This window comes from Pseudomonas sp. NFACC32-1 (assembly GCF_900101215.1).
In the GTDB taxonomy this organism is placed as follows: Bacteria; Pseudomonadota; Gammaproteobacteria; order Pseudomonadales; family Pseudomonadaceae; genus Aquipseudomonas.
The window spans coordinates 56688-102379 of sequence record NZ_FMUL01000019.1; the positions used below are offsets into that span (position 1 = coordinate 56688).

Here is a 45692-nt window from a genome sequence, read left to right on the forward strand (position 1 = left end):
GACCCGGGCGCCGCGCGCGACTCCTACAATGAGTTCGCCCAGCTGACCAGCCGCTTCCCCAACAGCCGTTATTCGCCCGATGCCAAGCAGCGCATGATCTACCTGCGCAACCTGCTGGCCGCCTACGAAATCCATGTGGCGGATTACTACCTGACCCGCCAGGCCTACGTCGCCGCCGCCAACCGTGGCCGCTACGTGGTGGAAAACTTCCAGGAAACCCCCTCGGTAGGCGACGGCCTGGCGGTGATGACCGAAGCCTACCAGCGCCTGCACCTGGACGAACTGGCAGCCACCAGCCTGGAAACCCTCAAGCTCAACTATCCGGATCACCCCTCCCTGGTCGACGGCCAGTTCACCCCGCGGGTCGACGAAGCCGACAACCGCTCGTGGCTGAGCAAGGCGACACTGGGCCTGATCGAGTCCCGTCCGCCCCTGCCGCCGGGCGAAACCCGCGCCAACCAGGACGTACAGCGCCAGTTCCAGGACGCCAAGGAAGCCATCCCGAACGAGCTCAAGCCCAAGGACGAAAATGGCGACGTGATCGAGGAAGAAGAGCCCGAAAGCGAGTCCAGCGACCGATCCTGGTTCAGCTACATGACCTTCGGTCTGTTCGACTGACGCTAACGCGCCGGCAAAAAAGGAGACCCTCGGGTCTCCTTTTTTTGTGCCTGGACTTTATTGCGCTGTGCGCCGCTCCAGTCCTTTGGCTAAACTGCCGGATCACTTGCCAGAAAGCTCCCCATCATGCTTCGTTTATTGATCTTGTTCGCCGTTGTCGCCGCCGCCATATGGATCTTTCGCGGGATGAAGTCCGGCTCCCGCTCGTCGCGTTCCACCCAGGATCGGGACCCTTCCCCCATGGTTCGTTGCGCCCATTGCGGCGTACACCTGCCCCGGGACCGGGCGCTGGCCCTCGAACAACAGTGGTATTGCAGCCAGGCTCATCTCGAGCAAGGCCCAGGTCCTCGTGACCACTGAGACAGCGAGCCCTCGCGTCAAGCAGACGCAACGCCTGCTGCGCCTGTATCACCTGTACCGATTGAGCATCGGCATCACGCTGGTGCTACTGATTACCAGCAACATGGATAACCGCCTGCTGGAGTTCGCCAGCGACGACCTGCTGCGCAGCGGCAGCTGGTTGTATCTGGTCCTGAACATCCTGCTGGTGGTGTTTCTTGAAAACACTCGGCGCCCTGCCCGGCTGTTCGGCCTGGCACTGACCGACGTCTTGCTGCTTTCATGGCTGTTCTTCGCCGCAGGCGGCGCCCCCAGCGCCGTCGGCAACCTGCTCATCGTTTCCGTGGCCATCGGCAATACGCTGCTGCGAGGCCGCATCGGCCTGTTGATCGCGGCCGTCGCCACCCTCGGCATCGTCAGTTCGACGTTTTTTCTCGGCCTGAGCGATTCGAACCGTCCCAGCAGTTATCTACAGGCCGGCACCCTGGGAGCGCTGTGCTTTGCCGCAGCACTGTTGGTGCAGGGCCTGACCCGGCGCCTGGAAGCCAGTGAAACCCTGGCCGAGCAGCGCGCCAGTGAAGTCATCGGCCTCGAAGCGCTCAACGCGCTGATCCTGCAACGCATGCGCACCGGCATCCTGGTCCTGGACCGTGAGCGGCGGGTGCAATTGGCCAACGAAAGCGCGCTGAACCTGCTGGGCATGCACGACCTGATCGGCCAGCCCATCGACGACTACTCCACGGCCCTGGTCGAGCGTCTGCTGCTGTGGCAGAACAACCCCAGCCTGCGTCCGCCAAGCCTGACCATCGCCGGCACGGGCCTGACCCTGCAACCGAGCTTCATCGCCCTGGGGCACAACGAACAGCATCAGATTCTGGTATTCCTCGAAGACCTGGCCCAGGTGGCCCAGCAGGCCCAGCAACTGAAACTCGCCTCCCTCGGGCGCCTCACCGCCGGTATTGCCCATGAGATCCGCAATCCCCTGGGGGCCATCAGCCACGCGGCGCAATTGCTGCGCGAATCCGAGGAACTGAACGACGCAGACCGGCGTCTGACGCAGATTATTCAAGATCACTCCCAGCGAATGAACCGCGTCATCGAAAACGTCCTGCAGCTTTCCCGCCGCCAGCAGACCACGCCCCAACGGCTGGATCTTCGCGCCTGGCTCGACCAGTTTGTCCAGCAGGCGCGCCAAAGCGCGGCCGCATACCAGCAATTGCACCTGAGCATAGAGCCGGGCGACTACACCACGCTCATGGATCCGGATCAGCTGACCCAAGTGGTCGACAATCTGCTGCGCAACGCCTGGCGCCACAGCGCGCAGCTTCATGAACAGGCCGAGGCCTGGCTGAATCTGTTCATCGACCCTCACAGCCACCTGCCCACCCTGGACATCATCGATAACGGCGCCGGCGTGACGCCGGACCAGCAGGCGCACCTGTTCGAACCCTTCTTTACCACCAGCAGCCAGGGCACCGGCCTTGGGCTCTACCTGTCCCGTGAGCTGTGCGAAAGCAACCAGGCCCGCCTAGACTTCAAACCACGCCAAGGCGGCGGCTGCTTTCGCATCACTTTTGCTCATGGACGGAAACAGATTTGAATACACGCTCACGGCAACGAATCCTGATCATCGATGACGAGCCGGACATCCGCGAACTCCTGGACATCACCCTGGGACGGATGAAACTCGACACCCGCAGCGCCAGGGACCTTGCCGAGGCCCGTGCCCTGCTGGCGAGCGATGCCTTCGACTTGTGCCTGACCGACATGCGCCTGCCCGACGGCACGGGCCTGGAGCTGGTACAGCACATCCAGCAGCGCTATCCCCAATTGCCAGTGGCGATGATCACCGCCTATGGCAGCCTGGAAATAGCCATCGACGCCTTGAAGGCAGGGGCTTTTGATTTTCTTACCAAGCCGGTGGACCTGGGCCGGCTGCGGGAACTGGTCGCCAGCGCCCTGCGCCTGCCGACAGTCGCCGCCCCGACCGCCACCATCGAACGCTGCCTGCTGGGGGACTCTCCGCCAATGCGCAATGTGCGCAAACAGATCGAGAAACTCGCCCGCAGCCAGGCACCGGTCTACATCAGCGGGGAATCGGGTTGCGGCAAGGAACTGGTGGCGCGCCTGATCCATGAGCAAGGGCCACGCTCCAGCCAGGCTTTCGTGCCAGTCAACTGTGGGGCCATTCCGACAGAACTGATGGAAAGCGAGTTTTTCGGCCATCGAAAAGGCAGCTTCAGCGGCGCCATCGAGGACAAGCCCGGCCTGTTCCAAGCCGCCAATGGTGGCACCCTGTTTCTCGATGAAGTGGCCGACCTGCCTCTGGCGATGCAGGTCAAACTGCTGCGGGCGATCCAGGAAAAAGCCGTGCGCGCCGTTGGCGGACAGCAGGAGGAAGTGGTGGATGTCCGCATCCTCTGCGCCACCCATAAGGACCTGGACGCCGAAGTCGCCGCCGGACGCTTTCGCCAGGACCTGTACTATCGACTGAACGTCATCGAACTGCGCGTCCCGCCCCTACGCGAACGCCGCGAAGACATCGAACCGCTGGCCAACCACATGCTCCAGCGCCTGGCTGCCACCACCGGCAACCCAGCCGCCAGGCTCCATCCCCAAGCCCTCGAGGCCCTTCGAAACTACCGCTTCCCCGGTAACGTGCGAGAGCTGGAAAACATGCTCGAACGGGCCTATACGCTCTGCGAGCACCAACAGATCGAAGCCGGCGACCTACGCCTGGCCGAAGGCAATGGAATCACCGACACCACCAACCCCGATCTGATGCGGGTCGACAACCTGGAAGACTATCTGGAGGACGTCGAACGCAAAGTCATCCTCCAGGCCCTGGAGGAAACCCGCTGGAATCGCACGGCGGCGGCGCAGCGGTTGAAGTTGTCGTTTCGGTCGATGCGGTACCGGTTGAAGAAGTTGGGGTTGGATTGATCAACCAAGAGCCATGCTGCCCCCTGTGGCGAGGGGATTCATCCCCGCTGGCCTGCGAAGCGGCCCCAAGACAGTCAACACCATCTGCCTGACACACCGAGGTGTAAGGATTTAGGGCTGCTTCGCAACCCAGCGGGGATGAATCCCCTCGCCACAGATCTTGTGTTGCCTTGCAGCTCCACTGAGCTGCAACATCTCCTCTAATCCACTGCCACCGGCACCCGCTCATCCAACACTCGATTAGCCAGCAATTCGCTCAGCTCGATCAGTTGCTGCACACCCAGGGCAACATGCCGGCGCGAACCATCAAGCTCGAAAGCCAGGTCGCTTAGCGTTGCGTTGGCGGATGCCAGGGTTTCGCTCAGGTTGGCGAGGAGACATTCGGCGTCTACGCCCTCCACGACGGTGAACAATTGGTTTGAGGCTGGCTTCTTTTTGACTTCAGGTGCAGGGGTCAGGTAATAGTCGAGGGCGCGCTTGGCGGCTTCATCGAGCTTTTCTGGATTAAGGCTGGAACAGGGAGAAGCGTTGTTGGTTTCTGAACGTGATTGAGATTTGTCACTCATTGCGGTACTCCAACAAGAAAATGGATTACCAAGTTTTAGACAGACCGCGACGCCCGGACGCTGAATTGGCAGCGACCGAAAAAGGTTAGCGATAAGCCTTCCCACCCGGCAACCGCCAAAGCTCGTCGGAAAAATCAGCTTCAGCTTGGACGTTGTCCGACCATTCCCACAAATCTCGAACAGCTGTCAGCTGGTTCACAACAACTCTGCGGCGGCCGGTTATTTCTCAGCCAACGTCAATCCTCGTGGGAGCGAGCCTGCTCCGGGCGGCGATCCGACGATAGCGGTCTGTCATTCAGCATTTGCATCGACTGATCCACCGCCATCGCGAGCAGGGCTCGCTCCCACAATGGGTCTGTGTACGCTTTCGAGAGCCGTGTCGAGCTATAAGCGGCGCCGCGGCTTTTGATCTTCCGCCCCTTCGGCAGGCTGAGCGCAGGCGTTCATCAGGGGGATGGCGCGCAGCGCCGTTCGACGCAGTCGAACCCATCGAGTGGAGGTCAAGCGCAGCGGACCGGAGCCGATGCCCCCCTGATGAATGCCGGAGCGAAGGAACCCCGAGCCTTGGCGAGGGGCCGTACGCTGGGGCGGAGCGTTCTTTGCCTACTTTCTTTGGCGTTTGAAAGAAAGTAGGTCGCCGTAAGGGCGAAACCATAGGTGGCCGTTACCGCAGCAATGGATATGTACTCGGTCAAAAAACTGACCAACTGCAAGGACGCCATCGCGAACAGGCTCGCTGCCACATTGGATCGGAGTACAACCGCAAGCCCCTACATCCGCCCCGCCGGCGCATACGGCGCAGGATCAATCACCGGCTCACGCCCCAGCATCACATCCGCCAGCAACTGACACGATGCTGGCGCCAATACCAACCCGTTGCGGTAATGCCCACAGTTCAACCACAAGCCGGCAACCCCCGGGACTTCACCGATATAGGGAATCCCCTCCGGCGACCCAGGCCGCAGCCCGGCCCAGTGGCCGACCACTTCGGCATCTGCCAGCCCCGGAATCAATTGCTCTGCCGAAGCCTTGAGGCTCTGCAACGCGACATCGGTGGGAGTCTTGTCGAAACCTGCATGCTCCAGCGTACTGCCCACCAGGATATGCCCGTCGCGACGTGGGATTGCATAACGGCCCCTGGCCAGAACCATGCTGGACAGGAAGTCCGATGCACATTTGTACAGAATCATCTGGCCCTTGACCGGCTCGACGGGCAACTTCAATCCCAGCGTCTGCAACAACTCACCGCTCCAGGCACCGGCGGCCAGCACCACTTGGTCGCCACGCACTTGCCCCGCCGAGCAGTCCACCCCGACGACACGCCCGCCGTCACGAATGAAGCCGCTGACTTCGCACTGTTCATGCAGGGTGACGTTGGGCAACGCCAGCAAGGCGGCCTTGAGGGATTTAACCAGCCGTGGATTGCGCACATTGGCTACGTCAGCCATATGGATCGCCCGGGAGAAACCCGCCCCCAGTACCGGAACCGCATCATGGACGGCGCAGATGTCCACAGCCCGCAACGGACGTCCTTGCCGCCCGGCCCAGGCCAACGCTTCGTCCTGATCGTCCAGGTCCAGCCAATACAGGCCAGTGACATGCACCTGGGGGTCGATTCCGGTAGTCGCGAACAAGCGTTGCCCCAGCTGTGGATAAAAATCCTGCGACCAATGCGCCAGCGCCGTAACCGCCGGGCTGTAGCGCCAGGGGTACAGCGGCGACACGATACCGCCACCAGCCCAGGACGACTCCTGGCCGACACTGGAACGGTCCAGCAGGACCACGCGCTGGCCTTCCGAAGCCAGATTGAACGCCGTCAGCAGGCCAATGACTCCGCCGCCGACAACCACCACTTGTTGTTGCCTGATCATGTTCCGATTCGACTCATAAGACAGGAGCGCCGCAGAGCGCCCGGATAAAAAACTCAGCGGCCCCAGCAATCCTTGGCGGTCAACCCGGCAGCGGCGTTGAGCATGCCCCTGGCGCCCGTGTTGTTGATCGTGAAATCACCGCACTTGTCCGTGGCCATGGACGAACCGCTTTTGCGTACGGCGGTCAGGGTGAAGCTCTGGTCCGCCAATGTCTGGGTGATGGTGTAGAAATCATTGCCACTGCTCAGCCCGGTGGCATTGGTGTACACATTGTTCTTCGAATAGTAGCGTTCGAGGATCTGCGCCTGTTCCGACAGCAGGCCGGCGATTTCGGCGCGACGGCCTTTTTTCATGTACTCGGTCAGGCTCGGATAACCGACGGTGATCACGATACCGATGATGGCGATCACGATCATGATTTCGATCAAGGTGAAACCCCGGTTGGCTCTGCGCATGTCTATCCCTCATTGTATTTGCCGCCACATGATGCGGCGGCTGCCGCCAACGGCTTTCCCCAGCAGGTCGGTGATACCGCCGCCGGAGTCGTTCACGACCATGTTGGTGGCGCCGTTGGCACTGACGACGGCACTCAAGGTCGGGATACCACCGGTGAAGACCACCCCGGCGGAAATCGTGTCGAGGCTGTTGAGCATGCCGTCACCGTTGGTGTCGAGCACCGCATAGTTGAGCATCTTACCGTTGAAAGCATCCACTTCGATCAATTTGCCAGTACCGAAGCTGGCACAGGGGTCGGTGGTGTCCACTGCGGCGGTGGTGAACACAACGCGTCCGAGTACCAGGTTGGCCGGATTGATCACTCGCTCCCCCGTCAACGCATTGTTGTACACCAAGGGCAGGTACCAGCCCTTGCGCACCGGGTAAGCCACGTTGGTCTGGCTGGTGGTCACGAATTGCCCCCCTGTGCTGCCTGAAAAAACCCCGGTGATCGATTGGGCCTGCAGGTTCGACACGGTGACCTGCCCGGTGCCTCCGGGAGCGTCCCAGATCGAGTAGAAGCCCTGCAGGTCCTTGTTGAGCTTGTCCACTGCCTCGTTGAACTTGCCGGTACCGAAAAAGACCTGGACGCCGCCTTGGGGGTTGTCCGCCAGCAAGGGTTGAACCGTGATCGGCTGGGTCGCGCCACCCGGTGCGGTGAACAACGGCTGGCCGGCGAACGCCAGGCCCCAGGTGGTCGGGGAGGTGCCGCTGAGGTCGAACTTCCACATGCGCCCTTTCAGGTCGCCGCCGTAGGCGGCCTGAACCACATTCTGGGAGTTGACCCGGAGCTTGACCGAAGACAGGCCGTTATCGGTCTCGCTGCTGTTGATGACGATCTTCCTGATCAACGAGCCGTCGCGAATATCCACCACATACAGCGCGGCCACGCCGGAATGGCTGCCGTAGCCATTGGAGATGAACGCGGCCCAGCGACCATCCGCCAATCGGGCGACCTCCGGGCGCGCGTAGGCATAGCCCAGGTCGTTGAAGACGTTGGCCGTATTGGCGACGGCCGGTGCGCTGATTTCCCACAACGCCCGGATCGTGTTGCCGGCCGTCGCGTCGAACAGTTGCACGGCGAAGAACGCCTTGCCCCCGGCCCCCGTCCCTCCCACGGCGACGGTCTTCCAGGCACTGCCCAGTTGCGTATCGAATACCCCGATCTGCCCGTCCACCAGGAATTTGTGGCTGACACCATTGATGTAGCCGGTATTGGCGATCAATTGCAGGGACGGCAATACGCTCGAAGGCATATAGGCGTAGCGCCGAGTCCCGTTGGTGCTGTTGATGACACTGAAGAAGCCGTCGTTGGCATTCACCGCCAGGCTGGCGTTCATGTTCGTCGCCTTGGTTGTCAGGTAATTGCTGTAGCTGGTGTCGTTCAGCAGGTCCGCGGCGGTCTGGTCATTGGGCGATGCCAGCACCAGGGGCGAATTGATGATGTCCCCCAGCAACGCGCTGCGCACCTTCAGGCCGGTCTTGTTGACCCCCTTGCTCCACTCCACCAGGTCGTTGCCGGTGATGCCCGTGGGCAGGTTCTGGCTGAGACTGGTCTGCTGGGCCGGTGAGAAGTTGCCATAGGCCAGGGTCACCGGCGTGTTGGTCGCACTGTTCCAGGACTGATAGACCGGGGCGGTGGCGCCGGGCACGATGGCGGTATCGGTGGTCCATTGCACCGCTGCCGTGTTGACGGTACCTGCCGAAGTGAAGCCGAACGCCCGGATGGTGCCGCGCCAGTCCTTGGGGTCGTAGGTGGTCTGGTAGAAACTGGAAGTGCTGGACAACGTGGCGCTGTTGGCGGCGCCGCCCCCTCCCGAGCCGGCCTTTGAAGTGATATCGCTCAGGGCCGATGACAGGGCTGAGTTCAGACCCTCGCTATCGGACGCCGGGTAATACCGGCCCGCGCCATAACGGGCCGCGTCGGACAGCATCTGGTTATTGACGGCAAAACCGACGGTATAGGTGTTGAGGTACTGCCGGGGAAAGTCCGTCGAGTTCCAGCTCTTGCCGGTGGCGTCGGTACCGGTGGCACGCATGTCGATATCGAAGGCGAACTTGGCGATGTCGTCCAGGTAGAGCGTGTCGCCCTCGGCGTCGCCACTGGGATTGTCGCCATCGTTGGTGCCGATGCCATCCCAGTTCGGCAAGCGTGAGCCGCCCAGGGGATCGTTGGTGGGAAACGTCCGGTCATAGGTGGGCAAGCCGTCGGTGATCACCACGCCGAAGTTTTTCTGGCAGCGGTACTGGATCGGGCTGGTATAGGTACTGGGCGTGCCGTTGTAATACGGCGCCATGCCCCTGAAGTAACGGGTGACCTCGTAATAACTCTCGGCCAACGGCGTATTCGCGACGGCTCCCAGGGCATTGATGGCGGTGACCAGGGCACTGTAGTTGGCATTGGCCTGGGTCTGGGTGACGCTGCCGCTGACGGGTGAAAGGTCGCTGATGGCCCGGGCGATGTAACCGCCCGGACCTGAGTTGCCGCTGTTGGGAGGATTGAACGTGGCAAGGCCGATGCGCAAGGCCCGGTTGCCGGCGACCAGATCATTGGAAACGTCGCGCGCCACGTTTATCCGATAGTCGGTGGGAATCGAGCCTGTGGTGAAGTCCCGGCTCGAACCGTTGGCCAGGGTCACGAGATAGGCCAGGTATCTGGCGGTATAGCGGGTATTGCCACCGCCTACCGGATCCGGGAGCCGGAGACAGACCCGGCCGATGGTGGAACGATAGAAGCCGTACCAACCGGAGGAGCAGCCACCGCGCAACAGGCTCACTAGCAGGATGTTCGAATCGTCCAGGTCCAGCTCGTACCTGTCATTGCAACTGCTGCTGGAGTTGCATGCAAACGTGCGCGGTTGCGCCGCCGTTGGATCGAACCCCGACGCCCAGATGATGTTGTTCATACTTCCCGAATCGTCGATCAGCAGCATCACGTTCGGCGTAACCGCAGCCGCACTCAACAGCGGCGACTCCGAGGGCGTGAACGCATAGGCCGGCGCCGCCAGGTAAAGGCTGAGCAGCGCCCCCCCTATCAACTGCATCCAGCCCCGGAGCGCCTCAATATTTCGCATAGATGCTCTCCACCACGCTGCGCTGGTTATTTCCCGCCACGGCCACCGCCGTGATCCGGTACAGCGTCGCCGACGTGTTGCTCGGTACGTTGACCGCCGTGAGGGTGGTGCCGATGTTCTGTACACCGTAGAACCCACCAGCGGCGGCGACCCAGGTCACTCCCGACGAGGAGTTGCGCCCGGCTGCCGTGAGCGTCGCCGACTCGGCCGGAGGCGCGCATTGGGTGGCAGTGGTACAGACCGCAAGCGAATACGTCTCGGCCTGTACCGCGCTCTCCCCCATCCTCAACGCCGCCTCGGCCGTCTGGAATGACTGATTGCGCAGCATGACGCTGTTGGTCATTTTTTCCTGAAGCGTGGCGCTCTGCATCGACGACAAGCCGATCAGCGTGAGCAGCAGCAGGAAAACCAGACTGACCAGCAGGGCCATGCCACGCTGACGGTGCCCATTGGATCTCGGATTCATTCTCGCCGCCCTCACAAAAGCCGATTGCGCAAAGCGGCAACCACGTTGAAGGTCTGGTCGCGCACGTTGTTCTTCGGGTCGTACAGCGTCAGGGTCAGGCGCACGCTGCGGATCAGGGCCGGATCCGCCGGGTTGCCGGTGTAGCTCGATGCCGCGATGTCGGTCGAACTGCCCGCGACGCCGAAGGTCACGTTGAACGCCCGCACGTTGTCCACCAGCACCGCCAGGGTCGGGTTGCCGGCGCCCGTGCCCATCAACAACTGGTTATTGCTGAAGCTGTAGACCAGCCGGCGTATGGGAAAGGCCAGTTGCCCGGCCGCAGGCGCCCGGGCTCCGGTGTAGGCGGTCGCGCTGGTGCGGCAATCGGAAACGACCGTCCAGGTCGGCCCCCCTGCGTTGCTGCCCACATCCGCCGTGACCAGGGTCATCCTGAGATTGGCGTTGTCCCAACGGATCGGCGTGACCTGGCTGGCGTTGAAATCCCCCGCGGACGAGGCGTCGGTAATGCTTCCCAGGCAGCCGAACATGCCGACCATGCGCAGCTCCTGGAGCATCTTGCTCAGGGCGAACCGTGCATCTTCCTGCATGACTGCTGCTGCGTTCTGGCTGACATAGGTGTTTTTCGCGGCAATGAAAATCTGCACCACACCCAGCACGATGATCAGGCTGAGCACCAGCGCGATCATCAGTTCGATCAGGCCGAAGCCCCGGCAACGGTTGTTCATGGCGTCGCCACCGGGTCGACGGCGACGCGGCTGGTCAGCACGAAGCTGCGCCGTGCCTCGGCAGCGTTGCTGGTGTTGGCGGCCCGGGCATCGTCCCAGGAAATGGTGATGGTGTAGACCCGCTGGTTCAGGGCGATGGTGCCGGTGGCCGTGGCGCCGCCGAAACTGGTGATATTGGTCTTGAAGTCGTAGAGATCCTGGTCCCGGGCGACGTTGAGATTGGGCGAGGTGGGTGGCGTGACGGTGTAGTCGGCGCCGGCGTTGGCGCGGATACGATCCAGCATGTCGTAGGCGATGAAACTGGCCTGGCTGGTCATGCGCGAGCTGTCGGTGTATTTGAGTGCGTTGAGCTGGATCATCGCCGCGCCCAGCAAGCCTATGCCGAGGATCAGCATCGCCACCAACACCTCGATCAGCGTCATGCCCTCCTGTGTCCTTTTACTGCAACCCTTCATCCGCAACTTCCACCCAATACGATTCGTCCATTGAGGCAAACACTCAGCGTCCTGCTCTGCGCCCCTCGTACGTAATTGAAACTCACCGGCGTGGTCGGTGCCGCCAAGCCGCCCAGGTTGTTGAAATCGATGCCGGTCACTTCTGAGGTTAGCGTCAGAGTCGCGCCGCTGCTCATCGCTGGAACAACCCGCAATACATTGGCCGGCGTGCCAGTACTGTCATACACCGCCAGCTCGCCGCTCCAGACGCTGCCCTGCACCGTGGGGCGGATACGTATCGTGGTGCCACGGTCGATCGCGGTCATGCGGGCAAAGTTCAGCGCCCGACGCAGATCGCCGATCTCGGTATCGGCCTTGGTGCCCTGCATCGAGCCAGTGAAGGCAGGCACCGCCAGGGTGATCAGGATCAACAGCACACCGAGGGCCACCAGCACCTCCACCAGCGTGAAACCTTTTGTACGAAGATCCATCGATGCCCTCCGTTGCCGTCGGCTATACCTGCTTGTACACGCTAGAACAAACCACCGCCTGTGCCCAATACCGACCTGTGGCGAGGGGTTTTATCCCTCGCCACAATGGGCCATTGATCTTGAATCCGCTTCCATTCTCCAGGGAGGAGATGTCATGCACCAACAGGGCTTCAGCCTCATTGAACTGCTCATGGGACTGGCGATTGCGGCAATTGTTCTACCGTGGGCCAGCGCCAGCTACACAGCCCTGATCGAAGCCACCGAACGCAAGGACGCCGCGCAACTGCTGGCCAGTGGTTTGCGTAACGCCCGCAGCGAAGCCATCACGCGCAGCCGGACCGTCGTGATCAGAGGAATAGACGACGATTGGGGCCGAGGCTGGCGGATCACGCTGGACGACAAGGCGAAGACATTGGTGATGGAGCGCAGCGGCCGCGCGCGAGTGGTCGGCAACTGGCCGGTGAAGCGTTCGGTGAGGTTTGGCAGCCAAGGGCAAGCGTTACTGCCCAGCGACGCCTTCCAAGCCGGTACATTGCATGTCTGCGGCAAACGCGAGCCGATCAGCCACCATCAGGTGGTGCTGGCGCGCACCGGACGCATCAGCCTGCGCAGCGAGAAAACTGAACAGGCATTGTGCGAAAAAGACTCAAAGCAGGGAGCGAACGCGTAGTTCCTTGGGCATCGAGAAAGTAATGTTCTCTTCACGACCGGCCAGCTCATCGGCACCGGTGGCGCCCCAGGCCTGCAATTGCTGGATCACGCCACGCACCAGGACTTCGGGAGCCGAAGCGCCGGCGGTGATGCCAATGCGCTCGATGCCATCGAACCAGCTGTGTTGCATGTCCTCGGCACCGTCGATCAGATAGGCCGGCGTTCCCATGCGTTCGGCCAGCTCACGCAAGCGGTTGGAGTTGGAACTGTTCGGGCTGCCAACCACCAGCACCACATCGCATTCGTCGGCCAGTTGCTTGACCGCGTCCTGACGGTTCTGGGTGGCGTAGCAGATGTCGTCCTTGCGTGGCCCACCGATGGCCGGGAAGCGGGAGCGCAGGGCGTCGATCACACGACTGGTATCGTCCATGGACAGGGTGGTCTGGGTGACAAAGGCGAGCTTTTCCGGGTTGCGCACCTGCAAGGCCGCCACGTCGTCCTCATCCTCCACCAGGTAGATCGCGCCACCATTGCTGGCATCGTATTGCCCCATGGTGCCTTCGACTTCCGGATGTCCTTCATGGCCGATCAGGATGCATTCACGACCGTCGCGGCTGTAGCGCGCCACTTCGATGTGCACCTTGGTCACCAGGGGACAGGTGGCATCGAATACTTTCAGGCCGCGACCGGCGGCTTCAGTACGCACCGCCTGGGAAACCCCATGGGCGCTGAAGATCACGATGACGTCGTCCGGCACCTGGTCCAGCTCTTCGACGAAAATGGCACCGCGGCTGCGCAGGTCCTCGACGACGAATTTGTTGTGGACCACTTCATGGCGCACATAGATCGGCGGCCCGAAGACCTCCAGGGCGCGGTTGACGATTTCGATCGCCCGGTCCACGCCGGCGCAGAAGCCACGGGGATTGGCGAGTTTGATTTGCATGCTGTGCCTCGTGCTTGCGCGCAAGAAATTGAATGCTTGCCTGTTAATCGAGCGAAAGGCCCGAAAACAGGAGACCCCATGTGGGAGCGAGCAAGCTCGCTCCCACAGAGAATCAGTGGCAGCAGGAACTGCCTGTTAAATCCTAAACCGCCTTGACGTCGATGATTTCCACTTCGAAATTCAAGGTCTTGCCCGCCAGCGGGTGATTGAAGTCAACCGTCACCTGGGTGTCGTCGAAGGCCTTCACCACGCCCGGCAGTTCAGTATTGGCCGCGTCGTTGAAGATCACCAGCAACCCCTCCGACAGTTCCATGTCCTGGAACTGGGAGCGTGGCATGGTCTGCACGTTTTGCGGGTTGGGCTGACCAAAGGCATTCTCTGGCGTCACCACCACCGTGCGCTTGTCGCCGGCCTTGAAACCGAAGATCGCCGCTTCGAAGCCTGGCAGCAGGTTGCCGTCGCCGACCTTGAACACGGCAGGGGCCTTGTCGAAGGTGCTGTCAACGGTGTCGCCGTTTTCCAGATGCAGGGCGAAGTGAAGCTTCACTTCTGTATTTTGAGCGATACGCTGCTCAGTCATGGACGGCTTCTCCGGTTTTCTTGCTCTTGAACATGTCCAGGGCGAGCATCACCGCGCCCACGGTAATGGCGCTGTCGGCAAAATTGAACGCCGGGAAGTACCAACGGTTCTGCCAGTGCACCAGGATGAAATCGATCACATGGCCCAAGGCAATGCGGTCATACAGATTGCCCAGCGCGCCACCGAGCACCAGCGCCAGCGCCACGGCCAGCCAGGTTTCGTCGCGGCCCAGGCGCTTGAGCCAGACCACCAGCACGCCGCTGACCACGATGGCGATCAGCGCGAAGAGCCAGCGCTGCCAGCCCGAGCTGTCGGCCAGGAAGCTGAACGCCGCGCCGGTGTTATAGGCCAGGGTCCAGCTGAAGTAGTCGGGGATGACCACGATCTGCTGGTACATGGTCAACGAGCTTTCGAAGTGGAACTTGCTGGCCTGGTCGATGACCAGTACCAGCACGCTCAACCAGAGCCAGCCCAGCCGTCCGAAACGACCCGCTGCGTTAGGCGCCACATCAGGCATAGTGGCGAACCTCGCCGGTGCCGCTGATGTTGTCGACACAACGCCCGCAGATCTCCGGATGCTCCGGGTTCACGCCAACGTCTTCGCGGCAGTGCCAGCAACGGGCGCACTTGACGAAGCTCGACTTGACCACCTTGAGCTTCAGGCCAGCCACTTCAGTGACCACCGCATCGGCCGGCGCCTGCACCAATGGAGCGACACTGGCGGTGGAGGTGATCAGCACGAAGCGCAGCTCGTTGCCCAGCTTCGCCAGGTCGGCGCCCAGGGCTTGCTCGGCGTAGAGGGTGACTTCGGCCTGCAGGTTGCCACCGACGGCCTTGGCCGCACGCTGGATCTCCATTTCCTTGTTCACCGCCGCCTTGACCGCCATGACGCGGTCCCAGTAGGCACGGTCCAGCTCGAAGCCTTGCGGCAGCTCGGTCAGGCCCTCGTACCAGGTATTGAGCATCACCGATTCGTTGCGCTCGCCCGGCAGGTACTGCCACAGCTCGTCGGCGGTGAATGCCAGGATCGGCGCGATCCAGCGCACCAGCGCCTCGCTGATGTGGAACAGCGCGGTCTGGCACGAACGACGTGCCTTGCTGTTGGCGCCGGTGGTGTACTGGCGATCCTTGATGATGTCGAGATAGAAACCGCCCAGCTCCTGCACGCAGAAGTTGTGGATCTTGGAGTAGACGTTCCAGAAACGGTATTCGCCGTAATGCTCCTGCAGCTCGCGTTGCAGCAACAGGGTACGGTCCACGGCCCAACGGTCCAGGGCAAGCATGTCCTCGGCCGGCAACAGGTCGGTGGCCGGGTTGAAACCGGTCAGGTTCGACAGCAGGAAGCGCGCGGTGTTACGGATGCGCCGGTAAGCGTCCGCGCTGCGCTGCAGGATCTGCTCGGAAACGGCCATCTCGCCGGAATAATCGGTGGAGGCCACCCACAGGCGCATGATGTCGGCGCCCAGGGTATCGTTGACCTTCTGCGGCGCGATCACGTTGCCCAGGGACTTGGACATCTTGCGCCCGGCCTCGTCCACGGTGAAACCATGGGTCAGCAGCTCGCGGTACGGTGCGTGGTTATCGATGGCGCAGCCGGTCAGCAGCGAGGAGTGGAACCAGCCGCGATGCTGGTCGGAACCTTCCAGGTACAGGTCGGCACGCGGGCCGTTTTCATGGCCCACCGGGTGCGAACCGCGCAGCACGTGCCAATGAGTGGTGCCGGAGTCGAACCACACGTCCAGGGTATCGCTGATCTTGTCGTACAGCGGCGCCTCGTCGCCCAGCAGTTCGGCGGCGTCCAGCTTGAACCAGGCTTCGATGCCTTCGACTTCGACGCGCTTGGCAACCTCTTCCATCAGCTCGACGGTGCGCGGGTGCAGCTCACCGCTTTCCTTGTTCAGGAAAAACGGGATCGGCACGCCCCAGTTGCGCTGGCGGGAGATGCACCAGTCCGGCCGGTTGGCGATCATCGAGTGCAGGCGCGCCTGACCCCAGGCCGGTACGAACTTGGTCTCTTCGATGGCCTTGAGCGAACGCTGGCGCAGGGTATCGCCACTGACGGGCTGCTTGTCCATGCCGATGAACCACTGCGCGGTGGCACGGTAGATCAACGGTGTCTTGTGCCGCCAGCAGTGCATGTAGCTGTGTTCGATGACGGTGGTGTGCAGCAGAGAGCCGACTTCGGTCAACTTGTCGATGATGGCCGGGTTGGCCTTGAAGATGAACTGGCCGCCAAAGAACTCCAGGGACGGCACATAGACGCCGTTGCTCTGCACCGGGTTGAGGATGTCGTCGTTGACCATGCCGTATTTCTTGCAGGTCACGAAGTCGTCGACGCCATAGGCTGGCGCGGAGTGAACGACGCCGGTGCCAGCGCCCAGTTCCACGTAGTCGGCCAGGTATACCGGCGACAGGCGGTCATAGAACGGGTGGCGGAAGTTGATCAGCTCCAGTGACGAGCCTGGCGCGGTGGCGATCACCGAGCCTTCGAGGCTGTAGCGGGCCAGGCAGGACTCGACCAGCTCTTCGGCCAGAACCAGCAGCCGGTCGCCGACGTCCACCAAGGCATAGTTGAATTCCGGATGGACGTTCAGCGCCTGGTTGGCCGGGATGGTCCACGGGGTGGTGGTCCAGATCACGATGGCGGCCGGCTTGGCCAGCTTGCCCAGGCCGAATGTGGCGGCGAGCTTGTCTTCATCGGCGATCGGGAAGGCTACGTCGATGGTCGACGATTTCTTGTTTTCGTACTCGACTTCCGCCTCGGCCAGGGCCGAACCGCAATCGAAGCACCAGTTCACGGGCTTGAGGCCCTTGAACACGAAACCACCCTCGACGATTTTCGCCAGGGCACGGATTTCGCCGGCTTCGTTCTTGAAGTCCATGGTCTTGTACGGATTGGCGAAGTCGCCCAGCACGCCGAGGCGGATGAATTCGGACTTCTGCCCCTCGATCTGCTCGGTGGCGTAGGCACGGCACAGTTCGCGGGTCTTGTCCGCGCCCAGGTTCTTGCCGTGGGTCACTTCCACCTTGTGCTCGATCGGCAGGCCGTGGCAATCCCAGCCCGGGACATAAGGTGCGTCAAAACCCGACAGGGTCTTGGAACGGACGATCATGTCCTTGAGGATCTTGTTCAGCGCGTGACCGATATGAATGGTGCCGTTGGCGTACGGAGGACCGTCGTGCAGGACGAACTTCGGGCGGTCCTTGCCAATCTCGCGCAACTTTCCGTACAGGCCAATGCTGTCCCAACGCTGCAGAATCTGTGGTTCGCGCTGAGGCAGGCCGGCCTTCATAGGGAAGGCGGTGTCCGGAAGGTTTAGCGTGGCTTTATAGTCGGTCATTTAAGGCTCTTCATTAGCGATTGGCGCTGGTTGCGACAAGGGCACGGGCGGCGGCGATATCGGCATGGATCGCCGCCTTGAGCGCCTCCAGAGAGGCAAAACGCTGCTCTTCACGCAGCTTATGGTGGAAAACCACCGTCAAACGCCGGTCATACAGATCGCCGGCAAAATCCAGAACATGTACTTCGAGATGGGCCTTGCCATCTCCCTGGACGGTGGGTCGTACGCCAATGTTGGCGACGCCGGGCCAGGCCTTGCCGTCGATCTCGATACTCACCAGGAACACCCCGGTCAGCGGTACGCGACGACGCTTGAGCTGCACGTTGGCCGTTGGCGTGCCCAACTGGCGCGCCAGCTTCTGCCCATGCAGGATCCGCCCGGCAATCCGGTATGGCCGGCCGAGCAGGCGCTCGGCCAGTTCGAAGTCGGCGGCCGCCAGGGCATTGCGGACCTGAGTACTGCTGACACGCAGGCCATCCATCTCGACAGTCTGCGCCGCTTCGACAGTAAAACCATGGACGGCGCCAGCCCGCTGCAGGTAATCGAAATCCCCTGCCCGGTCACAACCGAAACGGAAATCGTCGCCCACTTCCAGATGCTTCACATCCAGGCCATCCACCAGGATGGTCTCGACGAACTCGGCTGCGCTGAGCTGGCTCAAGCGTTGGTTGAACGCCAGGCAAAGGACCCGGTCGACGCCTTCGGCCGCCAGCAGCTGCAGTTTGTCTCGCAGCCTGGCCAGGCGGGCCGGGGCGGTGTCCGGGGCGAAAAACTCCCGGGGCTGAGGCTCGAAGATCACCACGCAACTGGGCACGCCCAGCTCCAGCGCACGCTCGCGCAGCCGCGCCAGGATAGCCTGGTGGCCACGGTGAACACCGTCGAAGTTGCCAATGGTGGCGACACAGCCCCGATGCCGGGGACGCAGGTTGTGAAGGCCTCGAACCAGCTGCATAACGCGCTTCTTGCTCATAAAGTGGCCGATTATAACCACACCCGGCGGTCAACGACAGGCAGCACCGTAACCCAAAGTGATCGAACCGACAAAACCGCTGCCCAAACCTCAGCTCAAGGCCTTGCGATTGAAGTCCCGCAGACGGAAGCCCAGCAGCAGCAACATGCCGAAATACGCCACCACGCCAGCGACAACCAGCACACCCAGGCGCAGGAAACGCTCGGGCATCTGCCCTTCGCCCCAGGCCGGCATGAAATGCATCCCCCCCAGCAGGACCGCCGACATCACCGCCACGGCGATCAGCAGCTTGAGGCCGAATTTTCCCCAGCCCGGCTGCGGCTGATACATTTTCTGCTTGCGTAGCTGATAGAACAGCAGCCCGGCGTTGAGGCAGGCGCCGATGCTGATCGCCAGGGCCAGGCCGGCATGGGCCAGGGGGCCGATCAGCAGAAGGTTGAACAATTGGGTCATCACCAGGGTGAAGATGGCAATCTTCACCGGCGTGCGGATGTTCTGCTGAGCATAGAAACCTGGCGCCAGGACCTTGATCAGGATGATGCCAAGCAGCCCGACCGAATAGGCGACCAGGGCGCGCTGGGTCATGGCGGCATCGAACGCCTTGAACTGGCCATACTGGAACAGCGAAACAGTCAGTGGCTCGGCCAGGATCCCCAATGCCAGAGCGCAGGGCAGCACCAGCACGAAACACAGGCGCAGGCCCCAGTCGAGAATCCGCGAGTACTCCTGGCGATCCTGGCTGGCGTAGGTCTTGGCCAGGGTTGGCAACAGGATCGTGCCCAGGGCCACGCCCAGTACACCGGACGGTAACTCCATCAGTCGGTCGGCGTAATACATCCAGGACACCGAACCGGCCACCAGGAACGAGGCGAAGATGGTGTTGATGATCAGGGAAATCTGGCTCACCGAAACCCCCAGGATCGCTGGCAGCATCTGCTTGAGCACCCGCCAGACGCCGCTGTCGCGCAGGTTCAGGCGAGGCAGTACCAGCATGCCGATCTTCTTGAGGTAAGGCAGTTGATACAGCAGCTGCGCCAGCCCTCCCACCAGCACCGCCCAGCCGAGCGCCATCACCGGCGGATCGAAATACGGCGTCAGGAAGACCGCAAATATGATCATGCTGACGTTGAGCAGGGTCGGCACGAAGGCCGGCACCGAGAAACGGTTCCACGTATTGAGAATGGCCCCGGCCAGGGATGACAGGGAAATCAGCAATATATAAGGAAAGGTCACCCGCAGCAGGTCGGTGGTGAGCTGGAACTTCTCCGGGGTATCGGTAAAGCCCGGCGCCGTGGCCCAGATGATCCAGGGCGCGGCCAGCATGCCGGCCGCAGTCACCAGGGCCAGCACCAGGGTCAGCAAACCGCTGACATAGGCAATGAACGTACGGGTCGCTTCATCGCCCTTCTGGTTCTTGTATTCCGCCAGGATGGGCACGAACGCCTGGGAAAACGCACCTTCGGCGAAAATCCGCCTCAGCAGGTTGGGCAACTTGAAGGCGATGAAGAAGGCGTCGGTGGCCATACCGGCGCCGAATATCCGTGCGATCAGCGTATCGCGAACGAACCCCAGGACCCGGGAAAGCATCGTGATAGAGCTGACGGCAGCCAACGATTTGAGCAGATTCATGAAAAGAGTTTTTGCCTGTCGATAAACAGCAGGCGAACAACGCGCCCACTTGTGCGATACTCCGCGCCGCCAACAGCACTGCGCCAAAGCCCGCGAGTTTACAGGTCGCACGCCGGAAAGAAATCATCCGGTGCGATGTACCTGCCATTCAGCGGAACGCGTCACCCGCCCTTGACAAGACCCCAACTCATCGGCATGATTCGCGGCCTATTTTGTTTGCTATTTCCCAAAAAGTCTTTCGAGGAGCTCGACGGTGGCCAACTCACCTTCCGCCAAAAAACGTGCAAAACAGGCTGAGAAGCGTCGCAGCCACAACGCCAGCCTGCGTTCCATGGTTCGTACCTACATCAAAAACGTAGTTAAGGCCATCGACGCAAAAGACGCTGAAAAAGCCCAAGCTGCTTACGTTCTGGCTGTACCTGTTATCGACCGTATGGCCGATAAAGGCATCATCCACAAGAACAAGGCTGCTCGCCATAAGAGCCGCCTGAATGGCCACGTAAAGGCCTTGAACGTTGCCGCTGCTGCCTAAGCGACGCGCTCGTTAAAAAACCGACCCCAGGGTCGGTTTTTTATTGCCTGCAATTTGACAGGCACATCAAAAATGCGGGAGCAGGCCTGCTCCCGCACGAGCGATCGACGGGCAGGGTTATTGAGCGTGAGCCCACGGCAAGATCGGAATTGCCGTCACCGCGTTCTGGGGACTACCCTCGATGATCCGATCGCTGTAGACCAGATACACCAGCGTATTGCGTTTCTTGTCGAGGAATCGCACCACCTGCATGGTCTTGAAGACCAGCGAAGTGCGCTCCCTGAACACCTCTTCCCCATCCTTGAGCTCGCCCTTGAAGCTGATCGGCCCGACCTGACGGCAGGCGATGGACGCCTCGGCACGGTCCTCGGCCAAGCCCAGGCCACCCTTGACACCCCCAGTCTTGGCCCGAGACAGGTAGCAGGTCACCCCATCCACCTTGGGATCATCGAACGCCTCGACCACGATCCGGTCGTTCGGCCCGACGAACTTGAACACCGTCGAGACCTGACCGATTTCCTCGGCCGAAGCCAGCAGCGGCAATGCCAACAGCAAGCCGATCAATCCTTTAGCCAAACCCATGATTTTTCCTTAGACGAGAATCAGGTTGTCACGATGAACCAGCTCGGGCTCAGCCATGTAACCCAGCAGGCCAACAATCGCATCAGACGATTGGCCGATGATTTTCTGGGCTTCCAGCGCACTGTAATTGGCCAGGCCGCGGGCGATCTCACGACCGTCCGGCGCCACGCACACAACCATTTCGCCACGACGGAAACTGCCCTGGACCAGCTTTACGCCCACCGGCAACAGACTTTTATTACCCTGGGACAGCGCCGCCACGGCCCCCGCATCCAACACCAGCGTGCCACGGGTCTGCAGATGGCCCGCCAGCCACTGCTTGCGAGCGGCCAGCATGCCGCGCTCAGGCGAAAGCAGGGTGCCGATGCGCTCTCCCGCCTTCAGACGATCCAGCACCCGCTCCAGGCGCCCACCGACAATGATGGTGTGCGCTCCGGAACGCGCCGCAAGGCGTGCGGCGCGCAGCTTGGTCTGCATACCACCGCGCCCCAATGCACCACCGGTACCACCGGCAACCGCATCCAGTGCAGGATCGTCGGCACGAGCCTCGTAGATCAATCTGGCATCGGGATTGTTGCGCGGATCCGCATCGAACATGCCGTCGCGGTCCGTGAGGATCACCAGCAGATCGGCCTCGACCAGGTTCGCCACCAAGGCCGCCAGGGTATCGTTATCGCCAAAGCGGATCTCGTCGGTGACCACCGTGTCGTTTTCGTTGATCACCGGAATCACCTTCAGCTCCACCAGCGCCCGCAGGGTACTGCGCGCATTGAGGTAGCGCTTGCGGTCGGACAGGTCGTCGTGAGTGAGCAGGATCTGCGCCGTATGGCGGTCATGCTCGGCAAAACTGGACTCCCAGGCCTGCACCAGCCCCATCTGGCCGATGGCGGCGGCGGCCTGCAATTCGTGCATCGCGCTGGGTCGCGATGTCCAGCCCAGACGACTCATGCCAGCCGCCACAGCCCCCGAGGAGACCAATACCAGCTCGACGCCAGCCTCATGCAAGGCCACCATCTGCTCGACCCACACCGCCATCGCCTTGCGATCCAGGCCCTTGCCATCCGCCGTCAGCAGTGCGCTGCCGATCTTCACGACCCAACGCTGCGCACCCGTCACCTTGCTCCGCATCATCTTCAACCTTTGCCAGCGGACGACGCGACCCAGCGCCACCCATGGGATTATTCGTATTTGCGTTCTACAGATACCAAAACGCCGCTCGAATGAGCGGCGCCCTGGAAACCGGCTGACAGCGATGATACCACCGGCCGAAGCAGTTAAACCCGCCTGCGTGCCAGCCATTTCATCAGTGCCGCCTCAAACGACCGACACCGGAAGAAGATCAATCGCGCACGTAGATGATTTCCGGACCATCTTCATCATCCACATCTTCTTCGTCCCAATCGTCGTCACCGATGTCATGGACCGACTTCACGCCACTGCGACGCAAGGCACGCTGGTCATCCAGTGCCTGCAACTGCGCACGCGCCTCGTCTTCGATACGCTGATCAAGCTCGGCCAGCTCTTCCTTGTAGGCCGGGTCATTGGCCAGGCGATCGGCGCGATCTTCCAGGTAACGCATGATGTCGTGGCACAAGCGCTCGGTGCCCTCTTTGGCAATGGCCGAGATCACATAGACCGGACCTTCCCACTCCAGGCGATCGACGATTTCCTTGACCCGCTCCTCATGCTCTTCCTCAAGGATCTGGTCGCACTTGTTCAATACCAGCCAACGATCGCGCTCGACCAGGGCCGGACTGAACTTGGCCAGCTCGTTGACGATGACTTCGGCGGCATCGGCGGGGGAGCTTTCGTCCAGCGGCGCCATATCGACGAGGTGCAGCAACAGACGGGTACGAGACAAGTGCTTGAGGAAACGAATCCCCAGGCCGGCACCCTCGGAAGCACCTTCGATCAGACCCGGGATATCCGCAATCACGAAGCTCTTCCAACGATCGACGCTGACCACCCCGAGGTTAGGCACCAGGGTGGTGAACGGATAATCGGCGACCTTTGGCTTGGCGGCCGAGACCGAACGAATGAAGGTACTCTTGCCCGCGTTCGGCAGACCCAGCAGCCCCACGTCAGCCAGCACTTTCATTTCCAGCTTCAGATCACGCTGCTCGCCGGGCTTGCCTGGCGTGGTCTGGCGCGGCGCACGGTTGGTACTGGACTTGAAACGAGTGTTTCCCAACCCATGCCAGCCACCATGAGCCACCAGCAGGCGCTGGCCCGGCTTGGTCAGGTCGCCAATCACTTCCTGAGTGGCGGAGTCGATCACCGTGGTACCAACCGGCACGCGCAGGACCAGATCCTCGCCTTTCTTGCCAGTGCAGTCGGTGCTGCCGCCGTTGGAGCCGCGCTCGGCATCGAAATGCCGGGTGTAGCGATAATCCACCAGGGTGTTGAGGTTTTCATCGGCGACCATGAAGATCGAGCCGCCATCACCACCATCACCGCCGTTCGGACCGCCGTTTTCAATGAACTTTTCCCGACGGAAACTCATGCAACCATTGCCGCCGTCACCAGCCTTCACTCGAATCGATACTTCATCAACAAACTTCATGACACACGCCTCTCGTCATATGGACGAGCCGAAAAAAACAAGACATAAGACTCTTGCAAAAATGAGCGCAGCGGCCTGATTCACGCCCAACTGCAGCGCCGACAGCCCATACAAACAGCTTTGCAAGAGACTCACCCCACAAACGAAAAAGCCCCGTCGCAAGACAGGGCTTTTCCAGCGATCTCGCTATTAAGCTGCGATAACGCTTACGTAACGACGACCGAAGGCGCCCTTTACTTCGAACTTGATCACGCCTTCGATTTTAGCGAAGAGAGTGTGATCCTTGCCCATGCCTACGCCGTAGCCAGCGTGGAATTGGGTGCCGCGCTGACGCACGATGATGTTGCCTGCCTTGATAGCCTGGCCGCCATACATCTTCACGCCAAGGCGTTTGGCTTCTGAGTCGCGACCGTTACGGGTACTACCACCAGCTTTTTTGTGTGCCATGAGTTCAATTCTCCTAGTGAGGAATTAGGCTGAAATTAAGCCTGAATACCGGTGATTTTGATCTCGGTGTACCACTGGCGGTGGCCCATACGCTTCATGTGGTGCTTACGACGACGGAACTTGATGATGCGGACTTTATCGTGACGACCTTGGGAGATCACTTCAGCCACAACGGTAGCGCCAGCAACGACTGGAGCGCCGATATTCACGTCGTCGCCATTGGCGACCAACAGAACGCGATCAAAAGTCACGGATTCGCCAGTGGCGACTTCCAGTTTTTCGATCTTCAGGTATTCACCTGGGGCGACCTTGTATTGCTTGCCACCAGTAACGATTACTGCATACGACATGGTATTTCTCCGATAATCCTGCTCACCCAGCGCTTTATAGGAAAAGGTATTGGCTGGCATGGCTGCATGGGCTGGAAGGCCCGGGATGCAATTGCGTAAGGCAGGTGCTGCCCAGGAAGTTCAGGGTGCGCGATTGTACGCAAGCCGACGAAGCCTTGCAAGTGGCCGCCAATCCCGCCAAAGCTTCACGCCTTGACAGGCCTGGGTGTGGGTCCTAGCATGCCGCGCAACCCTTCTGGAGCGCCTGTCGCTGATGCAACCCCAAGCTTTCTACCGCGCAGTGGCGGACGATTTTAGTGCCGTCGACGGCATCATCAAGAAGCAGCTGACTTCCCGAGTGCCGCTGGTATCGAAAATCGGCGACTACATCACCTCGGCCGGAGGCAAGCGCCTGCGTCCTTTATTGGTGCTCCTGTGCGGCAAGGCCCTGGGCCGGGAGGGCGACGACCTGCGCCTGCTGGCCGCCACCATCGAGTTCCTGCACACCGCTACCCTGCTGCATGACGACGTGGTGGACATGTCCGGCATGCGCCGCGGCCGCTCCACCGCCAATGCCATGTGGGGCAATGCCCCAAGCGTGCTGGTGGGCGACTTCCTGTACTCGCGCTCGTTCGAAATGATGGTCGAGCTGGGCTCGATGCCGGTCATGAAGATCCTGTCCCAGGCCACTCGCATCATCGCCGAAGGCGAAGTGCTGCAGCTGTCCAAGGTACGCGACGCCAGCACCACGGAAGAAACCTACATGGAAGTCATCCGCGGCAAGACCGCCATGCTTTTCGAAGCCTCGACCCACAGCGCCGCCGCCCTGGCCGGCGCCAACGCCGAACAGAGCGAAGCCCTGCGCACCTTCGGCGACCACTTGGGCGTAGCCTTCCAACTGGTGGACGACCTGCTGGACTACAAGGGCGACGCCGAGACCCTGGGCAAGAACGTCGGCGACGACCTGGCCGAAGGCAAGCCGACCCTGCCGCTGATCTATACCATGCGCGAAGGCACCCCCGAGCAGGCAGCGCTGGTACGCCAGGCGATCCAGAAAGGCGGCATCGAGGATCTGGAAAGCATCCGCGAGGCCGTCGAGGCATCCGGCTCGCTGGATTACACCGCGCAACTGGCCCGTGACTATGTCGCCCGCGCCATCAAATGCCTCGATGCCCTGCCGGCCAGCGAATATCGCGACGCACTGGTGGAACTGAGCGAGTTCGCGGTCGCCCGCACCCACTGACCCCACTGACATCCCTGGGATTTTTTCTGGCGTGGGGGTTTTCCCCCGCCGGGCTGCGAAGCAGCCCTAAAAGTCATTCCCCGTGTCCCAGGCAGATGGAGTTGAGCACCGCTCTTGGGGCTGCTACGCAGCCCAGCGAGGACAAATCCCCTTGCCAAAGGCCTCCAAACGCAGCGACGTCACCCTCCCACAACAAAACCCTATATAATGTGCGCCCTTTTGCCCTCCTGATACCCAAGGAACCTTAGTGAGCACGTTGCCACCCTGCCCGAAATGCAATTCCGAATACACTTACGAAGACGGCACCCAACTGGTCTGCCCGGAGTGTGCCCACGAATGGTCCGCCAGCGGCGAAGCTGAAGCGGCAGCCGACGACACCGTGAAAAAAGATTCGGTCGGCAACGTCCTGCAGGACGGCGACACCATCACCGTGATCAAGGACCTCAAGGTCAAGGGCACTTCCCTGGTGGTCAAGGTAGGCACCAAGGTGAAGAACATCCGCCTGTGCGACGGCGACCACGACATCGACTGCAAGATCGACGGCATCGGCCCGATGAAGCTCAAATCCGAGTTCGTCAGAAAAGTCTGAGCCTTCTGTATTCCATCCCGCGCCCTGCGTGGGATGGTGCCTACCCCTCCCCGCTTTAGCCCCGTTACTAGCACCTTGGCCAAACGCCAGCCATCCGAACCACCACAACCCATCGTCCGAAAAAAAATCGGAATACAAATAGACGCTTGCTATTTAGCGAATAGGAATTATTCTCATCGGACCCATCAAGGAGATGAGAACCATGACTTATTTGATCGATGCCTGGCTGGACCGCCCACACCCCTACCTCAGGATCCTGCATCGGGAAACCGGGGAAGTCTGTGCGGTACTTGAGGAAGAAGCCCTGAGCGAACTGCAGGACCAGGGTGACCTGGACCTCAACAGCCTGAACTCCAGCGAGCCGCTGGTGCTCAAGGAGCTGGTGCGCAATCTGTTCCTGTTCTGCTACGCCCGGGCGTTGCGCCCCACTGGCGATTTCAATGGCAGGCTGCACGGATGAATGCGCAGCTCATGGGGGAGCGGGTTTGCTCGCGAAGGCCGTGTGGCCGTTAACGACAACGTCGCCTGGCAGTCCATCTTCATCGGACCGCGGCCCGGAGCAAGCCGGCTCCCACATGCATTTGCCCAGTGCAAGACCGGGCAGGGTCTTACAGGACGTCCAGCAGCTCGACGTCGAACACCAATACGCTGTGCGGCGGGATGCTGCCAACGCCTTGAGCGCCGTAAGCCAGTTCGCTCGGCACGTACAGGCGCCATTTGCTGCCAGCGTTCATCAGTTGCAACGCTTCGGTCCAGCCCGGAATGACACCACCCACCGGGAATTCGGCAGGCTGGCCACGATCGTAGGAGCTGTCGAACACAGTGCCGTCGATCAGGGTGCCGTGATAGTGGGTACGCACCTGGTCTTCACGGGTCGGCTTGGCGCCTTCGCCCTGGGTCAGCACTTCGAATTGCAGCCCCGACGCCAGGGTGGTGACGCCATCGCGCTTGGCGTTTTCAGCCAGGAAAGCGCGACCTGCACCAGCAGCGGCTTCAGCCTTGGCGGCGGCTTCGGCTTGCATGATTTCGCGGATGACCTTGAAGCTGGCAGACATTTCTTCCTGGCCCACACGGCTCGGCTTGCCGGCGAAAGCGTCGGTCAGGCCAGCCAGGATCGCGTCCAGGCTGACGCCCGGCGGTGGGTTGTCGCGCAGCTGGTCACCCAGCTGACGGCCGATACCGTAGCTGACGCGGGTTTCGTCGGTGGACAGGTTAACTTCGGACATGGTGCTGCTCCGCTATGCGGACGGCTCGGGAAATCGCCGTGCGTGACACAGCGCCTCCCGAAGCGCCCGGAACCAAAAGGGCGAGCAGACTAGCACAGATGCCGCGGCGGGTGACGTGCCCTTGCATCAAAGATACCCCGCCAGAAACGACAACGCCCGCCTGTTTTTAGACAGACGGGCGCTGCGCCAGGACGATGGGCTGGCCTCAGTGCTTGGTCAGCTTGTCCAGATACCCCATGGCAAAGGCCGACACCACGAAGGTCATGTGAATGATCACGTACCACATCAGGTGCTCGGGATCGACGTTCTTGGCGTCCATGAAGATGCGCAGCAGGTGGATGGACGAGATCGCCACGATGGAGGCCGCGACCTTCATCTTCAGCGAAGAGGAGTCCATGGTGCCGAGCCAGTTGAGCTTTTCCTTGTCGGAATCGATGTCCAGTTGCGAGACGAAGTTCTCGTAGCCGGAAATCATCACCATCACCAGCAGGCCACCCACCAGCGCCATGTCGATCAGCGACAGCAGCACCAGGATCAGGTCGGACTCGGCCATGGAGAACACATTGGGGATGACGTGAAAGACTTCCTGGAAAAATTTCAGCGCCAACGCCAGCAAACCCAGGGACAGCCCGAAGTAGATCGGCGCCAGCAGCCAGCGGGAGGCGTACATTGCGTTTTCGATAAAGCGTTCCATTGATTCTCACACCAGGGCTGAAAATGGCGGCGAGTATACCAGCCACCATCTGCCCCACAAACGCCGGGCCCGTCCCTGGGCCCTGCCCTTGTATCAAATTCTTACTTAATGAAACGGTCCGGCACCGGCGCTCAACGGGGTGGACGGAACTCGAAGCCGCCGTTGCGACTGCGCCCGCCATTGATTTCACGCAGCTGGGCTTGCATGTGCAGGCACCAGATCTGAGGGTCGTCGGCCAGTTCGTAGCCATGCAATGTCAGGCTCTGGACGATGGTATCGAGGATGGACTCGGCCGCATTCGGGCCTGGGAAAGGCCCTTGGGCCTTGAGAGCGGAAGGTTGTTCGCCGGCCATTCCGGCGGCAAAGAGCAAGGTCCACATGCCGTTGTCGCCCGCCAGCGGACGGATGGCGCATTCGATCCGGGTGACCAGGCCCAGGCATTGACGGGTAAGGCAAAGGTTGCGCGACATGGCGGCGCCCCTCAGTGATACGGTGTTCAGCCCCGAGAGGCTGTTTCGATCCGATGATGATCTCTCGCTATCCTTGAACTGAGGATAGAAGAAAAGTTCCGCCAGCAAGCCCACCAAGACCAGAATGCGCCGAATGGTCATAGTGTGAATATTGACGCCAAAGCGATGGCTTTTCTTGAGTTGACCCAATCATTGCGGGAGCGGGCTGGCTCGCAATGGCGGTGTTTCAGTCAACGGCATGTTCACCGAACAACCACCTTGGCCAGCCAGCCCATTCCCGATCAGCACCAGGTGAACGGCAGTCGTATCAGGCCGGCTTGGTCTCTGCCAGCGCTTGTTGCGCCTGCTCTTTCTCCGCCTCCTTGATGTCCTCCTCACTGACCATTTCCGCAATCACCCGCAGTCGCTCCACCACCCGGGCGTTGACGCTGCCCTCGGGAAACTCGCCGTTTTCATCCGGCTCACCGGCAGGTTCGCCGACCAACAGGCTCAGCGCTTCGTCGGCCTGGCGCACCGCATAGACGTGGAACTGCCCTGCCCGCACGGCCGCCAGCACTTTTTCATCGAGCATCAGGGTGGCGACGTTGGCCTGGGGAATGATCGCCCCCTGCTCGCCGGTCAGCCCGCGAGCTTCACAGAGACGGAAGAAACCTTCGATCTTCTCGTTGACCCCGCCCACCGCTTGTACTTCGCCGAACTGGTTGATCGACCCGGTGATGGCGAAACACTGCTTCAGCGGCGTCTTCGACAAGGCCGAGATCAGCGTGCAGGCCTCCCCCAGGGAAGCGCTGTCGCCGTCGACGTAACCGTAGGATTGCTCCAGGGCGATACTGGCGGAAATCGCCAGGGGAAATTCCTGGGCGTAGCGACTGCCCAGGTAACCGGTGAGGATCATCACACCCTTGGAGTGGATCGGCTGGCCCAGGTTGACCTCCCGCTCGATGTCGACGATGCCGCTGCCGCCCGGGTACACCGTGGCGGAAATCCGCGCCGGTACGCCGAATGCCGAATCGCCTACCTCCAGTACCGTCAAGCCGTTGCACTTGCCCACGGCGGCACCGTCGGTGTCGATCAGGATGATTCCCGCCAGCATATCGTCGAGGATCCGCGCCGAAACGCGCCCGGTCCGGGTGGCCTTGGCCTTGAGCGCACGCTCGATGTGGCCCGCATCGGTCATTTCGTCCCCGGCCAACTGACGGATGAAGTCCGCCTCGCTGACCAACTGGAACAGATCGCCGATGCGCGCCGACAGGCGCCCCTGGTGTTCGGCCAGGCGCGCACTGTAGGTGGCCAGGCGCGCCACCGCATCGGCGGTCAGCGGCGCCATGCCCTCTTCCGAGGTGCGGGTCTTGAGCAACTGGGCGAACTGCTCCAGGCTCTCGTCGCCCATGGGGATGTCTTCGTCGAAGTCCACCAGCACGCGAAACATTTCTTGGAAATCCGAATCCAGGTCCTGCAAGGCGTAGTACAGCTGACGAGCGCCGATGATCACGACCTTGACCTGCAACGGAATGTGTTGCGGCGTCAGGCTCACCGTGGCCACCCGGCCCAGCTCACCCAACGGTGATTCCATCTTCAGCTTGCGCGATTGCAGGGCGCGCTTGAGGGCGTCCCACACGAATGGCTCGCCAAGCATTTTTTCCGCTTCGAGGATCAGGAAGCCGCCATTGGCCCGGTGCAAGGCGCCGGGACGCAACTGCCGGTAGGTGGTGTAGAGCGCGCCCTGGTCCGTGCTGTACTCGATGCGTCCGAACAGGTTGTCGTACGTCGGGTGCGGCTCGAACACCACGGGTGCGCCACCGCTCGCCGGATGCCCTACGACCAGGCTCGGGGCGTATTGCTCCTCCAGCAACTTGCGGGCGATGGCGTCGGTCTTGCTGTCGTCCACCAGTTGCTCGACCACGGTCCTGAGCAGGTTGACCTGCATCGCCTGCAGGTAACCGCAGACGGCCGCGTTCTCGGCATATTTCTCCGAAAGCGGCGCCAGCAGGGGTTGCAGGGCCAGGGTGATGGTCTCTTCGTTGAGCTGGCGCAACTGGTTGTTGGACTCGCGCTTCCATTGCGGCAGGCTGGCAAGTTCCTCGTTCAGGCGCTCTTCCAGGCTGGAAATGTCTTCATGGAAACGCTCGCGCTCGGCCTCCGGCAACTGGGCGAATTCCGCTTCGTCCAGGGCCTTGCCTTCGCTCATCGGGGTGAAGGCGATGTTGCTGCTGTCGCGGTACAGCGCGACATCCTTCTCCAGCGCCAGGCGTTCGATCACATCGAGGGCACGGTCGTAGCGCTGGTTGAACGCGCGGTCGATGGCACTTTTTTTCTGCTGGTAGGACGGGTGCTCGAAGACCGCAGGAAAAGTCGCCAGCAGGTTGTCGATCAGGCCGTTGATATCGGCGATGAAAGCGCCAGCGGTTCCCGAAGGCAGCTCCAGGGCCCGGGGTTCACGAGGCTCGTCGAAGTTGTTGACGTAGACCCAGTCGGCCGGGGTCTGCATGCGCTTGCCTTCGGCCTTGAGGTAGCGCTTGACGAAAGAAAACCGGCCGGTACCGGGTTCGCCCATGACAAAGACGTTGTAACCGGGGCGCGGCATGGCCACGCCGAACTGCAAGGCTTCGACCGCACGTTCCTGGCCAAGCACACCGCGGAAGGGCTCCAGATCATTGGTGGTAGAGAAGCTGAACTGTTCAGCGGAAAACGGACGAGTCAGCGCTTCGGGCGCTAGACGCAGGCTGGCAGCAACAGGATCAGGCATCGGGCTTCCTTACATCAGGCGGGGCAGATAGCGGCATTCTGGCGCCCCCCGCACCGCACTGGCAAGGAGCGCCTCAGGCCAAAGCATAGTCAAGACGTTCACCCGGGGCGCGGGCCAGAAAATACATGGGTTTATGGATAGTTTTTTGCAAAATGTCACGGAACCCTCGGATCGTGCCTAAACTCCAACTTGCGCGGCTGGATGAATAACCGGCCCACTGGCGCCTGGCCCTTCGGGCCAGACCCTGTCCGATTGGTATGCACATAAAAGAGAACATAGCTATGAAACGGATTCTTCTCGGTACTCTCTTCACCGCTGTATCCCTCAACGCCATGGCTCAGGCGCCAGGCGGTCCGGATTGCGGTTGGGGCAACATGCTGTTCGAAGGTCAGCGTGGCACCCCGGCTCACTTCCTGGCATCCACCACCAACGGCACTTCCGGCAACGCCACCTTCGGCATGACCTCCGGCACCAATGGTTGCTCCACCAACGCAGCACTGACCTACGGTGGCAAGTCCTGGCTGGCCATGAATGGCATGATGAACGAGCTGTCCGAAGACATGGCCAAGGGGCAGGGCGAAGCGCTGACCACCTATGCCGTGGTACTGGGTGTGGCACCGGAAGACCGTGCCCACTTCTCCGCCGTTACCCACGAGCACTTCCAGCAGATCTTCAGCAAGGCTGACGTGACCGCAGAAGATGTGCATACCAACACCCTGGCCGTGCTGAAAAACGATCCTCGCCTGGCCAAGTACGCTACTCAAGCTTAAGCTCGACCCCACTCGCTCCTTTCGGGGAGCGGGTTTTCTTTTCGAGGCCCCCCTTCCGGTCTTTTTATTTTTTGACTTTCCAAGTAGCCGACTATGCTCAAACGCCTTGCCTGGCTGGCGCTCTGTGTGTGCGCCCCTTTGTCCGCCGCGCCTCATGTCGACACCCAACGTTTGCAGCAACTGGCCAATGACCCCTTCTGGATTTCCCTGGGCCACTACGAAACCGCCAAGCTGGGCGGCTGGCGCAGCTATATCAACGACGAGAAATTCTTCCTCGCCCCTGACGGCAACGAACACCCTGACCACGAGTTGAGCGCCACGCTGCAAGCCCTGTACGGCCCGGCCGACGCCGGCCAGCAGCACGCCCAATGCGTGTACCCGGCACGCACGCGATGGCTCAAGGCGCAGCTCAACCTGACGGACCTGCCGGTGGTCAACTGCAGCGATTTCACCCAATGGTTCAAGGACGTCTCTCCTCATAGCGCAGTGATGATCTTTCCCGCGGCGTACCTGAACAGTCCCTCGTCGATGTTCGGCCACACCCTGTTGCGTATCGACCAGGCCGACGTGCAGAGCGACAAGACCGCCCTGCTCAGCTACGCGATCAACTTCGGTGCCTACATCGAGGGCTCCGACAACAGCCTGCTCTACGCCTGGAAAGGCCTGATGGGAGGCTATCCCGGCCTGTTCGCCCTGGTGCCCTACCAGGAAAAGCTCTCTGAATACCGCAGCCTGGAGAACCGCGACCTGTGGGAATACCGCCTCAACCTGAGCCAGGCGGAAACCGAGCGGATGGTCGAGCATGTCTGGGAGCTCAAGCAGATCCGGTTCGACTACTTTTTCTTCGACGAAAATTGCTCCTATCGCCTGCTGGAACTGCTGCAAGTGGCTCGCCCCGGCCTGCGCCTGACCGAACAGTTCCCGCTGACCGCGATTCCCACCGACACCGTCAAGGCCGTGAAGGACGCTGGCCTGGTGGAGAGCATCCAGTATCGGCCGTCCCGCGAGCGGGAACTGCTCAGTCGTGCCGAGCCGCTCGATGACGACGAACAGCAATGGGTCCTGAAGGTCAGCGCCGACCAGCAGAACCTGCAAACGCCCGGGTTCAGGGCACTGCCTCGCGAGCGCCAGGCCCTGGTGGTCGACGCGGCCTATCGTCTGGAACGGTACCGAGCCAATGGTCAGGAGCGCGACCCACAGCGGGCCCAGCGCAGCTTCGAGCTGTTGAGGGCCATCAACCGCAATCCTGCCCCGGAGCTCGATATCCCGCAGCCGGGTCTGCCCGAGGACGGTCATCAATCGCGCACATGGCAAGCCGGCCTTGGTACCCGGGGCGATCGGGCGTTCGGTGAATATGGCTTGCGCATGGCCTACCACGACCTCAATGACAATGCCGAGAGTTTCCCGCTGGGGGCGCAGATCGAGATCCTGCAGTTGAAACTGCGCCAGTACGAAGGCAACGATTGGCAGGTCCAGCAACTGGACCTGGCGACCATTCGCTCCCTGACCCCGCGCAACGAGCTGCTACAGCCGTGGTCCTGGCAGGTCACGGGAGGCCTGGAGCGAGTGCCGGGCAAGCATGACGATGAAACCCTGGTCAGCCACGTCAATGGCGGTGCCGGGGGCACCTGGGCGCTGGGCGAAGACGTGCTCGGGTTTGCCCTGGGCACGGTGCGGGTGGAACACAACAACGACTTCGCTCAGTTCATCGCCCCGGCCGCCGGCTTCAACAGCGGCGTGCTGTGGAAAAACCCATTGGGCAACCTGAGCCTGGAGGCCAAGGGCGACTACTTCACCAATGGAGAGGTACGCCGCAGCGTGAGCCTGAATCAACAATGGGAACTGTCCCGCAACCTTGGTCTGCGTCTGAGTGCACAGCGCGAGTTCAGCCACCTCGCCTCGCCGGAGAACGAGGTGATGCTGGAGGTCAAGTGGTACCACTATTGATCGGCCCACGACCGCTCGCTCGGTGAACGGATTCATCACAACGCTTTCACGTCGGCCCGACAAATCGACTTCTAGACTTTCTCCCACGAATGGGCAAGGCAGGGCGATCGATGAGGCGCGTAGTGACGGTAATGGCTGTGCTGATGCTGCTCGGTGGCTGTGAAACCACCCACCAGGACCTGATCGCACGGGGCTTTCCTCCAGCGTTCGCCGACGGCTTCGATGATGGTTGCAGCAGTGGCCGTCAGGCAGCCGGCGTGATCACCGGCCAGTTCAGGAAGGACGTTCCACGCTACCTCAAGGACGCCCATTACGCCGAAGGCTGGCAGGATGGCTTGCGCCAATGCTTGGCCATGCGCGAAAGCGAAGAGCGCGATGCCTACCGCGAACGGCACTGGGACGAGCGCGAGCGGGCCTGGCAGCAGGAAAAGGATCGGGACGCCGCCCGGGCTTATCGCTCGCAGTGAGTCGCATACAGGCATTCGGGGAAACCAAAAGCCTGCCAGCATGGCCCAAACTCCAGGAAAGGAGAAAAACCATGAGTCGTGCCTTCGTCAACGAAGACAACGCCGCGGCCCAGGCCGATCAGCCGGTCGAACGCCAGGTCAGCGCGCAGATCAACTATGTCACCCCCGCCGGGCTTGCCCAACTGCAGGCCCGGGTCGCCCAGTTGCAGGCTCTGCACAGCCAACAGACGGCCAGGCAGGAGCAGGCGGACAAGCAGCGCATCGCGGATATCGAACGGGATCTGCGCTATTTCAACCAGCGCTTGAAAAGTGCACAGGTGGTGACGCCAACGTCATCGGACCAGGTGCGGATCGGACATTGGGTGACCTTTGTCGACGAGCATGATCACGAGCAGCGGGTGCAATTGGTGGGCGAAGACCAGGCCGATGCGGCCAGTGGGCTGATCAATTGGGGCTCGCCCCTGGGACGGGCATTGCTGGGAGCCAGGGTCGGAGAAGAAGTGGTCTGGAAACGACCGGTGGGGGATCTGGCGATCGAAGTGCTGGCAATAGAGCCGGGGTAACCCTCATGGCCTCCGCCAGGCCCTTTCGAACACGGCATTATGAGCTAGCGCAAGCATCGTGGCGGGCTTGCCCGCGAAGGCGGCGGAACAGGCAACACGGATGTTGAATGAACCGACGCCTGCACAGGCAAGCCACGCCTACAACAATTCCACAGGCTGATCAGGCCAGTTTCTTGTGCCGTACACGATGCGGCTGGGCAGCGGCTTCGCCGAGGCGTTTCTTGCGATCGGCTTCGTACTCGGTGTAGTTGCCCTCGAAGAACACCGCCTGGGAGTCATCTTCGTACGCCAGGATGTGAGTCGCCACGCGGTCAAGGAACCATCGGTCGTGGGAGATCACAATGGCGGCGCCCGGGAAGTCCAGCAGGGCTTCCTCCAGGGAACGCAGTGTTTCGACGTCGAGGTCGTTGGACGGTTCGTCGAGCAGCAGGACGTTGCCACCCTCCTTCAGGGTCAGCGCCAGGTGCAGACGCCCACGCTCACCGCCGGACAGGTCCTTGACGAACTTCTGCTGGTCGCCACCCTTGAAGTTGAAGCGCCCCACATAGGTGCGCGACGGGATTTCATAGCTGCCGATGCGGATCTGGTCGGAACCGTCGGAGATCTGCTGGAACACAGTCTTGCTGCCATCCAGGTCTTCGCGGCTCTGGTCGACGCAGGCCAGTTGTACGGTTTCACCGATTTCGATGGTGCCCGAATCCGGCGTCTCCTTGCCCATCAGCATGCGGAACAGCGTGGACTTACCCGCACCGTTACCACCGATCACGCCGACAATGGCGCCCTTGGGCATGGAGAACGACAGGTTGTCGATCAGCACGCGATCGCCGTAGCCCTTGGTGACGTTCTTGAATTCGATGACCTTGTCACCCAGGCGCGGACCGGCCGGGATGTAGATCTCGTTGGTTTCGCTGCGCTTCTGGAATTCCTGGGACTGCATTTCCTCGAAGCGTTGCAGACGAGCCTTGGATTTGGACTGGCGGGCCTTGGCGCCTTTGCGCACCCACTCCAGCTCTTCCTTCATGGCTTTTTCATGGGCCGACTGCTGCTTGGATTCCTGGGCCAGACGCTCGGACTTGGCTTCCAGCCAGCCCGAATAGTTGCCCTCGTAAGGAATGCCCGCGCCGCGGTCGAGTTCCAGGATCCAGCCGGCGACGTTGTCCAGGAAGTAACGGTCGTGGGTGATCGCCACCACGGTGCCCGGGAAGTCGTGCAGGAAATGTTCGAGCCAGGCGACGGAATCGGCGTCCAGGTGGTTGGTCGGTTCGTCGAGCAGCAGCATGTCCGGAGCGGACAGCAGCAGGCGGCACAGGGCCACACGGCGCTTTTCACCGCCGGACAGGTGTTCGACCTTCGCGTCCCAGGCCGGCAGGCGCAGCGCATCGGCGGCGACTTCCAGCTGGCGCTCCAGGTTGTGGCCGTCGCTGGCCTGCAGGATCGCCTCCAGCTTGGCCTGTTCGGCGGCCAGCTTGTCGAAATCGGCGTCCGGGTCGGCGTAGGCGGCGTAGACCTCATCCAGGCGTGCCTGGGCGTCCTTGATCGCGCTGACGGCCTCCTCGACCACTTCACGAACGGTCTTGGTCGGATCCAGTTGCGGTTCCTGAGGCAGGTAACCAATGTTCAGGTCCGGCATCGGGCGGGCTTCGCCATCGAATTCCTTATCGACGCCGGCCATGATTTTCAGCAGCGTGGATTTACCCGAACCGTTGAGGCCCAGCACGCCGATCTTGGCGCCGGGGAAAAATGACAATGAAATGTTTTTCAGGATTTCCCGCTTCGGCGGAACAACTTTGCTCAGCCGATGCATGGTGAAGACGTATTGAGCCATGGTGAACCTAGCGTCTGTGACAGGTGAAAAGAACGAGCCGGGCCATGCGCGGCGCCGGCAGTTGACGGTCATCAATGCCTGCGGGCAGATAAAGCCTGGGAGTCTGAGCGTGCGCTCCTGGGTTTGTAGGAAAGGTGCCTGCGGCTTGCCTGACCGCCGTTCGGCGAACTTTCTTACAAAGCCTGGTTTGACCGGCAAAGCTACCTCAACCGTCCGTCAAGGTCCAGCCGCCAGGGACTGGCACTTTGCCACAACTCAAGGCATGCTAGCCGCCCTTCGGGCGTCCAGCTTATAGTGCACGTCGCGCCAGTCCAGCAAACTGCAGGATTACAGCTTGTCCAACGTCACACCGACTCTGTCCCCACGTGCACCGGATGCTGTGCCTGGCTCGCCCCTGCGCGGGACATTGAAGGGCGCCCTGGCCACGCTGGTATTGCTGCTGCTCGGATTGCTCTTCTGGCAGTTGCTCGACCAATTGCGTGTTACCCAGCAGCAACAACGCCAGTACACCATTGACTACACCGCCGACCTGGCCGCGCAAGTCAGCCTGAACATGGCCCTGAATGCGCAGATCGCCCTCAACCTGCTACCGATCGTCGAACAACCGCAAACGGCCGACGAACAGCAGGCCCTGTTGCGCAAACTCCAGCAATCGCTGCCTGAACTGCGCAGCCTGGCGTTGCTCAGCCCCTCCGGCCGGGTGCTCAGCGACAGCGACGCCGACAGCCACGACGCCAGCTACCTGACCGAACTGGTGCGCCGCAGCCACGCCCAGGCGCACTATTTCAGCAATGCCGACGACGGCTCCGTGGTGCACCTGTTGTTGCACCAGGCTTCCGGCAGTACTCGCGGCTACTGGGCCCTGCGCCTGACTCCAAGCTTCTTCGCCACGTTGACCAAGCAGGCCGATACAGGCCTGCGTCCACTGTGGCTGGTGGAAAACCGCCTCAACCGACAGATCATCAGCCGCGACGAGAGCCACCCTTCGGTCACCCCGGTACACCTGTCGCCCGAGGATCTGGACAATACCGTATTGACCGTGCCCCTGAGCAGCAGCGACTGGCAATTGCGCGGGCTGTTCGACCGCCGGCAGGTGCTCGAGCAACTGTTGCCGGCCTTCATCGGCAAGTGCCTGCTGGGGCTGGCTTTCTCGATGCTGCCGGTGATCGCGCTGCTCAACATGCGCCGCCGTCAACGGCAGTTGCACGAAGGTCGCCGGCGCTATCAAGACATCTTCGAAGGCACCGGCGTGGCCTTGTGCGTACTCGATCTGTCGGGGCTCAAGTCATTCTTCGCCAAGGCCGGCCTGCATAACGGCGATCAACTGCGCACCTGGATGAAAGTCCCGCACCAACTCGAGCAGTTGCAGCAGGAAGTGCGCATCACCGAAGTCAATCAGATGGCGTTGCGGTTGCTCAATGTCGATTCCTGCGGGCAGGCCTGGCAACTGCTGGTGGGCAACGGTCCCCAGGACAGCAGCCCCGTCGGTTCGAAACTCCTGGAAGCCCTGCTCGATCCCCACAAGCAACTGGAATTGGAAATCAAGCTCCAGGACGCCCATGGGCGCGATCAACACCTGTGGCTGGTTTTGCGCCTGCCGGAAAAACAGGAGGACTACAACGCCGTCATCCTGAGCATCAACGACATCACCAGCCGCAAGCTGATCGAACTCTCCCTGCTCGAACGCGAAGGCTTCTGGTCCGACGTGGTGCGCACCGTGCCGGACCACCTCTATGTGCAGGACGTCATCAGCCAGCGGATGATCTTCAGCAACCACCACCTGGGCCAGACCCTGGGGTACGACCGTACCGAACTGCACCAGATGGGCGAGTACTTCTGGGAAATCCTGCTGCACAGCGACGACGCCGACCATTATCAGGACCTGCGCCAGGAGCAACGACGAGGCGGCTACAGCCAATTGCTCCAGTGCCAGTTGCGCTTTCGCCATCGCAATGGCAAGTGGCGCCGTTTCGAGATCCGCGAACAGGCCCTGGCCCGGGACCGTCACGACCAGGTGACGCGGATCATCGGCGTGGCCAAGGACATCACCGAACAGATCGAAGCCAGTGAGTCGCTGCGCGACAGCGAGCAGCGCTACCGGATGCTCGCCGAAAGCATCAGCGACGTGATTTTCTCCACCGACAACAAGCTTTCGCTCAACTACGTCAGCCCGTCAGTGCAAGCCGTGCTGGGCTATAACGCCGACTGGATCTTCCAGAACGGCTGGCAATCGACCATCGCCAATCCGCAACAGCTGACCGGCATCTACACCCTGATGGACCGCCTGAGCAAGGCCCTCGACAAGCCCGAGCAACTGGCCGAGCTGCGCAACCAGATGCAGACCCAGCTGTTCCTGTTCGACTGCCTGCGGGCCGACGGCCGAAAAATCCCTATCGAGTTGCGACTGGTGCTGGTGTGGGACGATCTGGGCGCATTCGAAGGCGTACTCGGCGTCGGCCGCGATATCAGCCAGCAACGGCGCGCCGAGAAGGACCTGCGCATGGCCGCCACGGTGTTCGAGCACTCCACGTCGGCGATCCTGATCACCGACCCGGCCGGCTATATCGTCCAGGCCAACGAAGCCTTCAGCCGTGTCAGCGGCTACGCGGTGTCGCAGGTGCTCGACCAGTTGCCCAACATGCTGACCGTGGACGACCAGCAGGAAGCCCACCTGCGCTACGTACTCAAACAGTTGCAACAGCACAGCACCTGGGAAGGCGAAGTCTGGCTAAAGCGCCGCAACGGCGAGCATTATCCGGCCTGGGTCGGCATCACGGCGGTGCTGGACGACGAAGGCGACCTGGCCAGCTACGTGTGTTTCTTCAGCGACATCAGCGAGCGCAAGGCCAGCGAGCAGCGCATTCATCGCCTGGCCTATTACGACGCCCTCACCCACCTGCCCAACCGCACGCTGTTCCAGGACCGCCTGCATACCGCGCTGCAATCGGCCGAACGGCAGAAGACCTGGGTGGTGCTGATGTTCCTCGACCTGGACCGTTTCAAGCCGATCAACGACTCCCTGGGCCATGCCGCTGGCGACCGGATGCTCAAGGAGATGGCAACCCGGCTGCTGGGCTGCGTCGCCGACGACGACACCGTGGCCCGCATGGGCGGCGACGAGTTCACCCTGCTGCTGCAACCACGGGCCAGCCGGGAAATGGCGCTGAACCGGGCGATCAACGTCGCCGAACAGATCCTTGCCAGCCTGGTCCGGCCATTTGTCCTCGAAGGCCGGGAATTCTTCGTCACCGCCAGTATCGGTATCGCACTGAGCCCACAGGACGGCAACGAACTGAGCCAATTGATGAAAAACGCCGACACGGCCATGTACCACGCCAAGGAACGCGGCAAGAACAACTTCCAGTTCTACCAGGCCGATATGAACGCCAGCGCCCTGGAGCGCCTGGAACTGGAAAGCGACTTGCGCCACGCCCTGGAACAGAACGAATTCGTGCTGTATTACCAACCGCAGTTCAGCGGCGACGGCAAACGCCTGACCGGCGCCGAGGCCCTGCTGCGCTGGCGTCATCCGCGCCGCGGGCTGGTGCCGCCAGGGGACTTCATCCCGGTGCTGGAGGAGCTCGGGTTGGTGGTGGATGTCGGCGACTGGGTCATCAGCGAGGCCTGCCGGCAGCTCAAGACCTGGCACCAGGCCAAGGTCCGGGTGCCGAAGGTCTCGGTCAACATCTCGGCCCGGCAGTTCTCCGACGGCCAGCTCGGCACGCGCATCGCCAACATCCTGCGCAGCACCGGCCTGCCGCCGGCCTGCCTGGAGCTGGAACTGACGGAAAGTATCCTGATGCGTGAGGTCAGCGAGGCCATGCAGATCCTGGCCGGATTGAAGAACCTCGGTCTGAGCATCGCCGTGGATGACTTCGGCACCGGCTATTCGTCGCTCAACTACCTCAAGCAATTCCCCATCGACGTGCTGAAGATCGACCGGACCTTCGTCGATGGCCTGCCCTCCGGCGAACAGGACGCCCAGATCGCCCGGGCGATCATCGCCATGGCCCACAGCCTCAACCTGGCGGTGATCGCCGAAGGGGTCGAGACCCACGAACAACTCGATTTCCTGCGCGAACATGGCTGTGATGAGGTCCAGGGTTACCTGTTCGGCCGCCCGATGCCGGCCAATCGGTTCGAAGCACAGTTCAGCAATGATGCGTTGTTCATGCTCGACTGAGGTTCTTCGGTGCCTGTGGTGGCCTCATCGCGAGCAAGCTCGCTCCCACATGTTGACCTGCGTGCCTATCACCCTGTGGGAGCGAGCTTGTTCGCGATAGGGCCCGCCAAGGCCACGCAGCATGGCGCTTGAATCCCATTCGTCCGCGACATGACGTCCTTTCATATGCCTTCCAAAACCGGTTGGGTTAGAATGCCCCCCTTTTCTGCCCCCGATCCTTGAGGACCGCCATGTTCAGCCGTGATTTGACTATTGCCAAGTACGACGCCGATCTCTTTGCCGCCATGGAGCAAGAAGCTCAGCGCCAGGAAGAGCACATTGAGCTGATCGCTTCGGAAAACTACACCAGCCCCGCGGTGATGGAAGCTCAAGGCTCGGTTCTGACCAACAAGTACGCCGAGGGCTACCCGGGCAAGCGCTACTACGGTGGTTGCGAGTACGTAGACGTAGTTGAGCAACTGGCCATCGACCGCGCCAAGCAACTGTTCGGCGCCGACTATGCCAACGTCCAGCCCCACGCCGGCTCCCAGGCCAACGCAGCCGTCTACCTGGCCCTGCTGTCGGCCGGTGACACCATCCTGGGCATGAGCCTCGCCCACGGCGGTCACCTGACCCACGGCGCCAGCGTTTCGTCCTCCGGCAAGCTGTACAACGCCATCCAGTACGGCATCGACGGCAACGGCCTGATCGACTACGACGAAGTCGAGCGTCTGGCCCTCGAACACAAGCCGAAAATGATCGTGGCCGGCTTCTCCGCCTATTCGCAGGTTCTGGATTTCGTCCGTTTCCGCGAAATCGCCGACAAGGTCGGTGCCTACCTGTTCGTGGACATGGCCCACGTGGCCGGCCTGGTCGCCGCTGGTGTCTACCCCAACCCGGTGCCTTTCGCCGACGTGGTCACCACCACTACCCACAAGACCCTGCGCGGCCCACGTGGTGGCCTGATCCTGGCGCGCGCCAACGCCGACATCGAGAAGAAGCTGAACTCCGCCGTATTCCCGGGCGCCCAGGGCGGCCCCCTGGAACACGTCATCGCTGCCAAGGCGATCTGCTTCAAGGAAGCGCTGCAGCCTGAGTTCAAGGCCTACCAGCAGCAGGTGGTGAAGAATGCCAAGGCCATGGCCGGCGTGTTCATCGAGCGCGGCTTCGACGTGGTGTCCGGCGGGACCGAGAACCACCTGTTCCTGTTGTCCCTGATCAAGCAGGACATCTCCGGCAAAGACGCCGACGCCGCGTTGGGCAAGGCGTTCATCACCGTGAACAAGAACTCGGTGCCAAACGACCCACGCTCCCCGTTCGTCACTTCCGGCCTGCGCTTCGGTACTCCGGCCGTGACCACTCGTGGCTTCAAGGAAGCCGAGTGCAAGGAACTGGCTGGCTGGATCTGCGACATCCTGGCCGACCTGAACAACGAAGCGGTCATCGACGCCGTACGTGAGAAGGTCAAGGCCATCTGCAAGAAACTGCCGGTATACGGCGCCTGATCAGCCCGTTCAACCGTCATGAAAAAGGCCCGCATCGAAAGATGCGGGCCTTTTTCATTCAATGCCGCCCTGGAGTGGGCAAATAACTCCAAACCATTCAGAAACTTCCACTCCTTAACACTTTACGCCTTGCAATACACCGACCGGCAATAGCCTTGGGAAATTCCATTAATATCGACCCCGAACAACGCTACAACTCGTGAACTTCACAAAGGATTCGAATATTACATGGACAGTAATCTTTCTTTTGATGCAACCCTCCGCCTGCCCGATAACCACGTAAACCTGCTGGAAATACTCCACGGCAAGCCTGCGCTGGCCTCCGTCAGTTCCTTCAGCGGCGGGTTCTTCACCGGCAGGCCGCAGACCCTGGACCACTCGAGTTTGCTGGGCTTGCGAGCCAATGCAGAAGGCGCGGCACCACGACCGCTGAGACTGCATTTCAGCGCCACGGCAGATGGCTACAGGCTGCACATCAGAAACCGAGGCGAGCATTACAATAAGTTGATTGGCATCCGTTGGCTCGAAGTACTTGGGGTAAATGACCCGGACATTGACACGCCCACGGCATTCACGCTGATCGACCATCAGGACACAGTCATTACGCGGGCCGATATCAACGCGCGTCATTTGCCTGTTTCACTGATGACAGCCAATAAGAAGTATATAGGCGGCATGAAAGTACGCGGTTCGCCTTATATATACCTCGCTGAAACGGAAGAGAAATCCCGGATAACCTTCATCCTGAGCGTCGTCGATAAAAAACGCTCCTGAGCCCGCAACGAGAATGACGAACGGTCAACGCTGGCGGATCCTGATGGCGAGGGATTCGTCTCCTCGCCATGGGGTTTGCCCCTTGGCCGGGCAAGGCGGGCCGGACGTTGCACGGAGCAAACCTGAATGGACAACGCCCGCAGTCTGGGGAACATCAAAGCAGGACGGCTTCGAAACCTGCGCGGATTTTTTCCTCCGGCAGCTCATCGGCAATGAAAACGATCACGCTTTCCCTGGCCTCGTCCGGTGCCCATTCGGTGTCCCAATCGAAACCGTACAACTTGAGCACGCCCTGGAACACCAGGCGCCGGGATTCTCCGGCAATGTTCAGCACACCCTTGTAACGCAGCAATTGCTTGCCATGGTCTTCCAGCAACTGGTTCATGAAGGTGCTGAGCCTGTCGATGTCCAGTGGTTTGTCAGTGCGCAATACCAGGCTGCTGATGCGATCTGCCGTGGCCGGCTTGAGGACCGGTCGCAGGCTGAATCCCGCGCCCAGGTCGGCATTGAGATTGAAGCCGCGGATATCGAGCAGCTCGGCCAGATCGATCCTGCCGTGCTCCACGACCCGGATGGGCGCCCGCCGGTTGATACGGGTCAGGCGTTCACCAAGCGCTTGCACTTGCGCAGCGTCCACCAGATCGGTCTTGCTGAGCAGCAGACGGTCAGCGAACCCGACCTGGGCCTGGGCGATGGCCTGGGCCAGGTGCAGGTCGGCATGGGCCGCGTCCACCAGGGTCAGGATGCCGTCGAGAATGTAGCGCTCACGCAGTTCCTCATCGATGAAAAACGTCTGGGCCACCGGCGCCGGATCGGCCAGGCCGGTGCACTCGATCACCAACCGGTCAAACGCGATCTCGCCGCTGTCCAGCCGTTCGAGCAACAGGTACAGGGCCTTGGTCAGGTCGGTGTGGATGGTGCAGCACACGCAACCGTTGGCCAGGGTCATGACCTGCACCGGCTCATCGCCCAGCAATTGGGTATCAATGCCGGCATCACTGAATTCGTTCTCGATCACAGCGATTTTCAGGCCGTGCTCGGCCTTGAGCAGATGACGCAACAGCGTGGTCTTGCCGGCGCCGAGAAAGCCGCTGAGGATGGTGACCGGGATGGGAGAGGACAAACTGAATCTCCTTGATAGCTGAAAGGAAAGCAATTTTTGGGGATGAGCCTGCTCGCGAAGGCATCGGGTCAGTGGACATTATCATTAACTGACACTCCGCCATCGCGAGCAAGCTCGCTCCCACAAGGGATCCGTGGCGTAAGCAAATCCTGAGGTCACCTCACAAAGAGGTCTGTGGTGTATGCACCTCTTGAGCCCCCCAGAAACAACGGTGGGAGCGAGCAAGCTCGCTCCCACAAGGGTTGCATCATCCGCCGGCAATCAGCGGTTCAACAGCACTTGGGCCCGGCCTTGCCGCCGTAGCGGGCTTCCTGGCGTTCGCGGAAGAACGCCTCGTAGTCCATCAGCGGCTTGTCCGGGTGCTTGGTTTGCATGTGCTCGACGTAGTTGTCGTAGTCGGGCATGCCGACCATCAGGCGGGCGGCCTGACCGAGGTATTTACCGAGGCGACTCAAGTCATTGAACATCGTTGCAATCCTCTGGTTACGCGTCCGGCAGGGCCTGGAATGGCGCTTCTTTGTCCGTGCGCTCTTTCGTGCCCCAGGCGGCGATGCCGACCTTGAGCGCGTAGAACAGGATGCTGAAGACCACGAACAGGAACAGCACCGTCAGCGTGGCGTTGGTGTAGGCGTTGAACACCACGTGCTGCATCTGCTCCACGCTCTTGGCCGGGGCCAGGACCTGGCCGGCGGCCAGGGCATCGTTGTACTTGCGCGCCAGGGCCAGGAAGCCGATCGCCGGGTTGGCGTCGAACAGCTTGATCAGGCCCGCAGTGGTGGTGCAGATCAGCAGCCACGTCGCCGGCAGCAGCGTGACCCAGACGTAGCGCTGGCGCTTCATCTTGATCAGCACCACGGTACCGAGCATCAGGGCGATCCCCGCCAGCATCTGGTTGGAGATGCCGAACAGCGGCCACAGGGTGTTGATGCCACCCAGCGGGTCGATCACGCCCTGGTACAGCAGGTAGCCCCACAGTGCCACGCAACCGGCGGTGGCGAT

Annotated in this window: 43 protein-coding genes (1 of these 43 only partly in view); 16 read left to right on the forward strand and 27 right to left on the reverse strand. The window is 61.5% G+C overall.

From position 1 onward, the window contains the following. The 4 genes from BLP99_RS23280 to BLP99_RS23295 form a co-directional block, all read left to right on the forward strand. Positions 1 to 618, forward strand: partial view of an outer membrane protein assembly factor BamD gene (locus tag BLP99_RS23280; RefSeq protein ID WP_072398613.1) — the 3' portion only. The gene continues 399 nt to the left of window position 1, outside the view; only the last 618 of its 1017 coding nucleotides appear in the window; the start codon falls outside the window, past its left edge; it ends in the stop codon at positions 616 to 618. 126 nt (positions 619 to 744) lie between these two features. Then, complete coding sequence (locus tag BLP99_RS23285) at positions 745 to 978, forward strand: PP0621 family protein (RefSeq protein WP_072431994.1); 234 nt, start codon at positions 745 to 747, stop codon at positions 976 to 978. Beyond that, on the forward strand, positions 968 to 2557 hold the full coding sequence (locus BLP99_RS23290; protein WP_072431995.1) for a sensor histidine kinase: 1590 nt from the start codon (positions 968 to 970) through the stop codon (positions 2555 to 2557). Before BLP99_RS23285 ends, BLP99_RS23290 begins: the two co-directional genes overlap by 11 nt. Beyond that, positions 2554 to 3900: a sigma-54-dependent transcriptional regulator gene (locus tag BLP99_RS23295; RefSeq protein ID WP_092181865.1), complete on the forward strand. Its 1347-nt coding sequence runs from the start codon at positions 2554 to 2556 to the stop codon at positions 3898 to 3900. Before BLP99_RS23290 ends, BLP99_RS23295 begins: the two co-directional genes overlap by 4 nt. A 200-nt stretch (positions 3901 to 4100) precedes the next feature. Here BLP99_RS23295 and BLP99_RS23300 read toward each other — a convergent pair whose 3' ends face one another. From BLP99_RS23300 to BLP99_RS23335, 8 genes are all read right to left on the reverse strand, one after another. After that, a complete protein-coding gene (locus tag BLP99_RS23300) occupies positions 4101 to 4466 on the reverse strand; it encodes a DUF6124 family protein (protein ID WP_072398609.1) in 366 nt (121 codons plus the stop codon). Between the two features lie 770 nt (positions 4467 to 5236). Beyond that, positions 5237 to 6337: a glycine oxidase ThiO gene (gene thiO / locus BLP99_RS23305; RefSeq protein WP_072431998.1), complete on the reverse strand. Its 1101-nt coding sequence runs from the start codon at positions 6335 to 6337 to the stop codon at positions 5237 to 5239. Between the two features lie 53 nt (positions 6338 to 6390). Further along, positions 6391 to 6792 carry a type IV pilin protein gene (locus BLP99_RS23310; protein ID WP_072398607.1) on the reverse strand — a complete coding sequence of 134 codons (402 nt, stop codon included), beginning with the start codon at positions 6790 to 6792 and terminating at the stop codon, positions 6391 to 6393. Between the two features lie 9 nt (positions 6793 to 6801). Beyond that, positions 6802 to 9906, reverse strand: coding sequence for a pilus assembly protein (locus tag BLP99_RS23315; protein ID WP_092181868.1), 3105 nt, complete (start codon positions 9904 to 9906; stop codon positions 6802 to 6804). After that, entirely contained in the window at positions 9893 to 10372 is a 480-nt protein-coding gene (locus BLP99_RS23320) for a pilus assembly PilX family protein (RefSeq protein ID WP_072398605.1), read from the reverse strand. The genes BLP99_RS23315 and BLP99_RS23320 overlap by 14 nt, the downstream gene beginning before the upstream one ends. 11 nt (positions 10373 to 10383) lie before the next feature. Then, positions 10384 to 11097: a PilW family protein gene (locus tag BLP99_RS23325; RefSeq protein WP_092181874.1), complete on the reverse strand. Its 714-nt coding sequence runs from the start codon at positions 11095 to 11097 to the stop codon at positions 10384 to 10386. Continuing rightward, a complete protein-coding gene (gene pilV / locus BLP99_RS23330) occupies positions 11094 to 11552 on the reverse strand; it encodes a type IV pilus modification protein PilV (protein ID WP_072398603.1) in 459 nt (152 codons plus the stop codon). The genes BLP99_RS23325 and pilV overlap by 4 nt, the downstream gene beginning before the upstream one ends. Continuing rightward, on the reverse strand, positions 11549 to 12022 hold the full coding sequence (locus tag BLP99_RS23335; protein WP_072398602.1) for a GspH/FimT family pseudopilin: 474 nt from the start codon (positions 12020 to 12022) through the stop codon (positions 11549 to 11551). The genes pilV and BLP99_RS23335 overlap by 4 nt, the downstream gene beginning before the upstream one ends. Before the next feature lie 154 nt (positions 12023 to 12176). On the opposite strand from BLP99_RS23335, the gene BLP99_RS23340 reads away from it, so the two are divergent. Beyond that, the gene (locus BLP99_RS23340; RefSeq protein ID WP_092181877.1) at positions 12177 to 12692 is read left to right on the forward strand and encodes a GspH/FimT family pseudopilin; all 516 of its coding nucleotides are present in this window, start codon (positions 12177 to 12179) and stop codon (positions 12690 to 12692) included. Here the strand turns inward: BLP99_RS23340 and ispH are convergent. The 6 genes from ispH to murJ all read right to left on the reverse strand — a co-directional run bounded on the left by ispH (position 12669) and on the right by murJ (position 20136). Next, positions 12669 to 13616 carry a 4-hydroxy-3-methylbut-2-enyl diphosphate reductase gene (gene ispH, locus BLP99_RS23345; RefSeq protein WP_072398600.1) on the reverse strand — a complete coding sequence of 316 codons (948 nt, stop codon included), beginning with the start codon at positions 13614 to 13616 and terminating at the stop codon, positions 12669 to 12671. The genes BLP99_RS23340 and ispH overlap by 24 nt on opposite strands. 142 nt (positions 13617 to 13758) lie before the next feature. Beyond that, on the reverse strand, positions 13759 to 14196 hold the full coding sequence (fkpB, locus tag BLP99_RS23350; protein ID WP_072398599.1) for an FKBP-type peptidyl-prolyl cis-trans isomerase: 438 nt from the start codon (positions 14194 to 14196) through the stop codon (positions 13759 to 13761). Beyond that, a complete protein-coding gene (gene lspA / locus BLP99_RS23355; RefSeq protein WP_092181880.1) occupies positions 14189 to 14713 on the reverse strand; it encodes a signal peptidase II in 525 nt (174 codons plus the stop codon). The genes fkpB and lspA overlap by 8 nt, the downstream gene beginning before the upstream one ends. Then, entirely contained in the window at positions 14706 to 17537 is a 2832-nt protein-coding gene (ileS, locus tag BLP99_RS23360; RefSeq protein WP_092181883.1) for an isoleucine--tRNA ligase, read from the reverse strand. Before ileS ends, lspA begins: the two co-directional genes overlap by 8 nt. A gap of 13 nt (positions 17538 to 17550) precedes the next feature. Then, entirely contained in the window at positions 17551 to 18489 is a 939-nt protein-coding gene (ribF, locus tag BLP99_RS23365) for a bifunctional riboflavin kinase/FAD synthetase (protein WP_072398596.1), read from the reverse strand. 108 nt (positions 18490 to 18597) lie between these two features. Further along, complete coding sequence (gene murJ, locus BLP99_RS23370) at positions 18598 to 20136, reverse strand: murein biosynthesis integral membrane protein MurJ (RefSeq protein WP_072398595.1); 1539 nt, start codon at positions 20134 to 20136, stop codon at positions 18598 to 18600. Positions 20137 to 20389: 253 nt separating this feature from the next. Here murJ and rpsT point away from each other — a divergent pair, with 253 nt between their 5' ends. Then, the gene (gene rpsT / locus BLP99_RS23380; RefSeq protein WP_020798646.1) at positions 20390 to 20668 is read left to right on the forward strand and encodes a 30S ribosomal protein S20; all 279 of its coding nucleotides are present in this window, start codon (positions 20390 to 20392) and stop codon (positions 20666 to 20668) included. A gap of 117 nt (positions 20669 to 20785) precedes the next feature. On the opposite strand, the gene BLP99_RS23385 is transcribed toward rpsT, so the two are convergent. The 5 genes from BLP99_RS23385 to rplU form a co-directional block, all read right to left on the reverse strand. Beyond that, positions 20786 to 21250, reverse strand: a complete 465-nt coding sequence (locus tag BLP99_RS23385; protein WP_072398594.1) for a CreA family protein — start codon at positions 21248 to 21250, stop codon at positions 20786 to 20788. A gap of 9 nt (positions 21251 to 21259) precedes the next feature. After that, positions 21260 to 22378 (reverse strand): glutamate 5-kinase, encoded by a 1119-nt coding sequence (gene proB / locus BLP99_RS23390; RefSeq protein WP_072398593.1) that lies wholly within the window; start codon positions 22376 to 22378, stop codon positions 21260 to 21262. Between the two features lie 211 nt (positions 22379 to 22589). Beyond that, positions 22590 to 23813 carry an Obg family GTPase CgtA gene (gene cgtA / locus BLP99_RS23395; RefSeq protein ID WP_072432001.1) on the reverse strand — a complete coding sequence of 408 codons (1224 nt, stop codon included), beginning with the start codon at positions 23811 to 23813 and terminating at the stop codon, positions 22590 to 22592. A 189-nt stretch (positions 23814 to 24002) separates the two neighbouring features. Beyond that, positions 24003 to 24260: a 50S ribosomal protein L27 gene (rpmA, locus tag BLP99_RS23400; protein WP_053153633.1), complete on the reverse strand. Its 258-nt coding sequence runs from the start codon at positions 24258 to 24260 to the stop codon at positions 24003 to 24005. A 35-nt stretch (positions 24261 to 24295) separates the two neighbouring features. After that, a complete protein-coding gene (rplU, locus tag BLP99_RS23405) occupies positions 24296 to 24610 on the reverse strand; it encodes a 50S ribosomal protein L21 (protein ID WP_007950961.1) in 315 nt (104 codons plus the stop codon). Positions 24611 to 24863: 253 nt separating this feature from the next. On the opposite strand from rplU, the gene BLP99_RS23410 reads away from it, so the two are divergent. The 3 genes from BLP99_RS23410 to BLP99_RS23420 all read left to right on the forward strand — a co-directional run bounded on the left by BLP99_RS23410 (position 24864) and on the right by BLP99_RS23420 (position 26881). After that, positions 24864 to 25832 (forward strand): polyprenyl synthetase family protein, encoded by a 969-nt coding sequence (locus BLP99_RS23410; protein WP_072398591.1) that lies wholly within the window; start codon positions 24864 to 24866, stop codon positions 25830 to 25832. A gap of 247 nt (positions 25833 to 26079) precedes the next feature. Continuing rightward, positions 26080 to 26421 (forward strand): zinc ribbon domain-containing protein YjdM, encoded by a 342-nt coding sequence (locus BLP99_RS23415; protein ID WP_072398590.1) that lies wholly within the window; start codon positions 26080 to 26082, stop codon positions 26419 to 26421. A gap of 202 nt (positions 26422 to 26623) precedes the next feature. Continuing rightward, on the forward strand, positions 26624 to 26881 hold the full coding sequence (locus BLP99_RS23420; protein WP_072398589.1) for a PA4570 family protein: 258 nt from the start codon (positions 26624 to 26626) through the stop codon (positions 26879 to 26881). 148 nt (positions 26882 to 27029) lie between these two features. On the opposite strand, the gene BLP99_RS23425 is transcribed toward BLP99_RS23420, so the two are convergent. The 4 genes from BLP99_RS23425 to BLP99_RS23440 all read right to left on the reverse strand — a co-directional run bounded on the left by BLP99_RS23425 (position 27030) and on the right by BLP99_RS23440 (position 31557). Then, positions 27030 to 27647, reverse strand: a complete 618-nt coding sequence (locus BLP99_RS23425; RefSeq protein WP_072398588.1) for a BamJ family beta-barrel-assembly machinery protein — start codon at positions 27645 to 27647, stop codon at positions 27030 to 27032. Between the two features lie 205 nt (positions 27648 to 27852). Beyond that, a complete protein-coding gene (locus BLP99_RS23430; protein WP_042731944.1) occupies positions 27853 to 28341 on the reverse strand; it encodes a TIGR00645 family protein in 489 nt (162 codons plus the stop codon). Between the two features lie 131 nt (positions 28342 to 28472). Continuing rightward, on the reverse strand, positions 28473 to 28811 hold the full coding sequence (locus BLP99_RS23435; protein WP_072398660.1) for a PA4575 family protein: 339 nt from the start codon (positions 28809 to 28811) through the stop codon (positions 28473 to 28475). A gap of 307 nt (positions 28812 to 29118) precedes the next feature. Next, the gene (locus BLP99_RS23440; protein ID WP_072398587.1) at positions 29119 to 31557 is read right to left on the reverse strand and encodes a Lon protease family protein; all 2439 of its coding nucleotides are present in this window, start codon (positions 31555 to 31557) and stop codon (positions 29119 to 29121) included. Between the two features lie 281 nt (positions 31558 to 31838). Between BLP99_RS23440 and BLP99_RS23445 the strand changes: the two genes are divergently transcribed. The 4 genes from BLP99_RS23445 (at position 31839) to BLP99_RS23460 (ending at position 35304) form a co-directional block, all read left to right on the forward strand. Further along, positions 31839 to 32327, forward strand: a complete 489-nt coding sequence (locus BLP99_RS23445; RefSeq protein ID WP_024780764.1) for a DUF3015 domain-containing protein — start codon at positions 31839 to 31841, stop codon at positions 32325 to 32327. 93 nt (positions 32328 to 32420) lie between these two features. Beyond that, positions 32421 to 34274: an Lnb N-terminal periplasmic domain-containing protein gene (locus BLP99_RS23450; protein WP_072459673.1), complete on the forward strand. Its 1854-nt coding sequence runs from the start codon at positions 32421 to 32423 to the stop codon at positions 34272 to 34274. Positions 34275 to 34384: 110 nt separating this feature from the next. Further along, on the forward strand, positions 34385 to 34741 hold the full coding sequence (locus BLP99_RS23455; RefSeq protein ID WP_072398585.1) for a hypothetical protein: 357 nt from the start codon (positions 34385 to 34387) through the stop codon (positions 34739 to 34741). Positions 34742 to 34812: 71 nt separating this feature from the next. Beyond that, positions 34813 to 35304, forward strand: coding sequence for a GreA/GreB family elongation factor (locus tag BLP99_RS23460; RefSeq protein WP_072398584.1), 492 nt, complete (start codon positions 34813 to 34815; stop codon positions 35302 to 35304). Between the two features lie 160 nt (positions 35305 to 35464). Here the strand turns inward: BLP99_RS23460 and ettA are convergent, their stop codons facing one another. Continuing rightward, a complete protein-coding gene (gene ettA, locus BLP99_RS23465; RefSeq protein WP_072398583.1) occupies positions 35465 to 37129 on the reverse strand; it encodes an energy-dependent translational throttle protein EttA in 1665 nt (554 codons plus the stop codon). Between the two features lie 334 nt (positions 37130 to 37463). On the opposite strand from ettA, the gene BLP99_RS23470 reads away from it, so the two are divergent. The 3 genes from BLP99_RS23470 (at position 37464) to BLP99_RS23480 (ending at position 43570) form a co-directional block, all read left to right on the forward strand. Further along, positions 37464 to 41312: a bifunctional diguanylate cyclase/phosphodiesterase gene (locus tag BLP99_RS23470; RefSeq protein WP_072432005.1), complete on the forward strand. Its 3849-nt coding sequence runs from the start codon at positions 37464 to 37466 to the stop codon at positions 41310 to 41312. A gap of 230 nt (positions 41313 to 41542) precedes the next feature. Continuing rightward, the gene (gene glyA, locus BLP99_RS23475) at positions 41543 to 42796 is read left to right on the forward strand and encodes a serine hydroxymethyltransferase (RefSeq protein ID WP_072459671.1); all 1254 of its coding nucleotides are present in this window, start codon (positions 41543 to 41545) and stop codon (positions 42794 to 42796) included. Positions 42797 to 43024: 228 nt separating this feature from the next. Then, a complete protein-coding gene (locus tag BLP99_RS23480; RefSeq protein ID WP_092181889.1) occupies positions 43025 to 43570 on the forward strand; it encodes a hypothetical protein in 546 nt (181 codons plus the stop codon). Between the two features lie 154 nt (positions 43571 to 43724). On the opposite strand, the gene yjiA is transcribed toward BLP99_RS23480, so the two are convergent. From yjiA to BLP99_RS23495, 3 genes are all read right to left on the reverse strand, one after another. Beyond that, on the reverse strand, positions 43725 to 44693 hold the full coding sequence (gene yjiA, locus BLP99_RS23485; protein ID WP_072398580.1) for a GTPase: 969 nt from the start codon (positions 44691 to 44693) through the stop codon (positions 43725 to 43727). Between the two features lie 269 nt (positions 44694 to 44962). Next, positions 44963 to 45160, reverse strand: a complete 198-nt coding sequence (locus BLP99_RS23490) for a YbdD/YjiX family protein (RefSeq protein ID WP_072390895.1) — start codon at positions 45158 to 45160, stop codon at positions 44963 to 44965. 16 nt (positions 45161 to 45176) lie between these two features. Next, on the reverse strand, positions 45177 to 45692 hold a 516-nt coding region (locus tag BLP99_RS23495; RefSeq protein WP_305367272.1), incomplete at its 5' end, for a carbon starvation CstA family protein.

What these genes read in the sequence shown, in the direction of transcription:
- BLP99_RS23285 (WP_072431994.1), top strand. Translation starts at nt 745, where the DNA reads ATGCTTCGTTTATTGATCTTGTTCGCCGTTGTCGCCGCCGCCATATGG.
- BLP99_RS23300 (WP_072398609.1), bottom strand. Translation starts at nt 4,466, where the DNA reads ATGAGTGACAAATCTCAATCACGTTCAGAAACCAACAACGCTTCTCCC.
- thiO (WP_072431998.1), bottom strand. Translation starts at nt 6,337, where the DNA reads ATGATCAGGCAACAACAAGTGGTGGTTGTCGGCGGCGGAGTCATTGGC.
- BLP99_RS23310 (WP_072398607.1), bottom strand. Translation starts at nt 6,792, where the DNA reads ATGCGCAGAGCCAACCGGGGTTTCACCTTGATCGAAATCATGATCGTG.
- BLP99_RS23315 (WP_092181868.1), bottom strand. Translation starts at nt 9,906, where the DNA reads ATGCGAAATATTGAGGCGCTCCGGGGCTGGATGCAGTTGATAGGGGGG.
- BLP99_RS23320 (WP_072398605.1), bottom strand. Translation starts at nt 10,372, where the DNA reads ATGAATCCGAGATCCAATGGGCACCGTCAGCGTGGCATGGCCCTGCTG.
- BLP99_RS23325 (WP_092181874.1), bottom strand. Translation starts at nt 11,097, where the DNA reads ATGAACAACCGTTGCCGGGGCTTCGGCCTGATCGAACTGATGATCGCG.
- pilV (WP_072398603.1), bottom strand. Translation starts at nt 11,552, where the DNA reads ATGAAGGGTTGCAGTAAAAGGACACAGGAGGGCATGACGCTGATCGAG.
- BLP99_RS23335 (WP_072398602.1), bottom strand. Translation starts at nt 12,022, where the DNA reads ATGGATCTTCGTACAAAAGGTTTCACGCTGGTGGAGGTGCTGGTGGCC.
- BLP99_RS23340 (WP_092181877.1), top strand. Translation starts at nt 12,177, where the DNA reads ATGCACCAACAGGGCTTCAGCCTCATTGAACTGCTCATGGGACTGGCG.
- ispH (WP_072398600.1), bottom strand. Translation starts at nt 13,616, where the DNA reads ATGCAAATCAAACTCGCCAATCCCCGTGGCTTCTGCGCCGGCGTGGAC.
- fkpB (WP_072398599.1), bottom strand. Translation starts at nt 14,196, where the DNA reads ATGACTGAGCAGCGTATCGCTCAAAATACAGAAGTGAAGCTTCACTTC.
- lspA (WP_092181880.1), bottom strand. Translation starts at nt 14,713, where the DNA reads ATGCCTGATGTGGCGCCTAACGCAGCGGGTCGTTTCGGACGGCTGGGC.
- ileS (WP_092181883.1), bottom strand. Translation starts at nt 17,537, where the DNA reads ATGACCGACTATAAAGCCACGCTAAACCTTCCGGACACCGCCTTCCCT.
- ribF (WP_072398596.1), bottom strand. Translation starts at nt 18,489, where the DNA reads ATGCAGCTGGTTCGAGGCCTTCACAACCTGCGTCCCCGGCATCGGGGC.
- murJ (WP_072398595.1), bottom strand. Translation starts at nt 20,136, where the DNA reads ATGAATCTGCTCAAATCGTTGGCTGCCGTCAGCTCTATCACGATGCTT.
- BLP99_RS23385 (WP_072398594.1), bottom strand. Translation starts at nt 21,250, where the DNA reads ATGGGTTTGGCTAAAGGATTGATCGGCTTGCTGTTGGCATTGCCGCTG.
- proB (WP_072398593.1), bottom strand. Translation starts at nt 22,378, where the DNA reads ATGCGGAGCAAGGTGACGGGTGCGCAGCGTTGGGTCGTGAAGATCGGC.
- cgtA (WP_072432001.1), bottom strand. Translation starts at nt 23,813, where the DNA reads ATGAAGTTTGTTGATGAAGTATCGATTCGAGTGAAGGCTGGTGACGGC.
- rpmA (WP_053153633.1), bottom strand. Translation starts at nt 24,260, where the DNA reads ATGGCACACAAAAAAGCTGGTGGTAGTACCCGTAACGGTCGCGACTCA.
- rplU (WP_007950961.1), bottom strand. Translation starts at nt 24,610, where the DNA reads ATGTCGTATGCAGTAATCGTTACTGGTGGCAAGCAATACAAGGTCGCC.
- BLP99_RS23410 (WP_072398591.1), top strand. Translation starts at nt 24,864, where the DNA reads ATGCAACCCCAAGCTTTCTACCGCGCAGTGGCGGACGATTTTAGTGCC.
- BLP99_RS23420 (WP_072398589.1), top strand. Translation starts at nt 26,624, where the DNA reads ATGACTTATTTGATCGATGCCTGGCTGGACCGCCCACACCCCTACCTC.
- BLP99_RS23425 (WP_072398588.1), bottom strand. Translation starts at nt 27,647, where the DNA reads ATGTCCGAAGTTAACCTGTCCACCGACGAAACCCGCGTCAGCTACGGT.
- BLP99_RS23430 (WP_042731944.1), bottom strand. Translation starts at nt 28,341, where the DNA reads ATGGAACGCTTTATCGAAAACGCAATGTACGCCTCCCGCTGGCTGCTG.
- BLP99_RS23435 (WP_072398660.1), bottom strand. Translation starts at nt 28,811, where the DNA reads ATGTCGCGCAACCTTTGCCTTACCCGTCAATGCCTGGGCCTGGTCACC.
- BLP99_RS23440 (WP_072398587.1), bottom strand. Translation starts at nt 31,557, where the DNA reads ATGCCTGATCCTGTTGCTGCCAGCCTGCGTCTAGCGCCCGAAGCGCTG.
- BLP99_RS23445 (WP_024780764.1), top strand. Translation starts at nt 31,839, where the DNA reads ATGAAACGGATTCTTCTCGGTACTCTCTTCACCGCTGTATCCCTCAAC.
- BLP99_RS23450 (WP_072459673.1), top strand. Translation starts at nt 32,421, where the DNA reads ATGCTCAAACGCCTTGCCTGGCTGGCGCTCTGTGTGTGCGCCCCTTTG.
- BLP99_RS23455 (WP_072398585.1), top strand. Translation starts at nt 34,385, where the DNA reads ATGAGGCGCGTAGTGACGGTAATGGCTGTGCTGATGCTGCTCGGTGGC.
- BLP99_RS23460 (WP_072398584.1), top strand. Translation starts at nt 34,813, where the DNA reads ATGAGTCGTGCCTTCGTCAACGAAGACAACGCCGCGGCCCAGGCCGAT.
- ettA (WP_072398583.1), bottom strand. Translation starts at nt 37,129, where the DNA reads ATGGCTCAATACGTCTTCACCATGCATCGGCTGAGCAAAGTTGTTCCG.
- glyA (WP_072459671.1), top strand. Translation starts at nt 41,543, where the DNA reads ATGTTCAGCCGTGATTTGACTATTGCCAAGTACGACGCCGATCTCTTT.
- BLP99_RS23480 (WP_092181889.1), top strand. Translation starts at nt 43,025, where the DNA reads ATGGACAGTAATCTTTCTTTTGATGCAACCCTCCGCCTGCCCGATAAC.
- BLP99_RS23490 (WP_072390895.1), bottom strand. Translation starts at nt 45,160, where the DNA reads ATGTTCAATGACTTGAGTCGCCTCGGTAAATACCTCGGTCAGGCCGCC.